This window comes from Microtetraspora sp. NBRC 13810 (assembly GCF_030268685.1).
GTDB lineage: Bacteria > Actinomycetota > Actinomycetes > Streptosporangiales > Streptosporangiaceae > BSRQ01.
The window spans coordinates 1-57460 of sequence record NZ_BSRQ01000022.1; the positions used below are offsets into that span (position 1 = coordinate 1).

A 57460-nucleotide genomic window follows, 5' to 3' on the forward strand; every position below is an offset into this window, starting at 1 on the left:
CACGAGTGAGGGCACTGTCTGACCCCAGGACTCACGATCGGTCCAGCGGTGGGAAGTGCTCACTCACTCGCGGCTACCAGGCACCGAGTCTGCCCGATCAGCCGACCCGGTAGCTCCCATTAGCGGCTGGGCCGGACTCGCGTCCACAGGTCGTTGAACGCGATGCTGTCGTAGAACGCGGTGCCGTACACGACCTTGCCGTTGCGCATCTTCATGAACCAGGCGTAGCTGTTCTCGTACGGGCGGCCGTCGTTGGCGATGCCGCGGCCGTCCCAGTAGACGATGACCGTGTCGCCCTCGCACAGGACGGCGTTGATGGAAGGCCGGAACGGGTACGGCGACTTGTCGAAGCGGGCGACGAAGGGCAGCATGACCTCGTTCATGAACTGCTGCTTGCCGCGGTAGACCTTGGATATCAGCGAGCGTCCCTCGATCCGCCAGACGATGTCGGGGGCGAACACGTCGGTGACGGAGCCGGTGCCCTTGCGCCAGGCGTCGAACGCCTGGCGGACGATCCGGCGGTCGGTCTCCGAGCACTTGCCGCTCGACTCGCGGGTGATCGCCGCCTCGCCGAGGGTCCCGGCGGAGGCGGGCGCGACCGGGATCGCCACGGCTCCGGCGGCCACGATGAACCCGCCAAGCATACTGCCCAGAATGGTGCGAATTTCCATGAGTTTGTCCCTTGCCCTTGCTGGCCCTTGCAGCCCCCTTCTATCTGCCACCCCGCCCGGACGAATATCTCAGAACAGGTGCCAACTTTCGCTAAACAAGCGCCATCGACCGGCCATCCGGCCAGACTTCGACCGCCATGTCGGCTATCGCGGCATTTCTCCGGCCATATGGCTGAGAAATGCGTTTCTTGGGCCGGAGGAGCGAATTTCCGGCAGATGGCGCCAGGCAGGTCGAGCCCAGCGTGGGGCCGCGACCGGACGGCCCGCCACAGGCGAACTCTTGAGCGGTTCTAGAATGTGTCGTCACGGTGAGTGACCGGCGGAGGGCGGCTGCTGTTAACTCTCAGTAGTCATTCCCCTACCGATTGGAGTGCCGTGAGCCGGATTCTCGCCAGCCTCGCCGCCGCGTTGTGCGTCGTCGCAGGCATGCTGGCCATCGCCCCCGCCGTCAGCGCCCACACCGCCCCGACGACGCCCATCCCCGTCGTCGGGTCACTCGCCGGCGACGACGGGGTGGAAGCCGATGACCCCGATGACGACGACGATGACGACGACGCGGGCGACGACGACTAGGAAGGCGAGCCGCACACAGTGAACGCGCACCCGGCCGCCCGGCGCATCGGGCGGCCGGGGCCGCGTGGAACCGCACCCGTCAGCCTGGCCGCCGCCGTCACAGCGGCCGAGGTCCGCTCGTCAGCCCAGCCGCCGTGCGGACTCCGCGAGGAGCCGGGCGACGGCTTCGACCTCCGGCCGGGTCGTCCACCGGCCGAGCGAGAGCCGTACGGCACCACGCGCCCGCTCGTGTCCCAGTCCCATCGCCAGCAGCACACCCGACGGATCGGGCTCTCCCGTATGGCAGGCGGAACCGGTGGCGGCGGCGATCCCCGGCGTCGCGGCCAGGAGCGCGGACCCGCCGGTTCCCGACACGCTGATGTTCAGGGTTCCGGGCAGTCTCCGGCCGGTGTGCCCGTTGAGCAGGACACGGCCGGGCAGCAGCGCGCTCAGCCGCCGGTGCAGCAGGTCACGCAGGCCACGTAACCGGCCGCCTTCCCGATCCACCTCCCCTGCGGCGATCTCGGCCGCCGCGCCGAGCGCGACCGCGTACGCGACGTTCTCGGTCCCCGCCCGCAGCCCCCGTTCCTGCCCGCCGCCGTATATCGTCGGCTCCAGGGACACGCCCCGGCGGACGAACAGCGCACCCACCCCCTTGGGGGCGTACAGCTTGTGACCGGCCACGGTCAGCAGGTCCACCCCGAGTTCCGCCACGGAGACCGGGATCTTGCCCACCGCCTGCGCGGCATCGGTGTGGAACAGCGCGCCCCGGCGGTGCGCGATCTCCGCCAGTTCCGCGACGCGCTGCACCACCCCCGTCTCCCCGTTGGCCAGCATGATCGACACCAGCCGGGTGCGCGGCGTGAGGGCCGCCTCCAGGTCCAGCGGATCCACCAGACCGTCCGCGTCCACCGGCAGGTACGTGACCCGCACGCCGTGCAGCCGCTCAAGGCTCTCGCAGCTGCGCAGAACGGCGGGGTGCTCGGTCACCTGCGTCACGACGTGGCCGCCGCCCGGCACGGCGACGCCGCGAACGGCCATCGTGTCCGACTCCGACCCGCCGCTCGTGAACACGATCTCCTCGGGACCGGCGCCGAGGAGCTCGGCCACCTGGCGTCTCGCCACCCGCAGTGCGCGCCGCGGACCCTCGGCATAGGGCGAGGACGTGGACGGATTGCCGAAGAACCCGCTGAAGTACGGCCAGGCCGCCGCGCTCACCCGAGGGTCGACGGGCGTGGTCGCGTTGTAGTCGCAGTAGATCACGTCGGGGTCGAGACCCGGATGAGCCATGGACCGCCCTTCTCTTGGGGCGGCCGTTCGGGAAGGCCGCCTGCCAGCATGATCGCGCAGTGGGCGGACGGCTCCCGGGCACCACGCCCGGCGGCGGGCGGCTTGTTCTCAGCCGCCGGTCAAGCAGCCGCGCAGGGCCGCTACCAGCCCGGTGGCGCGGCCGTCGCCGTGGCCGATCATCCGGTTGGCGACATAGGCGAAGCCCACGCCGTACTCGTCGTCGCCGAAGGCGAACTGGCCGCCCGCGCCGTCGTTGCCGAAGCTGCGCGGGCCGAGCGTGGGCCGGAACCGGGGCGCGTCGAGCAGGAACCCCGAGCCCCAGCGGCCACCCAGGTCGGGGAAACCCGACCAGGAGACCCCGGCCGACTGCTCCCGCACGGCGTCCGTGACGGTGTCCCGGCCGAGCAGGCGGGCCGAGCCGCCGACGCCGGTCGCGGCGGCGGCGTACAACCCGGCCAGGCCGTTCGCCGAGGAGACCGCGCCCGCGCCGGGGATCTCGGCGGTGAGCAGCGCGGGGTCGTTCCAGCCGTGCGGCTCCTCCAGGCCGGGGAAGACGAAGGCGCCGTTCATGGTGACCATGCGGGTGATCAGCGTCTCGGGTCCGGGCATCGCCGGGCGGCCCCCCGCCTCGGCGAGCCGGGCCAGCCGGCCGACCTCGTCCGGCGGCAGGCCGATCCACGTGCTCAGCCCCAGCTCGTCGGCGACGGCCTCGCGGAAGTACGCGCCCGGGGTGAGCCCGGTGATGCGCCGGATCACCTCGCCGAGGAGGAAGCCGAAGACGTGCCCGTGGTACTCGTGGGCGCTGCCCGGCTCCCACAGCGGCTTCTGCTCCTCGATCGCGTGCACCACCGGGGTCCAGGCGGTGACCTCCTCGAAGGTCAGCACGCGGTCCAGGACGGGAAGCCCGGCGCGGTGGCCGAGGACCATGCGCGTCGTGATCGACTCCTTGCCGTCACGGGCGAACTCCGGCCAGTACCGGCCCACCGGCGCGTCGAGATCCAGGCGTCCCTGCTGGGCGAGCAGGTGGACGCAGACGCTGACGACGCCCTTGGCGCAGGAGAAGACCGGCACGATCGTGTCCTCCTCCCATGGCCTGCCGGTGCGCTCGTCCGCGATCCCGCCCCACAGATCCACGACCTTGCGCCCGCCCGCGAAGACGGCGACGGCGGCGCCGAGCTCGCCGTATTCGGCGAAGTTGCGCGAGAAGACGTCGGCGACCGCGCCGTACCCCTCGTCGGCCCATCCCTCGTACTGCATTGGTGTTCCTTCTCTCTACGCCGTGCGTCCCCGCACGTCACGACCTCGCGTCGTGGTGCGCACGGCGCGAAACGCTACCTTGCCTAGGAGTATTAGGCAAGCACCTAGGGAGATTAGGAAACCGTTGGAGTGTTTCGTGCCGGTGGATCAGACGGTGAGGACCACCTTGCCGCGCACGTGGCCGCTCTCGACGAGGCGATGAGCGGCGACGGCCTCGCGCAGCGGGAACGTCCGGACGGGCAGAGTCAGCCGGCCGGTCGCCGCCTTGCCGACGATCTCGCGCAGGGCGGGAAGCGAGCGGCCTCCGACTCGCAGCACCCCGTGTTCCTCGACGGCACGCCGGTCGACGGTCGTCCCGATGCGATGGCGGTCCTGGACCAGGGCGAGGCTGGTGGTGACGGCTTCACCGCCGACGAGGTCCAGGACGACGTCGACTCCGTCCGGTGCGAGAGCGCGGACCCGGTCGAGCAGTCCGGGACCGTAGGTGGTGGGGGTGGCGCCGAGGCTGCGCAGGTAGTCGTGGTTGTGCTCGCCGGCGGTGCCGATGACCCGTGCCCCCAGCTCGCACGCGAGCTGGGTGGCGATGGTGCCGACACCGCCGGCCGCGGCATGGATCAGGAGGACGTCGCCGGGGCCCACACCCAGCTGAGACAGCGCGGTGTGGGCGGTCTGCCCGGCGGCGGGCAGGCCCGCGGCCATCTCCCACGGAACCGGCGGCGGTTTCACGACCAGGCCGGCGGTGTCGACGACCAGGACCTCCGCATATGCCTGCGCGGTGGCCGAGCCCACCACGTCGGCGCCGACGGCGACGGCGCCGTCGGCGGGGACGTCAGGGCCGAGGGCGACGACCGTTCCGGCGAACTCGTTGCCCAGGCGTTGCGGGAAACCCGCGGGATCGGTGCCGGCGAAGTCGCCGCGGCGGAGCTTGCAGTCGACCGGATTGACTCCGGCTGCGCGGATCCGCACGAGCGCCTGGCCTGGCCCCGGCCGGGGGGTCTCGATCCGCAGGGGCCGCAGGACTTCCGGAGGGCCGAAGCGGGTCAGTGCGATGACGGTCGGCATGGAGGAGGCTCCTCGGGGCGCGTGGCGGTCACCGGGACTCAGCCGGTCAGGGCGTAGGGGCGGGCTGTGCGGGCGGCACGCAGGGCTGTCCCCCACCAGGCCAGCCGGTCGAACAGGATGTGCGCCGCGGCCTCGGCGGATGTGGCGGTGGCGGGATCGGCGACACGTCCGCTCTGGTCCACGTGGTCGTGCGGGAAGTGGAAGCTGACCGTGTCGCGCAGGGTGACGGCATGGAGCTCGGCGAGGACCTGGCGCAGTTGCTCGACGGCGCGCAGCCCGCCGGCGAGTCCGCCGTAGGAGACGAACCCGACGGGCTTGGCGGCCCACTCGTCACGCACGGTGTCGATCGCGAGTTTCAGCGAGGCGGGGTAACCGTGGTTGTATTCGCAGGTCACGACGAGGATGGCGTCGGCGTCGCCGATGCGGTCGGCGAACTCCGCCGCGTGGGCCGAGCCGCCGAGATCGGCGGGCAGGTGGAGCTCGGCCAGGTCGATGACGTCGGTGACGAACTCCGGCCGCCCGGCGGCGACGCCGGCGGTCCAGCGGCCGATGGCCGCGCCGAAGCGGCCCTGGCGGGTGCTGGCGACGATCAGTGCCAGGCGCAGAGGCTGGTCGTTCACGGGCGGGATTCCTTGTCCTCGTGATGGGCGTCCTCGTGATGGGTGTCCTCGTGATGGGCGTCCTCGTGATGGGTGTCCTCGTGGTGAGCGTCCTCGTGGTGAGCGTCCTCGTGGCGGGCGCGTGCGGCGTCGCGCACGGCGGCGAGACCGGCCGCCAGGTGCTCGCGCTGCGGGTGGGAGAGCCGGCCGAAGGAGAGTCGTTCCAGTTCGGCCCAGGCGGTTCGGATGCGGGGGCACAGGGCGCGTCCGGTGTCGGTGAGATCGACGTTCATCGCGCGCTGGTCGGTCTGGGAGGGCGTCCGCACGATGAGCTCGGCGCGTTGCATGGCCTGCAGGGTCGCGGTCACCGTGGAGCGGTCGCGGCCCAGAAAACGGACGAGCTCGGCCTGCGGCGTCCGGCCGTGGTCCTGCAGATACAGCAGGACCACCTCCTGTGGGGCCACCAGGCCCAGGTCGGCCAGGAGCGAGGCGGCCAGGGCGGCGTGGGCCCGCACCGCCTGCAGCAACAGCGAGCCGAGGGGGGCCTCCGCGATCTGAATCCCCGGATGGGACCTCGCCACCTGCCCAGAACTTCTTGTTGGCATGCCAACATCATAACGCGCATACTGCTGGCATGCCAACAAAATCTGGTGGCCTCGATCCGCTGGAGCCGGGCCTGATCCGTCATGCCGTGATCTTGATGATCGGCGGCCTGGCGTCCCTGCTCAACACCACCATCGTGGGAGTCGCCCTGGAGGATGCCCGGATCGCCCTGGCCGCCGGCACCGAGCAGATCCAGTGGGTGGCGACCGCCCACCTCCTCACGCTGGCCGTGGTCGTCCCCGCCATGCCCTGGGCACTCAGCCGCGTCGGCCCCCGGACACTGTGGCGGAGCAGCCTGCTCATCTTCGCCGTGGCCTCGCTGCTGTGCGGAGCCGCGTGGTCCACCCCCAGCCTCATCGTCTTCCGCATCGTGCAGGGGATCGGCAGCGGGCTGATCCTGCCCCTGTTGCAGACGATCCTTGCCACCATGGCGGGACCACGGCGGCTGGGCCGGGTGATGGCACTGGTCGCGGTGCCCGGCCAGCTCGCACCGCTCCTCGGACCGGTCCTCGGCGGCATATTGATCGATGGTCCCGGATGGCGGTGGGTGTTCTGGATCAGCGTTCCGCTGAGCATCGCCGCTCTGGTCCTGTCCTGGCATGGACTTCCCGGCACCGTGCCCGCCGACCCGCGACCCTTCGACCTGCGCGGACTGCTCCTGTTGTGCCCTGGACTGGCGGTATTGCTGTACGGCAGCACCCGGCTGACGGCCTCCACCGACGTCCTCGGCGCCGGGCCGCCGATCGCGCTCGGTATCGTGCTGCTGCTCGGCTACACGCACCGAGCCCTCCGCCGTCGTCATCCCCTGGTGGACCTACGGTTGCTGGGCGATCGCGCATTCGCCCTGTCCTGCGGGCTGATGATGCTGGCCGGCGCGTCGATCTTCGGCCCCATGGTGCTGCTGCCCCTGTTCTACCAGCAGGTACGCGGTGCCACCGGCGTGGAAACAGGGCTGCTGCTGGCTCCCCTGGCACTCGGCACCATGACCGCGTTGCCCCTGGCCGGGCGGCTCACCGACCGCTTCGGGCCCCGCGTGCCGCTCATCGTCGGCACGGTCGTCGCCGCCGCCGGCACTGTGCCCTACGTGGCCGTGCCCGGCGCGAGCGATCCAGCGCTGAGCGTCGCCCTGTTCCTGCGCGGTGCCGGACTCGGCCTGGCCACCGTCCCCATCACCACCGCCGCGTACATGCGGTTGCCGGCTGGGGCCGTTCCCGAGGCGACCACCCTGCTCAGCGTCATTCAACGCGTCGGCGGCTCCTTCGGCACGGCTTTCCTCCTCGCCATCGTGGCCCACCGTTTCGCCACCGGCGGCTCCGCCCCGCAGGCGTACGCCATCGCCTTCGGTGCCACCCTCATCCTTTCCCTCCTCGCGCTCGTTCCAGCGGCGCTGTTGCCACGGCGAGAGCCGGGGTCCCCGGACTCCGACACCACGGGCTCAGCCGCTCGGCCGGTTCGTTGAGACGTTCGGCCGGGATGATGAGCAGATGGACAATGCGGTTCAGGACTACATCGACGCCATCGACCCCGCGTACCGCCCGCTGTTCGATCGGCTGCACCACCTGGTCCTGGAGGTGTATCCCGACGCCGCCGTGGTGCTGTCCTACAAGATGCCCACCTACGAAGTCGGGCGCCGCCGCCTCCACATCGGCGTGTGGCGGCACGGGGTCTCGCTCTACGGCTGGGGCCAGGACCGCGTCACCGACTTCACCGCCCGCCATCCGCAACTCCGGACCAGCAAGGGAACCATCCAGATGCGTCCCGCCGACGCTGCCGCGATCCCCGACGACGAGCTCCGCGACCTGATCCGCGCCGCCCTGGCCACCTGAACACGCGAAACGGCCGCTGACTCCTGCGACCCCGGCTTCCCGCTGTCAGGACACGCAAGTCGGTGACGTGAGATCTAGCGTGAAACGGTGACGGGTCAGGGCGAGGAGAACGCGGGGCGGGGCGAAGGGAACGAGCACCGCTTATCGGTCGGGGAGCAGGTCGTTGAGGTGGTGTTCGGCCTTCCTTTCGTCGTGGGGTCGACTCCGGTCCCGGCGAAGCTGAGGCCGCATGGAACAGCGCGCAGCCATGCCGGGGAGATCGCACCGGCCTTCGTACGTGGAGAAGGAGCGCGGAATTGTGACACCGACAAGGACCTCTGGGAGCTCCTCGTCGATCACGGCATCGACTACGACACGCCGTTCCGGAGCATCTGGGTGGAAGGCTTGGACGTCGAAGAGGTGGCACGGAGGCTGGGCGCCGATCCGACCAGTGCCCGGGCCTGCGGATGGCGGGAGATCATCACCGGCAGCTACACGGAGCACGGCGACGGCGTCATCTGGACCGGCCCGCAGGCACCGGGCTGGGTCCAGGTGATCCAACTCGACGGGAACGACGCGTGGCGATGGCGGTCCTGGGCCGAGCTGACCCGGGACGGCGGGCGGCTGCTCTACCTCGGCTGGCCCCTGTACGAGCTGGAGGGGGTCGAAGACCTCGAATACGTGGTCGACGGCGAGGTCGTGACGACCCTGGTGGTCGGGGATCCGGAGGAGCGGGACGGCACTGATCCGGCCGCGTTGGACGACTACCTGAACGGGCTGGCCTTCGAAGGCGACACGGCCGCGGCCGAGGTGACCTCGGCTCTACGCCTCATCGGCCGCGACCGTCAGGGCCAGGCGCTCATCGCCCGGGGATACGATCTGGTGGCGCGTGCCTGCTCCGGTGCGGACAGCGCTGACGGTCAGGTGTCCGGCGCCGGTCGCGCGGGGGTGTGCGGCGGGGCGCCGGTGGGGAGTTGCGCGCCGATGCCGCGCAGGACGCGGTCCAGGCCGTGCCGGAACCGCTCCTCGGGGGTGAGAAGCGCGGTGCGGGATTCCAGCACGGACCGGCTGAACAGGGGGTAGGTGCCCGCCTCGACGACCTGCCGCACGTAGGGGCCGACGTAGTCGCGCCGCCAGCGTTCCGGGTCCAGGCCGGTACGGCGGGCCTCCTCCAGCCAGCCGATCTCGCGGCGGATGGCGCCGTGCACGTAGTCGTTCAGCATGCCGACGAGGCCGGTGATGTCGTCGATGCCGAGGCCAAGCCCGTCGAGCGCGCCGAGGGCGAACTCGTTCACCCGCAGGAGCTGGGGGCCCAGGGTGGGACGGCTGCCGATCAGGGGGACCAGCCAGGGGTGGCGCAGGCCGGTGACGCGGGTCTGGTGGGCGACGAGCGACAGGTCCGACCGCCAGCCGCCCCCCGGCCGATCGGGGAGTTCGACCTCGGCCATCACCATGTCGATCATGAGGTCGAGCAGGTCGTCCCGTTTCGGCACGTAGACGTACAGCGACATGGCCCCGGTGCCCAGCTCGGCCGCGATCCGCCGCATCGTCGCGGCCTGCACGCCCTCCGCGTCGGCGATCCGCACGGCGACCCCGGTGATCTGCTCGCGGCTGTAGCCGGGCCGCCGCCCGGGCCCCGAGCGCCTGACCCGCTCCGGCCGCATCCAGATGGTGATCATCTCGTCGTCGGACATCCGCCCTCCTCTTGCGTACATGGTACGGGAATGGCTATGTTCCGTTTCCAGTACGTTGTACGTAATTGGAGGGTATGACCATGGGCACGTTGACCGGCAAGACGGCACTGGTGACCGGTGCGAGCAGGGGGATCGGCCGGGCGATCGCGACCCGGCTCGCACAGGACGGCGCCCGGGTCGCCGTGCACTACGGCGGCAACCACGCCGCGGCCGGGGACACGGTGTCGGCCATCGAGGCGGCGGGCGGGCGGGCCTTCGCGATCCAGGCCGAGCTGGGCGTGCCCGGCGACGCCGAGGCGCTGTGGAGCGCGTTCGACGCCCATGCCGACGGGCTGGACATCCTGGTCAACAACGCGGGCATCCTCGGCGACCAGGCGGAGATCGACGACGTCACCAGGGAGGGTTTCGAGCGGCTGCTCGCGGTCAACACCATCGCACCGCTCCTCATCACCCGCCTCGGCCTGGCGCGGCTCCGGGACGGGGGCCGGATCATCACGGTCGGCACCATGCTCACGCGCGGCCTGCCGATGCCGCGGACGATCGGCTACGCCATGTCCAAGGCGGCCCTGGACGTGCTCACCACGAGCCTCGCCAGGCAACTTGGCCCCCGGGGCATCACGGTCAACACGGTGGCGCCCGGGGTGATCGACACCGACATGCACGAGGGCCGGCTGACCGGCGACGCGCTGGCCTGGCTGTCCTCGCTGTCGGCGCTGAACCGGCTGGGCACGCCCGCCGACGTCGCCGGCGTGGTGGCCTTCCTCGCCTCGGAGGACAGCCGGTACATGACCGGGCACCGCCTGGACGTCTCGGGCGGGACGACCGGCTGACCGTGCGCCACCGGCCGGCCCGACACGCGATACCAGGCTGACGCTGTCAAGCCGCGTCCGGGCCGTCCGAGAGCCCCTCGATGGCCACCTTTTTGTGGGTACTTGTCCGCCGGGCCGGGGGGCTCGAAGCTTGGTCGTGGCGGCCGGAGGGCTCCCGGATCCGGGTGAGACGGGGAGGTCGATGCATCAGGAGACCCGCTGAGGTCCCGCCAGTTTCTCCAGGCGGCGGTGGCCCCAGGCGGAGAGCGGCTCCAGCGCCTCGGACAGTTCACGTCCGAACGCGGTGAGGGAGTACACGGTCTTCAGCGGGCGCACCTCGTGCACCTCCCGGTGGACGAGCCCGTCGGCCTCCATCTCCCGGAGTGTCTGGGTCAGCACCTTCTCGGTGAGACCCGGAAGGAGCCTGCGCAGCTCCCCGGGACGGTGCGGACGGGTTTCCAGGAGCCAGAGCAGGATCGTCTTCCACTTGCCGTCGATCACGGCGATCGCGGCGGTCACTCCGCAGACGTTGGGGTCCTCGGCACGGCTGCGCGTCATCTTTCCCCCTTGTTGTACGCCGACATTCCCACAGGAGTTCCATCATGACCTCGCACGTCGAACAGTCTGCCGTCACCGTGCTCGGCCTCGGGCCGATGGGCCGCGCGCTGGCCGGCGCCTTCCTGGACGCCGGCCTGCGGACCACGGTGTGGAACCGGACCCCCGGCAGGGACCGGGAGCTGGTCGAGCGGGGTGCGATCAGCGCCCCGTCGCCCGAGGCGGCGGTCGCGGCCGGCGCGCTGACCGTGGTCTGCGTGGTGAACTACGACGCGGCCGACGCCGTCCTGCGCCGCGGCGCGGTCGCCGACGCGCTCAAGGGCCGCACCGTCGTGAACCTGACCGCCGACACCCCCGAGCGGGCCAGGGACACCGCCGCCTGGGCCGCCGGCCACGGCGTCGGGTACCTGGACGGCGCGATCATGACGCCGACCACGACGATCGGCACGCCGGCCGCCGTGTTCCTGCACTGCGGTCCCGAAGAGCTGTACCAGGAGCACCGGCCGGTGCTGGACGCCCTGGGCGGCGCGCACACCCATCTCGGCGCGGACATCGGCCGGGCGGCGGCCTACGACATCGCATTGCTCGACGTCTTCTGGACCGCGATGGCGGGCTTCGGGCACGCGCTGGCAGTGGCGCGGGCCGAGGGGATCAGCGCCGGGGAGCTGGCGCCGTTCGCCGCCGGCATCGGCGCGATCCTGCCGCCGCTCTTCGAGGCGCTGGCGAAGGATGTGGACAACGGCACGTACTCCGGTGAGGGCAACCCGATCACCTCGGCGGCCTCGTCCATGGCCCACATCGTGCACGCCTCCGAGGCCCACGGGATCGACGCGGGCGTGATGCGGGCGGCCGAGGGCCTGGCGCGCCGCGTCATCGGACAGGGCCACGGCACCGACGGGTTCCTCCGGATCGTCGAGATCCTCAACCCCCGCTGAGTGACCCGCCGCGGGCGCGGACCGGCCCGGTACGGCTCCCGCGGCGTGCGAAACCCCTTTTGTTCTAGAGTTCCCGCATGACGTCCACGCTCCGCCTGGCGGAGGTCACCGCCGCCAACTTCGACACCGCGATCGGCCTGAAGGTGCGCCCCGACCAGGAACACCTGGTCGCGCCGGTGGTCAAGTCCCTCGCCGAGGCGTACGTCCATCCAGGTGTCGCCTGGCCCCGTCTGATCTTCGACGGGGCCAGGCCCGTCGGTTTCCTCATGGCCTTCTTCGACGTCGACTTCGCCGGTGACGGCAGCGGCGACCGCCGTTCGGGCCTGTGGCGTCTCAACATCGCGGCCGGCGAGCAGGGGCGCGGCTACGGCCGGTTCGCGGTCGAGTCGGTGGCCGCCGAGATCCGCCGCCGGGGCGGCACCCGGCTGACCGTCACCTGGCATCCGGGCGAGGACGGCCCCGAACGGTTCTACCTGCGGCTCGGGTTCCGGCCGACCGGGGAGTTCAGCGGAGGTCAGAAGGTGGGCGAGCTGGAGCTGGGTTAGGCGGGTTCCGCCGTTCCCCCGTCGCCCGGCACCCGGCGCAGCCGGCGGATCGGCCGGATGAGCAGCAGCGCGACGCAGACGGCGGCGGTGACGCCGGTCGAGACGAACAGCAGGTGCCCGGGTTCGACGACCGAGGAGACCGGCCCGACGAGGGCCTGGCCCACGGCCGCGCCGGAGACCGAGCCCGCGACCTCGTAGGCGGTCACCCGGTTGAGGACGTCCGGGGCCACCTGGGTCTGGACGCTCGTCGCCCACATCACCGACCAGAAGGCCCAGAACGCGCCGCCGGCCAGGTGGCCCGCCATCAGCAGGGGAAGCGGAAGCTCCAGGGCGACCGCCAGCGGGATGCAGGTGAAGCCGGTCAGCGCGACCGCGCCCCCGGCCAGGGGACGGACCGGGCGGAACCGGATCGCGACCAGGCCGCCGACCACGGTGCCGGCGCCGAGGGCGGCCATCACCCAGCCGTAGGCGGCGTCGCCCAGCCGTTCGCCGATCAGCCGGGAGGCGAGCGGGACGTAGGGGCCGAAGACGAGCATGCTGAAGAAGACCCAGACCAGGATCACCGACCACATCCAGTTCCGGGCGCGGAACTCCGCCCAGCCGCGTCGCAGGTCGCGCAGGACCGTCGAGGGTTCCCTGGCCCGGACGGCGGGGGCGACCCTGATCAGGGCCAGGCACAGGCCGCTGAGCAGGAAGATGCCCGCGTCGATCGCGTAGACGGTGCCCGCGCCGGTCAGCGCCGTCAGCAGGCCGGCCAGCACCGGGCCGCCGAGCTGGGTGGCCGCGTCGGCGATCTTGAGGGTGCCGTTGGCCCGCTGGGGGTCCTTCGCGACCAGCGGGACCATGCCGTTGACGCCGGGCTGGAACATCGCGGCGGCCGTGCCGGACAGCGCGGAGGCGGCCAGCAGCAGCCACAGCGGCGGGGTCCCGGTGAAGAACGCGACGGCGAGCACGCCCTGGGCGACGATCCGCACCAGGTCCGCGCCGACCATCATGGCGCGTGCGCCGACCCGGTCCGCGAAGACCCCGCCGAACAGGACGAACAGCACGAAGGGCGCGGTCCAGCTGGCGAGAACGTACCCCACGCCCGACACGCCGTAGACGGCTCCGACCGCCAGCGCCGAGGCGACCGGCATCATGGCGTCGCCCAGCAGCGACACCACCCGGGCCGCGAAGTAGAGCGAGAAGTCCCTGGTCCAGAAGGTGGCGGGGAAGGTTTACGATCAAGGGCAGTGGTCATGTGACGTACTCCATGATGAGGGTGCGCGGCGGCTTCCACGACGCGCTCAGCACCACCCCGGCCGCGTACCGGCGCTCGTTCCGCTGACCGCCCCGCCGTCCCGCCGCCGGGTCCGGCCGGGGCCCGTCAGGCCGGGAAGCCGGGATACCGCCGGACGCCTGACGTCCCGGTTCCCACCGGCGGCAAAAGCCGTGGCCCGCGGCGATCCCCCTCCGGTAGCTTGCTCCGCATGCTGGCGTACCCCGACAAACCGAAGCCCGGCGGGCGGGTGGCCGTCCTGTCGCCCGGTTCCGCGCTGCCCGCGATCTTCCCCGCGCCGTACGAGCTGGGGCTCACCCGGCTCCGCGAAGAGTTCGGACTCGTGCCGGTCGAGTATCCGACCACCCGTGAGTTCGGCGCGTCGCCGGCCGCGCGGGCCGCCGACGTCAACGCCGCGTTCGCCGACCCGTCGATCAGCGCCGTGCTGACCTCCATCGGCGGCGAGGACCAGATCAAGGTGCTGCGGCACCTCGACCCGGATGTCCTGCGCGCCCATCCGAAGCCGTTCTTCGGCCTCAGCGACAACACGAACCTGTGCAACTACCTGTGGAACCTCGGCGTCGTGTCGTACTACGGCGGCACGATCATGACGGTCTTCGGCCGTGGCGGCGCGATGCACCCGCAGTCCGCCGAGGCGGTGCGGGCCGCCCTGTTCACCCATGACGAGTACGACCTGCGCCCCGCCGAGTCGTTCACCGACATCGACCGGGACTGGAACGAACCGGCCCTCCTGGAGAGCGAGCCGGACATGCTTCCCGGCGAGGGCTGGCAGTGGCACGGCCCGGGGCACGCCGTGTCGGGCCGGTCGTGGGGCGGCTGCCTGGAGATCGTCGACTGGAACCTGCGGGCCGGCATCCACATCCGGGAGCCCGCGGCCTACGACGGCTGCGTGCTGTTCCTGGAGACCTCCGAGAGTCTCCCCGACGCCGCCTACGTGTACCAGGTGCTCGTGGGCATGGGCGAGCGCGGCTTGCTGGAGCGGTTCGGCGCCGCGATCATCGGCCGGCCCAAGGCGTGGGCGCTGCACGACCGGCTCTCGCCGGAGCGGAAGGCCGCGTTCGTCGCCGCCCAGCGGGATGCCGTCCTGAGGGCCTTCGGCGAGTACAACCCGGGCATCCCGCTGGTCCTCAACGTGGACATCGGGCACACGGACCCGCAGCTCGTCGTCCCGTACGGCGGCACGGTCACCGTCGACCCCGCCGCCGGCCGGATCACCGTGCGGTACTGACGCCGCCGCCCGGGACCTGCCGCCGGATCGACGGGCCGAGGCGGGCCGGTCGGCGTGTGACGGGACTCACCGCGGCACGGCCGGGGCCGCGGCCCGGCACGGTCCTGCGTGCCCTCCTGCTCCACCTGTTCCGTGCCCGCCCGTCGAAAAACGCCCGAATTCGCCGCGATATCCCGGCGGGTGTCAACGAAATATCCGACCATGAGGATCCGGCCGCGGGGACGCGTCAATCCGGCCGGAACGAAAAGTCCGGTGACCGGCGGGTGTCTCCCCGGTGTGAATGCCTCCGAGCCGAGGAGAAAAGAGACCATGTCAGCCCCCGACGCCGGCACCGGAGCGGCGACGCAGAAGTCCGGCGCGTTTCATGTGTTACGCGGCAACCCGGGATTCCTCGCCCTGTGGTCGTCCCGGGTGATCTCGGTCGGCGGCGACGCGCTCAGCCTCGTCGCGCTGATGCTCTACGTCGCCGACTCCACCGGCCAGGCGATCGCGGTCTCGCTGCTCCTGCTCACCGGGGAGTTCATCCCCTCACTCCTCAGTCCGGTCGCGGGCGCGATCAGCGACCGTTTCGACCTCAAGCGCGTGATGATCGCATGTGAGCTGGCCCAGGGCGTGATCCTGCTGCTCATCGCGCTGGCGCTGCCGCCGCTGCCCCTGCTGCTGGCGCTGGTGGGGCTGCGCGCGATCGCCGGGCAGATCTTCCTCCCGGCCTCACGGGCGGCCATCCCCGGCCTGGTGCCGGACCGGAACCTGGAGACCGCGAACTCCACGCTCGGGTTCGGCACCAACGCGGCCGAGGCCCTCGGGCCCCTGGTCGCGGCCGCGCTGTTCCCGTTCATCGGCATCCGTGGCGTGCTGCTGGTGGACGCCGTCACCTTCCTGCTGGCCGGGTTGCTGCTGGTCAGGCTGCGGTCGCTGCCGCCGGTGCCGCCGGCGGGGAGGCGGCCCTCCCTGCTGAGGGAGGCGAGATCCGGATTGGGGTACATCTGGTCCACCCGGGTGGTCCGGATCATCGCCCTGGGCTTCTGCGCCAACGTCGCCTTCAACGGGGTGGACGACGTCGCCCTGGTGCTGCTGGCCACGGACACCTTCGAGGCCGGGGACTCGGCGGTCGGCCTGCTGCTGGGCGCCGTGGGCATCGGACTGCTCTTCGGGTACGCGCTGACGGCCCGCCACGGCACCCGGGTGTCGCTGGCCACCCTGCTGATCGCCGGCTTCGCGGTGAGCAGCGTGGGCAACCTGCTCACCGGTCTGACCTGGGCCGTCGCCGCGGCGTTCACCGCGCAGTTCGTCCGCGGCCTGGGCGTCGCGGCCATGGACGTGGCGACGAACACCATGCTGCAGCGCTTCGTCCCGGCGGGCATGCTCGGCCGGGTCTTCGGCAACCTCTACGGCGCCGTCGGCATGGCCGCGGCGCTGTCCTACATCGCCGGTGGTCTCCTGCTGGACGCCACCTCCGCGCCGGCGACGTTCGTCATCGCCGGTGCCGGCGGCACGCTGGCCACCGTGATCGTCGCCATGATCCTGCCGGGAGTGCTGCGCCGCCATCCCCCGGCGCGCACCACGGCGGGCACCGACGACGCGGGCGAGGCGGGCGACGAGGCCGCGGCGGGCGAGGTCAGGGAGTGAGGGCCGGCCCCGCCCGGAAAATCGACCTCACGAAGTAATCACGAAACGTCGATCAGCCGCCCAGAATTCATGACGAATATTTTCCCGGTGAATTCCCGGCCACCTCACGTCACAGATCCGTAAGGGTCGGCGAATGCCCGTCGTTGTAACGTCGCAACGTGATTGAACGTCTCGACATGAACAGCCGTTCTCCGGAATTGCCGGGCGCAGGGCGGGAGTGCGGCGGCCCCGGTTCCTCCGCCATGGGATCGGCCGGGGGCGCGGCATGATCGGCGCCTTCTACGAGGACGCGCTGAGGGGAGGGACGGTGGACGTCGAGTACTCCGACGGCAGGGTCCTGCCGCTGGACGCGGAGCGCTGGCTGCGGCCGATCGAAGGGGACCGGCGGCTGCTGGACAGGTGCGACGGGCCGACGCTCGACGTCGGCTCCGGGCCCGGCCGGCTGACCGTGGCGCTCGCCCGGAGGGCCGTGCCCGTCCTCGGCATCGACATCACTCCGCTGGCGGTCGCGCTGACGCGGCGCGCGGGCGGGCCGGCGTTGCGCAGGAGCGTCTTCGAGCCGCTGCCGTGCACCGGCCGCTGGGCGGTGGCGCTGCTGGCCGACGGGAACATCGGCATCGGCGGCGACCCCGCGGCGCTGCTGCGCCGGCTCCGCGAGCTGGTGCGGCCGGGCGGCGCGGTCCTCGCCGAGCTGGCGCCGCCCGGGTCGCCGAGCGCGGTGGACCGGGTACGGCTGCGCCGCGGCGGGCGGGTGGCCGACTGGTTCGCCTGGGCGACGGTGTCCGCCGACGACATCGATCCGCTGGCCCGGCGCTGCGGCTTCACCCGCGCCGACCACTGGAACGAGGCGGGACGATGGTTCGCCGCCCTGACCTGAGCGCCGCCGGACGCCGTGGTCGCGGTCGAGTCGCCGGAGAAGGGCGGCGCGTGCCGGTCCGGCGAGGTACGCTCGCCGCACCGGCGAGACCCGCTCACCCTGCTCGCCCTCCGGATCAACGGCTCACCGCTCGCCCCGACCACGGCTTCCCGCTCCACCTCATCGCGCCCGACCGGCCCGGGGTGCTGCAGACCAAGTGGGTGACGAAGGTGGTGGTGGCGTGAAGGGCCGCAGGTGGCGACTGGCCGGGTACGGGATGGGCGGCGCGCTGGTCGCCGCCGGGCTGGGCGGCCTGCTGGTGGACGCCCGTCTCACCGATCCGCTCGGCTGGGCGTTGTGGTCCGGCGGGCTGATCGCGGTCGCCGCGGTCATGGTGGCGGCGCGGCTGCGGACCCGGCCGGCCGAGCGGGCGCGGGTGCTGTACGGCGCGGGCGCGGGGCTCGCCGGCGGGCTGCTCGTCGGTTCGGTGCAGGCGTACCACGGCATGCTCGGGCATCCGGGGCCGGCGGCCTTCGCCGCGCACGCGGTGCTGCTCGGCGCGGTGCTGGGATTCGTCGCCGGGGAACGCGCGGAGGATCTGGCCACGGCCTTCTCCTGCGGCATCCTGACCGGCCTGCTCGACTGGGCGGTGTGGCAGCTCACGCTCCGCCCGCTGCTGGCGGGACGGCTCCCCACCTGGGCGCTCGCCTCCGCCGACGAGCAGTTCGGCGCCCTGGTCGGCGACGTGCTGCTCGGCGGGACGGCCGGCGTGCTGCTGTACTGCGCACTCGCCCTGCGCCGGCGCGCGCCGGCCGGGCCCGCGCCGGCGCAGGCGCCCCTGCCGCGCGTCGTCATCGTCGGCGGCGGCTTCGGCGGGGTCGGCACGGCCCGCCGGCTCGACCGGCTGGCGGCCCGGGGGCTGCGCGCCGACGTCACGCTGATCAGCGACACCAACGCCCTGCTCTTCACGCCGATGCTCGCCGGGGTCGCCTCCAGCGCCCTGGAGCCGCGGCACGTCAGCGCCCCGGTGCGCGCCGCGCTGACGCACACGTCGTTCCTGCACGGGCACGTGGACCGGATCGACACGGCCGGCCGCCTGGTCCATGTGACGACCGCGGACGAGGGCATGGCCTCGGTGCGCTATGACCACCTGGTCCTCGCGGTGGGCTCCGTGCCGTACTTCTTCGACCTGCCGGGGCTCGCCGAGCACGCCTTCCCGCTGAAGACCGTGGGGGACGCGACGCGGCTGCGCAACCACGTCCTCGGCGCCCTGGAGCGCGCGGACCTCGAACCCGCCGCGCGGACCCGGGCGGAGTTCCTCACCTTCGTCGTCGCCGGCGGCGGCTTCGCCGGGACGGAGCTGGTCGCCGAGTTGTCCGACCTGGTGTACGGGGTGCTGCGGCACTACCCGAACGTGCGCGAGTCCGAGCCGCGTTTCGTGCTCGTGCACACCGGTGAACGCATCCTCCCCGAGCTTCCGGCCGAGCTGGGCGCGTACGCGCAGGAGCGGCTCGCCCGCCGGGGTGTCGAGTTCCGGCTGAACGTGGCGGTGGCCGAGGCGCGGGCCGGGGCCGTACGGCTCGGCGACGGCACGGTCATCCCCGCCAGGACGCTCGCCTGGACGGCCGGCAACCGGCCGCATCCGCTGACCGCGGCGCTGTCCGGCGGCGGCCGGCTCACCGTCGACCCGTTCCTGCGGGTGGACGGCGTCGAGGGCGTCTGGGCGATCGGCGACTGCGCGGGCATCCCCGGACCGGACGGCCGGCCCTACCCGCCGACGGCGCAGCACGCGCTGCGCGAGGGGCGGGCCGTCGCGGGCAACGTCGCCGCCGCGATCACCGGGGGCCGTCCCGCGGAGTTCCGTTTCCGCGGGATCGGCGTCCTGGTCGCGCTGGGCCACCGTACGGGGGTGGCCGAGATCCGCGGCCGCCGCGTCACCGGGCTGCCCGCCTGGCTGCTGTGGCGCGGCGTCTACCTCGCCAAGCTGCCCGGCTGGGAGAAGAAGCTCCGCGTCCTCGCCGACTGGACCATCGACCTGGTCTTCTCGCGGGACATCGCGCTCACGCCGTCACCGCCCCGCGCCGCGCGGCATCCGGAGGCCGGTCATGAGTGAGATGGGGATCGCGGACCGGGCGCGCCGGGGAGCCGTGCCGGGGGCGGTGGCCGGGCTGGCCGGCGGGGTGGTCTTCGGCGGTGTGATGGCCGAGATCGGCTTCCTGCCGACGGTCGCCGCGATCGTGCGCACCGACGTGATCCCGCTGGCCTTCGCCGTGCACATGCTGTTCGCGGCGATCATCGGGGCCGGGTTCGGCCTGCTGGTCGTGCACCAGCGGGCCAGGGTCGAGGAACTGCTCTTCTGGGGCCTGGTCTACGGGATGCTGTGGTGGTTCCTCGGGCCGCTGACGCTGCTGCCGATCCTGCTCGGCCGTCCGGTCGCCTGGGACCTCGCCGGTGGCCGGGAGCTGCTGCCGAGTCTCATCGGCCACCTCGTCTACGGCGCGGTCACCGCGGCGGCGTTCGCGTGGTTGCGCCGCCCGGCCGGTTCCCGCCCGCGGATCCGGCCCGCCGCGCCGGTCCGCGGTCTCGCCGCGGGCGCGCTCACGGCTGCGGTGCTCGTCTTCGGCCTCGGCGTCATGACGGGCGTGCCGCCGTACCGGCTGTTCGTCTACGGTGTCGTCCTCGGCCTCGGGTATCCGCTGCTCTTCGGCGACCGCCCGGAGGGCACCGGCCCCGCGCTGATCCGCGGTGTGGCGTACGGCTTCGCCTGGTGGATCCTGGTCGCGCTGACGTTTCCCACCCTGCTCACCACCGGGACGCTGGACTGGTCGCTCGAAGGCGTGCGGAACGCCGTCCCCGAGCTTCCCGGCCTCGTCCTCCTCGGCGCCGGCACCGCCGCCGGGACCACCTGGCTCGCGGCGGCCGGGCAGGCCCTGTTCGAGGACGACATCCGGCGGCTGCACCGGGTGTCGTTCGGTCCCGGCAGGCTGCGGGCCGCCGGGTACGGGCTCGCGGGCGGCCTCGCGGGCGGCGTCGTCTTCGCCCTGGTGCTGGCGCCGAGCGGGCTGCTGCCCACCGTGGCCCGCCTGGCCGGCGGGCGTACCGCGCTGACCGGCCTGTGGGTCCACCTGGTGATCGCCATGGCGGTCGGCGTCTCCTACGGGGTCTTCTTCCGGAACCGGAGCTTCGACCTCGCGTCCGGGCTCGGCTGGGGCGTCTGCTACGGGTTCCTGTGGTGGATCCTGGGCGGGCTCACCCTGGCGCCCGTCCTGCTCGGCGGCGCCCCGCTGTGGACGGCCGCCGGTCTCACCGCGTCCTTTCCCGTCCTGGTCGGGCACCTCGCGTACGGGGCCGTCCTCGGGGCCGTCTGCGGGCGGCTCGAACAGCGGGTCAGCCCGTGGTGGCTCACCCGGGGCCAGGCCGAACAGGAGCGCAGGACCGCCCTGCGTGAGCAGACGCTCGGCTCCGCGCCCGCGCTGTGGACGTTCGTCCTGCTCATCGCCCTCACCGTCCCGCTGCTGATCGCGCGCTGAGCGTCGAAGCGGCCGTCAGCGCAGCGCCAGGCCGGCGCGCACGTCCCGCAACGTCGCGGCGAACCGGGTGCCGGGCGCCTGGGCCGCGACGTGGCAGGCGTCGGCGAAGGTGTCGACGTCGTGCAGCTCGGGCAGGTGCGCCACGCTGAGCCCGGCCCGGCGCAGCCGGGTGAGCTGGACCGCTCCGGTGTCCGGCCGCGACATGGGCACGCCGAGCAGCAGCGCGGGGTCGGGGCGGCGCAGGCCGAGGAGCCAGAAGCCGCCGTCCGCGGCGGGGCCGTACACCGCGTCGTGCCCGGCGAGCGCGCCGGCGGCGGCTTCGAGCAGGGCGGGAGTGAGCTGGGGGGTGTCCATGCCGACGAGGACGACGGGCATCGCGTGCAGCCGATAGGCGTCGGTGAAGGCCGCCGCCAGCCGCTCGTCCAGGCCGCGCCCGCGTTGCGGGATCACCGGGAACCCGGCGGGCAGCCAGGCGCCGGGCAGCCCCTGGAGGACGAGGACCCGGTGCGGCACCCGGACCGCGGCCACCGTGCGCAGGGTGTCCTCCAGGGCGGCGGACGCGAGCCGGGCCGCCTGTTCCTCGGTGCAGGGCGGGCAGAGCCGCGTCTTGACCCTGCCCGGCACCGGCTCCTTGGCGATGACGAGGATCTGCGTCACGCGGTCTCCCGCATGACCCGACGCATGTCGCCGATGGCCCGCAGCGTGCCGCGGATCGTGCCGGTCACCTTGGACCGGCCGGCCCTGGGCAGGTAGTCCACCTCGCTCTCGGCGATCCGCCGGCCGGCCGCGGCGGCGCGCAGCACCATCTCCAGCGGGTAGCCGAACCTGCGGTCCCGCAGGTCCAGGGCGAGAAGGTCGGCGCGGCGCGCCGCGCGCATCGGGCCGAGGTCGTGCAGCGCGGCCCCGGTGCGCCGCCGCAGCCGGTGGGCCAGCAGGGCGTTGGCGGCGCGCGCGTGCGGCGGCCAGGCGCCCGCCGAGCGGGTCACCCGCCGGCCGAGCACCAGGTCCGCGGCTCCGGTCAGGACCGGCTCGGTCACCCGGGGAAGCTGACGCGGGTCGAGGGAGGCGTCGGCGTCCATGAAGGCGACGACGTCGGCGGTCGCGGCGAGCAGGCCCGCGTGGCAGGCGGCCCCGAACCCGCGCCGGGGTTCCATCACCACGCGCGCCCCGAGGCTGAGCGCCACCTTCACCGAGCCGTCCGAGGACCCGTTGTCCACCACGATGGGCCGGTATCCGGCCGGCATGCGCTCCAGCACCCAGGGCAGGGCGGCCTCCTCGTCGAGGCACGGCAGCACCACGTCGATCTCCATGGCACCGACGTTAAAGCAGCCGATGCCGCGAGACTCTTACGGAGTGGTGACGCCCGCTTCAAAATAAGCGCAGGTCAGAACTACTGTTACCGAGTGGCGGAAAGATCGGATCGACGGGCGGCCGGCGCACGGCCCGCCCGCCAGGACGGGCCCCGGCGCCGGGACGAGACCGGCGCCCCGACCGGCCTTCCGGGCGCGGACGGGAGTGCGGGCGGTCGATGGCCGCGCGGGGCGCTCGGCTGGTGGGTGGCGCTGGTCGCGGGCGGCTTCGCGGCGGGCGGGGTGCTGCACGGGCTGGGCGTGCTGCGCATCGATCATCTGCCGCCGCTGCACGCCCACTTCCGGGTGCTGACGGTCACGCTGCTGCCGGCGGCGCTCTTCGCGGCCGTCGCCGTGCGGGTCCTGCCCGGGCTGGTCAGGCGGGGCGGGTTCGGGCGGGCGTCACTCGTCGCCTACGGCTTCGCGCTGGCCTGGACGGTCCTGCTGGCGGAGTCGGCCGACGGGCTGGCCGCGCCATTCACCCACCCGGAGGAGTACCTGGCGGTGCTGCCCGCGGTCGGCCATGACCCGCTCGGCTGGCTGGCCACCTTCACCCAGCGGCTGCCGGAGTACCCGACGCACGTGCGCGGGCATCCGCCGCTGCCGGTGCTGGTGGTGTGGGCGCTGGGCGCGGCGGGCCTGGGCGGGCCGCTGTGGGCGGCGATCGTGGTGGTCCTCGCGGGCTGTTCGGCCACGGTGGCGATCGGGCTCACGGTACGCCGCCTGGCCGGGGAGGAGGCCGCGCGGCGGGCGCTGCCGTACCTCGCACTCACCCCGGCCTCGGTGTGGATCGCCACCACGATGGACGCGTTCTTCGCCGGGGTCGGCGCGTGGGGTGTGGCGCTGCTGGTGCTCGGCCGGAGCACCGCCGCCAGGACGTGGTTCGCGGCGGGGGCGGGGGTGCTGCTGGGGGCGCTGCCGTACCTCAGCTACGGGCTGGTGCCCTACCTGGTGATCCCGGTGACGGTCGCCGTGCTGGTGCGGTCGCCGTGGCGGGCGGTGGCCGCCGCTTCGGCCGGGGCGGTGGCGGTGACGGGCGCGTTCGCGGCGGCGGGGTTCTCCTGGTTCGCCGGGGTGGCGGCCACCCACGCGGAGTGGGCCGCCGATCCGGGCGCCGCCCGCCCCTACCTGTACTTCCTGGTGGCCAACCTGGCCGTCCTCGCCCTGGTCACCGGCCCGGCCACCGCCGCGGGACTGGCCCACCTGGCACCGCACCTGGCACCCCGCCTGGCGCGGCGTCATGGCGCCGCCGCCGTCGTCGCCGCGGCGCTGGTGGCGGTGCTGGCGCTGGACGTCAGCGGGGTGACGCGCGGGGAGGTGGAGCGGATCTGGGTGCCGTTCGCCGTGTGGATCGGCCTGGCGGCGGCGTACGCGCCCGGACGTCGCACGCTCGCCGCGCAGGTGGTCACCGGGCTGCTCCTGCAAGGACTCGTCGCCTCCCCCTGGTGAGCCCCGCGCCCGATCAGCCCAGGGGTGCGGCGGAGAACTCCTTCATGCCCTCGGCGAAGGAGACCCTCGCCCGGAAGCCGAGCTCCGCCGCCGCCCGCTCCGGGGAGGCGACGATGTGCCGCACGTCGCCGAGCCGGTACTCGCCGGTGACGACCGGATCCGGGCCGCCTCGCTCGGCGGCGAGCGCGGCGGCCATCTCGCCCACCGTGTGCGGCTCGCCGCTGGCGACGTTGTACGCGACCGGCGTCCCCGGCGCGCCCCCGGACAGGGCGGCGAGGTTCGCCCTGGCGACGTCGCGGACGTGCACGAAGTCGCGCCGCTGCCTGCCGTCCTCGAACACCCTCGGCGCGCGGCCGGCCTCCAGCGCGGACCGGAAGATCGCCGCCACCCCGGAGTACGGCGTGTCCCTGGGCATCCTCGGCCCGTACACGTTGTGGTAGCGCAGCGCGACCACCGTGCCGCCGGTCTCCCTCGCCCAGTTGGCCGCCAGGTGTTCCTGGGCGAGCTTGGTGGTGGCGTAGGCGTTGCGCGGATCGGCGGGCGCGTCCTCGCCGATCGCGGCCGGGGTGACCGGGGAACCGCACCGGGGGCAGCGCGGCTCGAACCGCCCGCGTGCCAGGTCGGCGACGGCACGCGGGCCCGGCCGCACCCTGCCGTGCCCGGCGCAGTCGTAGGCGCCCTCCCCGTAGACCACCATCGAGGACGCCAGCACCAGCCGCCCGATCCCGTGCCGTGCCATCGCCGCCAGCAGCACGGCGGTGCCGTACGCGTTGACCGACGTGTAGTCCGGCAGGTCGGCGACGTCCACGCCGAGCCCGACCTTGGCCGCCTGGTGCACCACGGCCTCCGCGCCGGGAAGCGCCCGGTCGAGGACGGCGGCGTCCCGCACGTCGTCCCCGTTCCGCAGGTCGAGCCCGGTCACCTCGTGGCCCGTCTCGTCCAGCGCCTCGACGACATGACTTCCGATGAACCCGGCGGACCCGGTCACGACTACCCTCATCCCGCCGAGCGTAGGCGGCGTCCCGCCCCGCGCGGCGGTACGGCCCGCGGCCGTTCGCAGGCCGTAAGAAGTCTTGGCCGATCCCGGCGGCGGCCCTGCCCGGCCGGAGACGGTGCCTTGGCGGGAGCCGGGCCTTTGCCGAAGGGGCACCGTTTCCGGTGCGAACCGGGAGACGCCCCGGCCTTTCGCGAGCCGTGTTCGCGGTAACGACGACAAGCAGGAGTCGTCGGGGGGGATCGGTGTCGGACACGTCGCGCGAGGGTGGCCGCGGGAAGCGGGGGCCCGGGCGGATACGGGCTTTGCTACGGGGAGAGGAACGGCCGCCGGGCCCGTTCTTCCGGCCGGAGTTCTGGCGCAGCCCGCTTCGCGGGCCGTGGCTGACGTCGGTGTTCGGCATCGTGCTGCTCGTGGGCATCCCGATCGTGGCGGTCACCGGACTGGTGTCCTACGCGGCGTACAACCCCCGGCTGCCGGGCAACGACATCACCCCGGAGAGGGGCCTCTTCGGCTTCTACCTCTTCGACTGGCCCACCAGCCCGATCTGGCTCTACCGCCTCACCCAGGGGGTGCACGTCATCCTCGGCCTGACCCTGCTGCCGGTGCTGCTGGCCAAGCTGTGGTCGGTGATCCCCAAGCTGTTCGCCTGGCCGCCGGCGACATCGGCGGCCCAGATGCTGGAACGGGCCAGCCTGCTGCTGCTGGTCGGCGGCGCGGTGTTCCAGTTCGTCACCGGCATCCTCAACATCCAGCTCTTCTACGTCTTCCCGTTCTCCTTCTATCCCGCCCACCTTTACGGCGCGTGGGTCTTCCTGGCCGCGCTGGTCGCGCACGTGGTGATCAAGCTGCCCACAGCGGTCACCGCGCTGCGGTCCCGGAGCCTGCGCCGGGAACTGCGCACTCCGCTGCGCGACACCCGCCCGGAGCCGCCCGACCCCCACGGCCTGGTCTCCCCCGCCCCCGCGCCGGCGACCGTGTCCCGGCGCGGCCTGCTCGCCTTCGTCGGCGGCGGCTCGCTGGCCATGTTCGGCCTGTCCGTGGGCCAGACGCTGGACGGCCCGCTCCGCCGTACGGCGTTGCTCGCCCCGCACGGGCGCGACTACGGCCCCGGCCCGAACGACTTCCAGGTGAACAAGACCGCGGCGAGCGTGGGCATCGTCCCCGCGGAGACCGGCTCCGGCTGGCGGCTGACCCTCGTCGGCGCCCGCCGGATGCAACTGTCCCGCGAGGACCTGCTGGCCCTGCCGCTGCGCACCTACCGGCTGCCGATCGCCTGCGTGGAGGGCTGGTCCACGGAACAGGCGTGGACCGGCGTACGGCTGGCCGACCTGGCCCGGCTGTGCGGGGCGACCGGCGACGGCGGCGTCTACGTCCGCTCGCTGCAGCGGGGCGGCGTGTTCAGCCACGCGTCGCTGAGCGCGGGGCAGACCACCGATCCGCGTTCCCTGCTGGCGCTGCGGGTCAACGGGGCCGACCTGTCGCTCGACCACGGGTTCCCGGCCAGGATCATGGTGCCCAACGCGCCCGGCGTGCACAACACCAAATGGGTCCGCGAACTCGACTTCCGGCCCGCGTCATGAGCGGCGGACTCGCGGACCTGCACCGCCGCTACGGCGCCGGGCCGCTGCACCTGGCCATTCTGCTGGTGTGCTTCATCGTGGCCGCCTACGCCCTCACCCGTGTGATCCTCGCCGGCATCCTGGTGGGATTCGTGCTGTGGTTCATCGGCGCCGTGATCCTGCACGACCTCGTCGCGTTCCCGCTCTACTCGCGCGCGGACGCGGCCCTCCAGCGCCGCCGGTGGCCGGTCAACCACCTGCGGGTGCCGGCCGGGCTGTCCGCGCTGCTGCTCGTCGTCTGGTTCCCGCTCGTGCTGCGCGCCGCCGAGCACAACTACCGGGAGGCGACCGGGCTGAGCACCGCCCCCTTCTTCGGCCGGTGGCTCCTGGTGACGCTGGCGCTGTTCGCCGGCTCGGCCCTGCTGTACGTCCTGCGGCGCGCCACCGGCGCCCGCCGGACCGGCCGGAAACGATGAACCGTCCCCGATTCCCGGAAATCCGCACCGGGATGGGAGCGGTGCAGGTACTCGCGGCTGACCCGCGCCGGTCCCACTATCTCTGTTGACTTATATAAGTAAAAGCTGAAACGCTGCCCTCCATCATCACCGGGTGAGGAGTTCGGCGCGATGTCCAGTAGTGCACCACAGAAGATCACGACGTTCCTGATGTTCGAGGGGAAGGCGGAGGAGGCGATCACCTTCTACACCTCGCTGTTCCCGGACGCCGAGATCATCTCGCTCGACCGGTACGGCGCGGGTGAGGCCGGCGAGGAGGGCAGCGTCCGGCACGCGACCTTCTCCCTCGCCGGGCAGCGGTACATGGCGATAGACAGCAGCGTGAAGCACGCGTTCACCTTCACTCCGGCCGTCTCGCTCTACGTCCAGTGCGAGTCGGAGGAGGAGCTCGACCGGCTGTACGCCGCGCTCGGCGACGGGGGCACGCCGCTGATGCCGCTGGACGACTACGGTTTCAGCACCGGATTCGGCTGGCTGAACGACCGTTTCGGCGTCTCCTGGCAGCTCAACCTGGCCTGACGTCATGTTGAGGGGTCACCGCCCGCCGGGGCGCAGGTGGCGTAGGCGGCATGAGTGATCATCCGTGCTCGCGGGCGGCCCTTGACCGGTGCGTCACCAGGGTATTCGATCACTATTACGCTGCTGCGCCGCCGGAGGCCGTGATGCCGCTCACCGTCCTGTTCGTGCCGGAAAGCGCCTACGGGCCGACGAACAACTGCGTCGGCATCGGCGACATCCTGCGCCGTCGCGGGCATCGCGTGGTGTTCGCGGCCGAGTCGTCCTGGCGGGGCAGGCTGGCGGCACTCGGGTTCGAGGAGGACCTGGTCGACCTCGCCCCGCCCGCGCCCGACGGCGAGGAGCAGGACGCGGGACAGTTCTGGAAGGACTTCATCCAGGCCAACGCGCCGGAATACCGCAAGAGCACGTTCGAGCAGCTGGAGACGGTCACCCGGCCGATCTGGGAGGCGCTGGCCGACGGCGCCCGGTACTGCGAGCCGCAACTGCGGCGGATCATCGACCGGGTCCGGCCGGATGTGATCGTCGAGGACAACGTGATCACCTTCCCCGCCCTGCTCACCGCGGGCAGGCCGTTCGTCCGGATCGTGTCGTGCAACCCGCTGGAGGTGCGCGGCGAGCACGTGCCGCCGGTGTTCTCCGGCCTGCCGTCCGCCGACCGGAGCGGCTGGGACGCCTTCCGCGCCGAGTACGACCGCACCCACCGCGACCTGTGGACCTCCTTCAACGCCTGGGTGGTCGACCAGGGCGCCCCGCCGCTCCCCGACCTGGACTTCATCCACGAGGGCGACCTGAACCTCTACCTGTACCCGGAGATCGCCGACTACACGGCGGACCGGCCGCTCGGCGCCACCTGGCACCGCCTGGACTCCTCGGTCCGCGAGACGGACGCGGACTTCGCGCTTCCGGAGATCCCCGGCGGCGGCAGGCTGATCTACTTCTCGCTCGGTTCGCTCGGCTCGGCCGACGTGTCCCTCATGCGGCGGGTGATCGACGTGCTGGCGGGCACCCCGCACCGCTACATCGTCTCGATGGGCCCGCTGCACCAGGAGATCAAGCTGGCGGGCAACATGTGGGGCGCCGAGTTCCTCCCGCAGACGAAGATCATCCCGCTGGCCGACCTGGTGATCACGCACGGCGGCAACAACACCACCACCGAGGCGCTCCACTTCGGCAAGCCGATGATCCTGCTCCCCCTTTTCTGGGACCAGTACGACAACGCCCAGCGCGTCGCCGAACTGGGCTACGGCATCCGGCTGCCCACCTACACCTTCACCGGCGGGCAGCTCCGAGCCGCGATCGAACACCTCGTCGGCGACGAGGATCTGCGCACCAGGCTGGCCTCGGTGGGCGAGCAGATCAGAGACCGCGACGGCCTGCGCAAAGCCGCCGACCTCGTCGAACACCTCGGCCACGGGTGACCCGTCGCCTCACCGGCCGGGCCTCCTCCCTTCGCCCGTGAGCAGGGTCACCTGCGGGGTTCCGGTGCCGGGGTGTACGGCCACGTCGGCGTGCACGCGGTAGACCTCGGCGAGAAGGGCGGGGGTCAGGACCTCTCCGGGGGTGCCGGCGGCGACGAGTGAGCCGTGGTTCAGGACGCAGATCCGGTCGCAGAAGGCTGCGGCCAGCAGGCTTCGCAGGACGGGTACTCCGCGGAGAGCACCTTGATCCGGTCGTAGGCGGGCGCGTACTCCGGCAGGATCCGGTCGTCGAGGTAGCCGGTGCCGACCATGGACTTCTCCAGCCCAAGCGCGAGCATGACCTCGGTCGCGTGCTGGTTGAGCGACACGACGCGGCGCGGCGGGCGCTCGTAGGTGGTGCTCACGCCGCAGTCGGCGACCGTGACCGGGAACCCCGGTGGAGCGGAGGCCGCCGGGGCGACGGCTTCGGAGGTGCCGCCGCAGCCGGAGATCAGCAGGGCCGCGGCGAGTGCGAGCAACAGACGAGGGCCGCCTGAGACTCGAGGAGGCCACCGAGCCCACCCGGACTATTGCGAATAATTTGCAGGTGATAGAAGTTCTCCTGTGACCAAGCTTCTCCAGAAGTCCGCCACACTGTGCGCCGCCCTCGCCCTGGCCGGTGCGGCGTGCTCCGCGCCGCAGCTGCCCACCGGCCCCCGGGACGACACGTTCGTCCTCGGCCTGAGCTCGGAGTTCGACAATCTGAGCCCGGTGCTCGGGTTCTCCCCCGACGGAGGCTCGCTGATCTTCGACGGGCTGATGAGCCGGTCCCCCGACCTGACGCTCAGGCCCGCGCTCGCCGCCGAGCCGCCCGCCGTCTCCGAGGACGGCCTGACCGTCACCTTCACCCTGAAAGAAGGGCTGAAGTTCCACGACGGCAAGCCGCTGACCAGCCAGGACGTGGAGTACACCTACGAGGCGCTGCTCGACCCCGCCAACAACTCCACGATCAGGAGCGACTACTCCGCGATCAAGGACGTGGCGGCCCCCGACCCGCTCACCGTCGTGTTCCGCCTCGGCCACCCCTACGCGCCGCTCGTGCAGCGCACCACGCTCGGCATCGTGCCCAAGGGCACCCTGGAGAAGACCAGGCCCGTGGGCAGCGGTCCCTACCGGTTCGTGTCGTGGACGCCCGGAGACAGGATCGTGCTGGAGGCGAACCAGTCCTACTGGGGCGGCGCCCCGGCGATCTCCCGGCTGGTGCTCGCCTTCGCGCCCGACGACAACGTGCGCGCCACCCGGGTCCGGGCGGGCGACTTCGACGCCACCGTGCTGCCGCCGAAGGCCGCCGCCGGGCTGCGCGGACAGCCGGGCATGACCGTGTACGACGTGCCCAGCGCCGACTACCGGGCGATCATGTACCCGATGACCCGGCCGGTGACCGGCGACCCGGCCATCCGCAGGGCGCTCGGCCTGGCGCTCGACCGGCAGGCGATGGTGGACACGATCCTCGCCGGCGCGGGCGTCCCCGCCTACGGGCCGATCTCGCCCGACACCCGCTGGTACGAGCCCGAGGTCGCCGGTGCCACCGACCCCGCGGCGGCCGGCAGGCTGCTCGACGAGGCGGGCTGGACCATGGGACCGGACGGCGTCCGGGCCAGGAACGGCACCGAGGCCCGGTTCACCCTGATGTACCCCGCCGGCGACTCGCTGCGCAAGGAACTCGCCCTGGCCGCCGCCTCCGACGCCAAGAAGATCGGCCTGCTGGTCGAACCCGCCGGGCTGGACTGGGACACGATCGAGGCCAGGCTGGGCCAGGACGCCGCGGTCATGGGATTCGGCAGCCCGTACGACCCCGACTACGTCAACTACGAGCTGTTCCACTCCGACTTCAAGGGCCGGGGGTTCCTCAACCCTGGCCGCTACGACAACCCCGAGGCCGACAGGCTGCTGGAGCAGGGCCGGGCCTCGGGCGACCAGGCCGAACGCGAACGCGCCTACGCCGGCTTCCAGAAGGTGATCAGGAACGACGAGGTCTTCTCCTACCTGGTCTTCCTCAAGCACGTCTACGTCGTCCGCGGCGAGTACGACGGGATCGTGCCCGGCGTGGACGGGCACGATCACGCCACCGGCGGGCTGTTCGCGGGCATCCACACCTGGAAGCCGGCCGCGTGAGAGCGGTGCTCAAGATGGTCGCCTGGCGGGCCGCCTTCGCGGCGCCGCTGCTGGTGATCGTCACCATCGGCATGTTCGCGCTGGCCCAGGCGTCCCCCTTCGACCCGGTGCGGCAGTATCTCGGCGAGCGCGCGCTGGTCACCTCGCCGGAGGTGGCCGAGTCGATCAGGCAGAACTGGGGTCTGGACCGGCCGGTCCTGGAGCAGTACGCCACCTGGTTCGGCAACCTGGTCAGCGGCGACCTGGGCGAGTCGCGTTCGCTGCACCGGCCGGTCGTCGAGATCATCGGCGACCGGCTCGGCTGGACGCTGCTGGCCACCGGCTCGGCGCTGGTGCTGATGTTCGCCGGCAGCCTGGCCGTCGGCACGCTCGCCGCCTGGCGGCGCGGCTCCTGGCTGGACCGGGCGATCACCGGCGGCGCGTTCGCCAACGAGGCGGCCCCGGTGTTCTGGCTGGGACTGCTCGCCATCTGGATCTTCGCGGTCCAGCTGGACTGGCTGCCGGCCGGCGGGCTCACCGACCCGGCGGCCGTCGCGATCGACCCCGCCGACGTGTTCACGCACATGATCCTGCCGGTCACCGTGCTGGCGGTCTCCCAGTCGTCGTGGCTGATCCTCTACGTGCGGGAGTCGGTCATCGGGGTGCTCCGGGAGGACTTCGTGATCGGCGCCCGCGCCCGCGGCCTGCGCGAGCGGACCGTGCTGGTACGGCACGCGCTGCGGTCGGCGCTGCTGCCGTTCCTCACCCTGCTCGGCGCCCGGATGCCGGAGCTCGTCACCGGCGCCATCCTGGTCGAGACGGTCTTCTCCTGGCCCGGCGTCGCCGCGGCCTCGGTGCAGGCGGCGCTGGCCGTGGACTTCCCGCTGCTGGCGGCGCTCACGCTGCTGGGCACCGCGGCGGTGCTGGCCGGCAACCTGCTCGCCGACATCGCCTACACCGTGGCCGATCCGCGGGTGCGCACGCTGGGGGTGAGCTGAATGCCGGTGAGATTCGCGGCCGGCACGCTCGCGCTGCTGGCGCTCGCCGTACTCCTGGTGCCGGCCGTCGTGCAGCTCGACCAGAGCCTGGTGGACCTGCGCGCCGCCGGGCAGCCCCCCTCCCTCGCGCATCCGCTCGGCACCGACGAGGTCGGGCGGGACGTGCTGCTCAGGTCGATCTACGGGCTGCGGGTCTCCTTCCTGGTGGGCCTGGTGGCCGCGCTGGTCAGCATGGTGATCGGCGGGCTGATGGGGCTGGCCGCGGGCAGTCTGGGCGGGCTGCCCGACCGGCTGCTCATGCGGGTGGTGGACGGGTTCAACGCCCTTCCGCATCTGCTGTTCGGCATCTTCATCGTCGCGCTGTTCGCGCCGAGCGCCGCCGCCGTGGTCGTCTCGGTGGGCGTGACGCACTGGACGACGGCGGCGCGGATCGTCCGTTCGGAGGTGCTGTCGCTGCGTTCGCGCCCGTTCGTGGAGGCGGCGATCTCCGCGGGGGCGACGAGGACGCGGGTGGTCCGCCGCCATCTGCTGCCGCATCTCCTCCCGCACCTGATGCTGGCGACGGTGCTCATGGTGCCGCACGCGATCTGGCACGAGACCGCGCTGAGCTTCCTCGGCCTGGGACTCCCGCCGCATCTGGCCTCGCTCGGCAACATGATCAACGACGGGCAGCGCTCGCTGCTCACCGGCGACTGGTGGTCGAGCCTGGTGCCCGGCCTGTTCATCCTGGTGCCCACACTGGCGGTGTCGGTGCTGGCGCAGCACTGGCGCGACCGCCGCAGCCCCCGCTGGAGATCGGAGCTGGAACTGTGACACAACCGGTGACCGGCCGGGGACGGCTGCGCGTCCAGGATCTCAGCGTCGCCTTCCGGATACCCGGCGCACGGGTGCAGGCGGTGGACCGGGCGAGTTTCGAGGTACGCCAGGGCAGGTGCCTGGCCCTGGTGGGCGAGTCCGGATGCGGCAAGTCGGTGCTCGCGCACGCGCTGCTCGGCCTGCTGCCGGGCAACGCCACCGTCTCCGGCCAGGCATGGCTGGAACACGGCGCGGAGCCGGTGGAACTCCTCGCCGCCTCGCAGGCCGTACTCGCGAGGCGGGTGCGCGGGCGCGCGATCGGGCTCATCCCGCAGAGCCCGGCCACCCACCTCACCCCCGTACGCACGGCGCGCGCCCAGCTCCAGGAGGCGTTGCGCGAGCTCGGCTCGCGGGCCGTCGCCGACGACCTGGCGGCCCGGTACGGCCTGCGCCCGGAGGAGCTGGACCGCTACCCGCACGAGCTGTCCGGCGGCATGGCCCAGCGGGTGGCGAACGTGATCGCGCTGGCCGGCGACCCCTGGCTGATCCTGGCCGACGAGCCGACCGGCGGGCTGGACCGGCCGCTGGTGGACCGGGCGATGACGACCCTGCGCGAGCTGTGCGACGAGGGCCGCGCCGTCCTGCTGATCACGCACGACCTGCGCGCGGCCGAGCAGGTCGCCGACGACCTCGCGGTGATGTACGCGGGGCGCCTGGTCGAGGTCGGACCGGCGGCCGAGGTGCTCGGGCGTCCCCGCCACCCGTACACGGCGGGGCTGGTGGCGGCGCAGCCGAACCGGGACTTCGTGCCCATCCCCGGCCTGCCGCCGGAGCTGACCCGGCTGCCCGCCGGGTGCGCGTTCCGCCCGCGCTGCGGGCACGCCACCGAACGCTGCGCCACGCTCCCGCCGATGGACGGCGGCGTGGCCTGCCACCACGTCCTGGAGGACAGGCATGCTTGAGGCGACCGGGATCACCGTCAGGTACGGCGGGCGAACCGCGCTGGAGGCGGCCTCGCTGACGATCAGGCCGGGTGAGGTGACCGGCCTGGCCGGGCCGAGCGGCTGCGGCAAGTCCACCCTGGCCAGGGTCATGGCGATGATGCTGCGCCCGGACGCGGGCACGCTCACCGTGGACGGCGTCCCCGTCACGGGCTGGCGGCAGCGGGCCCCGCGTGACCTGCGCACCAGGGTGGCGCTGATCTACCAGCAGCCCCGGCTCGCGGTGGACCCCCGGCTGCGGCTCGCCGAGGTGATCGGCGAGCCGCTGGCCGCGAACGGCCGACCGGACGGGGAGCGCGTCGCCGAGCTGGCCGCGCTGACCGGGCTGACCGGCGAACTGCTCACCAGGTGGCCGCACGAGGTGTCCGACGGCCAGTTGCAACGGGCCTGCGTGGCCCGCGCGCTGACCCTGGAACCCCGCTACCTCGTCTGCGACGAGATGACCACCATGCTGGACGCCTCCACCCAGGCCCACCTGGTCGCGGTGGTGAACGCCTACCGCGAGCGGACCGGCGCCGGCGTCCTGGCGATCAGCCACGACCCGCTCCTGCTCGACCGCTGGGCCGACGGCGTCGTCGACTTCGCCGGCGGCCAGGGCCCTACCCCGGGGCAGCCTGGCCGCGCCCTGAGGTCAACGTGACGTAGGCGCCCTCAGCACGGCGCCGGCTGCGGGAGCAGCAGAGAGGCGGCGGCGGCCCGGAGTTCGTCGCTGAACGGCGTCGGCCGCAGGGTGGCCGGGTCCAGGTTGACGTTGACGCGGTAGCCCTCGGCGTGCACCACGGTGCGGTCCGCGGACAGCACGCGGAAGCCGTACACGCCGCTGGTGCGTCCCATCCGCTCCATCCAGAAGTGCACCAGCGGCTCGCCCGCGCCCGCGATGGGCACGTTGTAGGTCACCTTGAACTCGCGCACGGCCAGGAACACGTCCTTGAACGCCGACCGGCCGGGGTCGGACGCCCAGCCGAGCCGGTGCCAGTAAGCGCCGATCGCCCGCTCGACCAGCAGGGCGTACCGCGAGTTGTGCAACAGTCCCATCGCGTCGAGCTCGTCGAAATGCACCTGGACCGGCTCGTGAACGCCGCCTGTGGTCATGTCAGTCCTCCGGGAGTAGCGCTGGGTCGGGGCAGAGCGCGCGCAGGCGCTGGAGCACGGCGCGGCGGGCGTACAGCAGGGCGGCAGGCCCGTCGTGCAGCCGGGAATGGATGATCACCATCTCGCCGAGCGCGTCGATCTCGTAGGCGAGCTGGGCCGGGTCCACGCTCTCGGGGAGTTCGCCCAGCGTCACGGCCTCCGCCACCATCCGGCGGATGTACTCCTGCCAGTCGCGCATGGCCCGCGCGAGCCGGTCGCGGACCGCTCCCGGACGATCGTCGAACTCGGCCTGCGCCGCGAAGAAGAAACACCCGCCGGGCAGCGTGGCGTCGCCGTAGAACGTCAGCCGCGCCTCGTGCAGCGCGAACACCCGCCGGACGCCCGCGGGGGCGCGCCGGGCGGGCTCCACCACCCGCTCGGCCCACTGCCGGGCGGCCCACTCCACGGCGTCGAGCTGCAACTGCTCCTTGTCCTGCCAGTGTGCGAAGAATCCTGACTTGCTGACGCCGGTCGCCGCCGCCAGCCGTCCCAGGGAGAGTCCGTCCAGCCCTTCTACCGAGGCCAGCCCCACCGCCTGCCGGAGGATCGTCTCGCGGCTGCGCAACCCACGCAGCCGCCGGCCGTCTTGTGTCATGCGCCGCACTCTATATGAACGACCGGTCGTTCGTATACTTTGGGCCGGGCCCGCCGGCTACGGCGCGTTCACCCCTCCTCCCCGCCGGTCAGTTCCCGCTTGCGGCGGAGCAGCGCGGCCCGGCGGGCATGGGCGCCGACGGCCAGCGCCAGCGCGACCGCGGCGAGCGCCTCCCTCTCCCCGGCGTACTCGCTGCGCAGCCGGTCGGTCACCGACCGGCGGGCGATCGTGAACAGCCAGGGCGCGAACCGGCCGGGTTCGCGCAGCCCGGGCAGGCCCCGGACCACCGCCAGCCAGATCTCCTGGGTCACGTCGTCGGCCCGCTCGGCGTCCAGCATGCGGCGCACGTACGTCCACAACGGCACCCGCCACCGGTCCACCAACGCGGCCAGCGCCGCCCGCTCACCCAACTGGGCGCGCACCACCAGCAGTTCATCGGTCATCTCGTCCTCCCGTCACCCTGCACAGTCGGGCGAGAAGCCGATCAGGTTCACCGGTCACTGTGCCGTCCGGCGCGGGAGAAGCCTTCCCCGGGTACGGCCGCATCAGATTTAGGAGGTCGTATACGGCTCCTGATACGTTCTTGACAGGTGAGCCGGGAAGTCTGGTCGGCACGTTCTGTCCGTTTCGAGATGAAGGATGTGCGCGTGCGCGCCCGTGACCTGCCTGCCGGCATTCCGGTGCCCGGCCCGGATACCCCGATGACCGAGGCGGCCACAGCGCTCGCCGTGCCCGTGCCCGTCATGGAGCACACGTGAGCGTGCTCGCCTGGGTCAGCGTGGCGGTGTTCCTGGCCGCGTACACGCTGATCGCCACCGAGCGGATCCACCGCGTCGCCGCCGCGCTCGGCGGGGCCGGGATCATGCTGCTCATCCACGCCACCGACGGCGGGGCGGCGTTCTTCTCCGAGCATTCCGGCATCGACTGGAACGTCGTCTTCCTGCTGCTCGGCATGATGATCATCGTGGGGGTGCTCAAGCAGACCGGCGTCTTCGAGTACCTCGCCATCTGGGCGGCCAAACGCGCCCGCGGCCGGCCGTTCCGGCTCATGGTGCTGCTGGTGGTCATCACGGCGACGGCCTCCGCGCTGCTGGACAACGTCACCACCGTGCTGCTGATCGCCCCGGTGACGTTCCTGGTCTGCGAACGGCTGGCGCTGTCCGTGGCGCCGTTCCTCATCGCCGAGGCGATGGCCTCCAACATCGGCGGCGCGGCCACCTTGATCGGCGACCCGCCCAACATCATCATCGCCAGCCGGGGCGGGCTGACGTTCAACGACTTCCTCGTGCACATGGCGCCGATGATCGTCGTGCTGATGGTCGTGTTCGTCGTGCTGTGCTGGTTCATGTTCGGCAGGAAGATGCGCTACGACCCCGGCCGGGCGAGCGAGATCATGGCGCTGAACGAGCGGGAGGCGATCGCCGACCGCGGGCTGCTGTGGCAGAGCCTGGCCGTGCTGGCCCTGGTGATCGTCGCGTTCGTGCTGCACCCGGTGCTGCACTACGAGCCGTCCGTGGTCGCGCTGCTGGGCGCCGGCGTCCTGGTCGCCGTCACCAAGGTCACCACCGAGGAGGCCATCGCCGAGGTGGAATGGCCCACCCTGGTGTTCTTCGCCGGCCTGTTCGTCATGGTCGGCGCGCTGGTGGAGACCGGCGTCATCGGCCGGCTCTCCCAGGCCGCGGTCGGCGCCACCGAGGGCCACCCGGAACTGACCGCGATGGGCCTGCTCGGCGGCTCGGCCGTCATCTCGGCCGTCGTGGACAACATCCCCTACGTCGCCACGATGAGCCCCATCGTCGAACAACTCGTCCATGCGGGCGGCGGCGGGAACGTGCTGTGGTGGGCGCTCGCCTTCGGCGCCGACCTCGGCGGCAACGCCACCGCCGTCGGCGCCGCCGCCAACGTGGTCGTCCTGGGCATCGCCGCCCGCAACGGCACCCCGATCACCTTCTGGCAGTTCACCAGGTACGGCCTGATCGTCACCGCGGTGACCGTCACCCTGGTCGCGCCGTACCTGTGGCTGCGCTACCTCTGACGACGTCACCCCCGCGCGGCGTCCGACGGCGGACCGGACGAGGACGGCGGGGTGTCCTACGACGATGTGAGGCGGCGGCGTCTCGTGACCCCGATGGTCCTCAGGCTGGTCCTCAGCAGCAGGCGCGGGCCGCGGCGGTCGCCGGAGTGGCGGTGGGCTTCGCCGCCAGGTCCGTGGCGATGCGGCCGCGCAGCATGGTCTCCATGACCTTCATGAAGCCCTGCGCCCTGGACCGGCCGATGACGAACGGGTTCCCCGCGCCCGTGGACCCGCGCAGCTGTTCCATGCGGGCCAGGCCGTGGTCACAGGTCCCGTGGTTGTTCAGCTCGACGTCCACACCCGCCCGCTTCATCTGGGCGGAGAAGTCGAGGACGGAGGAGACGAGGGTCCGCTTCTCCGCGGTCGCGGCGGGCGGGTTGGTGCCGCCCCACAGCATCGCGGTGTGCCGCCGCCCCTTCCACCGCACCGGGAAGATCGCCGAGACGGTGCCCCGCGTGTGCCCGGGGGTGTGGTGGAAGGTGACCGTGGTGTCGCCGAGGGTCAGCCGCCGGCCGTCGGCGATCTCCAGGTCCCGGGTGGGAGCGTCGGGCGGGGAGTCGGCGGCGACGAGGTCCCAGTCGGCCGGGCTCATCATGACCCGGGCCCCGTACCGGTCGGCGAGGTGCTGGGCACCGCCGAAATGATCGCTGTGACCGTGGGCGGCCACCACGTACTTGATCTTCGCCGGGTCCACTCCCACGGAACGCAGGTCCGGAAGGAGGATCTTCTCGACCTCGTCCGGTGATCCCAGCGCGTCGATGAGAATGACGCCCTGGGACGTGAGGATCGCCGTGACCGAGACGAAGGCGGTGCTCACCACCGCGACGTTGTCGAAGATCCTCAGCGGCTTGACCCGCTGCACGGTCGGCATCGGGGAACCCGGCGTGAGCGCCTTGACGAGGTCCCGCAGGACCGGATCGTCGCCGGCCAGCTTCGCCGCGCGGTCGTAGTAGTCCTGCGGGCCCTTGGGGGCGGTGGCGGCCGACGCCTCGGCCCCGCGGCCCGCCAGCGGCAGAAGGGCCGCGCCTGCCAGCAACGCGCGGCGGGACACGCCGGACTGTGCACGGGACATGCGCTGATACCTGCTTTCACTCGCCCGAGGGTTGACACGATCACGACCTCGGGAGGATGTGGACGCCGCCCAGCAGACCAGAGACGATCAAGTGTTGTCCAATATTGATATCGCTCACGGATCGATCGAGAATCCGATATCGAAGCAGGTCAGACGGCACGTGTACCGCCCTGTCCGCGCGGACGGGGGCGGCGCGGTCACGTGGGCGGCACCGCGGGGTCACGCGTGACGGGGGCGGGGCGGTCACGTGGGCGGCGCCGCGGGGTCACGCGTGACGGGGGCGAGCCACAGGCCGACGAGCGCGTCGATCAGTCCGGTCGCCGCGTCGTGCCAGCTTGGCCGCGACGTGGGGGCGCCTTCGGCGAGCGCGCGTTCACGGTCGGCGCACGTGTGCACGATCAGCCGGCGTGCCATCTCGCCACGCTCGGCGCGCACGTCGGCGGGCAGGTCCGGCAGGCACCGGTCGAACCCCTCGACGGCCCTTCGCAGCGAGGCGGAGCCGCGGTTGGCCTCGATGATGATCGCGCAGAGCGCGGGGTCGGTCACCACCTGGGCGAGGAAGCGGGCGTACCAGGTGGGGGTGCCCAGGGCGGCCAGATGTTCGGTGACCGGGCGGACCAGGCAGGCGACCCAGTCGCGTACGTCGGCGGAGTCGCCGGCGGCGTCCGCCAGTTGCCCGCGTCTCCGCTCGATCGGCTCGGCGTGCCTGCGCACGATGGCGCGGACCAGATGGGTCTTGGTGCCGAAGTGATAGCCGACCGCGGCATTGTTGCCCTGCCCGGCGGCCTCGCTGACCTGGCGGTTGGACACGGCGGACACGCCGTGCTCGGCGAACAGCCGCTCCGCCGCCGTCAGGATCTGCTCGCGGGTCACACCGGCCCGCTCCGCCCGTCCGCTCCTGCCGGTCACGGTAACCACCGCGCCGGCGATGCCGCCGGTCCCCCGGCTCCGCCTTCCCCGGGGACCGGGCTCGACGCTCTCCTCACAGGAACCTCCTCCGGAACTTGACTCTCGGTTGTGGCCGGGAAATTCTCGCTGTTAGTCTTAAGTCAAGCGACTGATTTACAACCTACCTCATCGCTCACTTCCCGATCGCCGCAACCGGAGGCGTCGTATGGCCACAATCTCCACCCACCCCGCTCACGCGGCCGGCCCGCCGCGGGCGAACGGCTTCGTGGTGGTGCTCGCCTTCGCCGGGATCGCGGTGGCGCTGATGCAGACCCTGGTGATCCCCCTGGTCCCCGAGCTTCCCAAGCTCCTGGGAGCCTCGGCGTCCGACGCCACCTGGGCGGTGACCGCCACCCTGCTCGCCAGCGCCGCCGCCACCCCGGTGATGGGGCGGCTCGGGGACATGTACGGCAAGCGGCGCATGCTGCTGATCAGCCTGTTCCTGCTGGTCGCCGGATCGGTCCTGTGCGCCCTGAGCGACTCGCTGACGCCGATGATCGTGGGACGGGCCCTGCAGGGGGTGTCATCCGGCGTCATCCCGCTCGGCATCAGCATCATGCGTGACGAACTGCCCCCGGAACGGCTCGGTTCCGCGACCGCTCTCATGAGCGCCTCGCTCGGCGTGGGCGGCGCCCTGGGCCTGCCCGCCGCCGCCCTCATCGCCGAGAACGCCGACTGGCACGTGCTGTTCTGGACCGCGGCGGGTCTCGGCGTCCTGGCCGTCGTCCTGGTGCTGACACTCGTGCCCGAGTCGGCGGTGCGCGGCGGCGGGCGTTTCGACTTCGTCGGCGCCGCCGGGCTGTCGGCCGCGCTGGTCTGCCTGCTGCTGGCGATCTCCAAGGGCGCCGACTGGGGCTGGACCGGCGCCCTCACGATCGGGCTGTTCGCCGCGACGGTCGTGGTGCTGCTGCTGTGGGGGTGGTGGGAGCTGCGCACCCGGGAGCCGATGGTGGACCTGCGCACCACCGCACGGCGTCAGGTGCTGTTCACCAACTTCGCCTCCACCATGCTGGGCTTCTCGATGTTCGCGATGTCGCTGGTGCTGCCACAACTGGTGCAGCTGCCCGAGGCCACCGGCTACGGACTGGGGCAGTCGATGCTGGCCGTGGGTCTGGTGATGGCGCCGTCCGGCCTGGTGATGATGGTCCTGGCACCGATCGCGGCCCGGCTGTCCGCGGCCAGGGGGCCCAAGGTGACCCTGATGCTCGGCGCCGTCGTCGTCGCCGCCGGCTACGGCCTCAACATCGTCCTGATGTCCGAGATCTGGCACTTCGTCCTGGTCTCCTGCGTCATCGGAGCCGGTATCGGACTGGCGTACGCCGCCATGCCCGCCCTTGTCATGGGCGCCGTGCCGGTGACCGAGACGGCCGCCGCGAACAGCCTCAACACCCTCATGCGCGCCGTCGGCACCTCCGTCTCCAGCGCCGTGGCGGGTGTCATCCTGGCCCAGATGACCATCACGTTCGGCCCCGCCGTCCTCCCCTCCCAGAACGGCTTCCGCGTCGTCATGGCCATCTGCGCCGGCGCCGCCCTCCTCTCCTTCGTCCTCGCCGCCGTCCTCCCCCGCCGGAACACGGCCACCGCCACGCCGACCCCGCACCCGGCCACCGCCACGCCGCACACCACCACCCCGGCACCTGCCGGCGACGAGCCCGCCGACGCCCTGGCAGGTCCGGGCGGCGAACCCGCGTACGCCTCGGCGCGTTCCGGCGGTGAACCCGCGTACGCGCTCGCGGGCGGCCCGTGGGCCGGGGGCGGGGATGACGGCGTCGAGATCCGCGGCTTCGTCAGCGACGGCGGCGCGGCGAACCACGCGGCCGAACACGCGGCCGGCCACGCCACGCTGACCCTGATCGACGTGCATGGCCACCAACTCGGCCGGACCGCGACCCGCGCGGACGGCGGCTACAGCATCCGGACGCCGGGCGCCGGGACCTACGTCCTGATCGCCTCGGCCGCCGGGCGCGATCCGCAGGTGGCGACCCTCGTCGTGGGTGACCGGCCGGTGGACTTCAACGTGGTCCTCACCGGCTCGAACCGGCTGACCGGCGTCGTACGCGACCCGGAGGGCAGGCCGGTGCCCGGCGCGCTGGTCGTGCTGACCGACGTCCGCGGCGAGGTCATCACCACGAGCACGGCCGACGCGGAGGGCTCGTACAGCTTCTCCGGGGTGGTCGCGGGCGGCTACACGCTCGCGGTCAGCGCGGACTCCCACCGGCCGGCCGCCGTGCCGATCGAGGTCGGCGGCACCGGCCGGACCAGGCACGACGTCGTGCTACAGCCGGGCACCCGGCTCCGGGGCACCGTACGGGTCCGCGACGGCGGGCCGCTCAACGACGCGCGGGTGACGCTGCTGGACGCGACCGGGAACGTGGTCGGGACCACGACCACCGGCGCGGACGGCGCGTACGCCTTCGCCGACCTGACCGGCGGCCACTACACCCTCATCGCCACCGGATACCCGCCCGTGGCCGACACCATGACGGTCAACGGCGCGGACGACGACGACCACGACCTGTGGCTCGCCCACGCGGAGTGACGTCCCGCCCGGCAATACGAAAGGCCGACGAGGGCCGGACCGGCGGCAGGACGACCAGAGCGCCCGGTCCTTCGGCCGGCGTGCTCTTCTTCCGCCCGGTACCTGTGGGTGATTGTCGCGATGCGCCTTGTGATCTAGGCTTTTGGCCATGGGCATCCCTACCGAACCGATAGGAAGCATCCCACGGACCCCGGAACTCCAGGCCGCGCTCGCCGAGTACGGCGAAGGCCGGCTCGGGGCAACCGAACTGGCCGCACTGCAGGCTCAGGCCGTCGCCGACACCATGGGCAGGCTGGAGCGGCTCGGCTGCCCGGTGCTGGTGGACGGCGAACAGTCCAAACCGAGCTTCGCCACCTACCCCCTCACCGGCTCGACCGAGCTGCTGCCGGACGGCGTGGTGATCCCGTTCGCGGACGGTCACACCCGGCAGTTGCCGTGCCTGGCGGCCGGCCCGTTCCGCTACGGCGTGCACGCGGAGAGCTATCTGCGCCAGGCGCAGGAGCACACCGGCCTGCCGGTCAAGCAGGCGGTGATCGCCCCCTCGGCGCTGAGCCTGCTCTATCCGGCCACGCCCCTCGACGACTATCCGCAGAAGGCGTTCATCGACGACCTGATCGCCGAGGCGGAGGCCGACATCCGCGGCTGCCTGGACGCGGGCGCGCACGTGGTGCAACTGGACTTCACCGAAGCGCGGCTGTCACTCAAGCTCGACCCGAGCGGCGGGCTGCTCGACGACTTCATCAGGCTCAACAACCAGGTGCTGGAAAGGTTCGACGAGGCCGGGCGAGCGCGGATCGGCGTGCACACCTGCCCCGGCGGCGACCAGGACTCCACCCACAGCGCCGACGTCGACTACGCCGGCCTGCTGCCCAAGCTCTTCCAGCTGAAGGCGGGCAACTTCTACGTCCAGCTCGCCAGCGAGCCGGACGCCGATCGGGTGCTGGAGATCATCGGCGAGCATCTGCCCGCCGGCGGCAGGGTCTTCGTCGGTGTGACCGATCCCATCGACCCCCAGGTCGAGACGCCGGAACAGGTGCGCGACCGCGTCCTGCGAGCCGCACAGCACATCCCGGTGGACCGCCTGGGCACCACCGACGACTGCGGCTTCGCCCCGTTCGCCGACGACACCTCCACCTCCCGCGAGACGGCTTTCGCCAAGATCTCCGCCCGTGTCCAGGGCACGGCCCTGGCCGCCGAGTCCCTCCAGGTCTGAGGTCCCGCGACATCCGATCCGCCGCCGCGGGGCACACCGCTCCGCGGCGGCATCACCAGGGCCGCCGGGCGACGGCCCGGAAGCGCGGCGGATCAGCGCCACTCGCCGCCCAGCAGGCGTTCGAACTCGGCCTTCGCCTCGGCGGGGTCGTAGCCGGGCAGGGCCTCACGGATCAGGTCGTGGGTCTGCCGCTCGGCATCCGCGCACGCCGCCCGCACCGCCATGAGCGTCTCCTCCGCCAGGTCGCGGCTGCCCATGCGCATGGCCCGTGCGCCGTATGTGACGTCGAGGACCCGCCCGGCCTGGTCCACGGTCGCCCTGATCTGACCGGACGCCCTCTCGCCGATGCCGACGATCTCGTCGAGCTCCTGATCCGCCGTCTCCAGCCAGGCCAGCATCCGCTCGCCCTGGCGGGCCGCCTCGTCGAGCTCCTGGTGGTCGATGGCGGCGGGATCGATCTGCGAGCCGTACACGTTCGCCTCCAAGCTGAAGAAGATCGCGGGCCGCCTGCTCGACCCGCCGCCGCACGAACGTCTCGTCGAGCGGCTCCGGCAGGGCCGCCGTCCGGCCGGCTGCCTCGTCGGCGATGTCCCGGGCCCGGCGCGCGGCGTCGTCCCGCGGCGCGGGTGACCACATGTCGACCTCCGTCGATCCGGGAGCGGGCTGGGCCCAAAGTGTAGACAGTCCCGATACGATCTTGCAGTGAGATGAATCTCTCATGAATCGCCGCCAAGTATGCCGAATGCGCCCAGTTCGGACTCGCGGCACTCACGGGGCTGGCAGGGGAGATGGACGGCACGGGCGAGGGCATGCGGGCTGTGGCCAGGGGCGCCGACGACACGGAGGACGCGGAAACCCCGCTACGACAGGAACGCGCCCGGCGCCGTAGACCACACCGGTAAATTCCACGGCAAACTCCCCTCGGACACGAGGGACATGACGCCGGAGCAGAAAGAGGCGCTCAAGAAGGACCTGGAGTCCAGTATCAACGTGCGGAAGATTCAGGAGAGTCTGCTGGGCCGTGACCACGGCCACGCCGAGCGGCTGAGACAGGAACAGTCGCTCCTCAGGCGGCTCACCGAGGAGAGTGACAGCTGATGGGGACGCGAGCGGGCGACGACCTGATCGAGCGGATACGCAGGCATTCGGCCGACGGTGACGTCGTGGGCCCGGCGGCCAACGACCTGCTGAGCGAGTTGTTCGACGGATACCCCGTCGAGAGCCTCAGGATGTTCCTGCACAGTGGTGACGACTCGCTCGTGCGGACGGGCACCTGGCTGCTGTCGGAGCTGGGCCCGCTGGCCGCCCCGCTGATGGGCGAGGTCCCCGCCCTCCTCGCCCATCCGCTTCGCCAGGTGCGGTTCTTCGCCGTCGACGTCGTGCTGATGAACGCCGACGCCCATGACGGTCCGGTCATCGCGCAGGTCGTGAACCTCAGCGCGGATCCGGATGTCGCCGTCCGCTGGAAGGCGCTCGAATTCCTGGCCGCCGCCTCGGCCGGGCAGCTCTCGGCCGGAGTTTCCCGGCTGGAGTCCGGTCAGGTCAGGGAACTGGCCGAGTGGCTGCTCCGCCAGGAGTCCGAGGAACCCAGCCCGGACGACGTCGCCGCCCGCCTCGAAGCGCCCGATCCGCTGGTCCGGCGGTTCGCCGCCGCAGCCGCCGCGCGCCTGTCCGATGAGGAGCCGGACCTGCTGGCGTACGTGGCCGCCGCGCAGGACGAGGAGATCCGCCTGGTCGCCCAGGGACGGCTGGGCGAGCCGGACTGAGCCCGCCGGCCTGACACGGGGCGGCGGCTCCGGCTCTAGGTGGACTCGGCGGGCCGTTCGACGGCGTGGCCGAGCAGGTGCAACGGCGCCGCGTGGACATCCGCCGCGGCCAGCTCCGCCCAGTAGGCGAGGGCCGGTGCGGTGTCCACCAGGCCGTGCACCAAGGGGAGGCCGGGGCGGGCGGCCCGGAGCAGCGATTCGAGGCGGCAGGAGGCGATCGTGCCGGGAAGCCACGGTTGCGCCGCGTATCCGGCCGCCGCGGCCGCGGGCAGACCGTCGGCGATCCGCCGCTCGACGCCGCGGACCGCCAGCAGGCCGCCGCCCACGATCAGCACGTCGCGCCGTTCCGCCATCCTGGCCAGGGCCTTCGCCGTGTCGAAGCAGTGTGGGAAGGAGTCGTCGACGACGATCGCGCCGGGCCGCAGCCGTTCCACGTCGAGCAGCGTGCCGCCGCCGCTGACCGCGGTGACGATGAGATCGGCCTCGTACCCGGTGGGCGGCAGCGAGGGATCGGACTCGTGCACCGCCACGGTTCCGGCCAGGCCGCGGCCGGTCAGCTCGCCGGCCAGCTCCGCGAGCCGGGGTGCGCTTCCCGCGACGTCGCACAGGAGCAGCCGGGCGGGCGGGCGCTCGGCCAGCGTGAGAAGCAGTTCGAGCGACGCCCGGCCGATCGAGCCCAGCCCGGCCACGGCCACGGTGAGTTCGCCGAGCGTGCGCCCCGACCGTTCGAGCGCGGCGTGCACGGTCTTGACCACGGACACGGCGGTCGCCGCGTGACCGGTGGTGACCGCCGTCCGCGTCGTCGTCTCCCGCAGCACGTCGAAGCCGTATCCGGTGAGCGAGGGAATCATCCCGGCGAGCGAGACGCAGCGGGCGCCCAGCGACGCGGCGTACTCCACCGCTCCGGCGGTTCGGGCGGCCAGGTCGGGCGTCGCCGGGAGCTCGTCGGCGAACAACGGCAGGCAGACGAATCCGGAACGGCCCAGCGGGGTGACGATCTCCTCGACCAGGCGGGGCCGGCCCTGGGGGAAGAGCAGTTCCCGCAGCCGTTCACGCGGCAACGCGGCGGCGGTGGGTCCGGCGAGCGAGACGAGGTCTCCGGGCGCGGGAAGGTAACCGACGAGCGCGGCGTCCAGCCCACCCCCCGTACCGGCCGCCCGCGCCACGCGTACGGGCTCGGCTGCCTCGTCCCGTGCCGCGTGCGTGGACGTGTCGGAGGGGGAGGGCGCGGTCCAGGCCGGTGCCGCGTGCGCGGATGCGTCGGAGGTGGGGGCCGTGGTCGCGACCGGTGCCGCGTGCGCGGACGCGTCGGAGGTGGGGGCCGTGGCGTCGGACAGTTCGTTCTGCATCGCGCGTGCGAACGTGTCGAAGGCCGGTGCCGTGAAGGCCGTGGTCGAGGCGCGCAGCACGAGCCGCAGTTCTCCGTTCCCGGTCGGGCGCGCGGCGAGGAGCGTGTCGGTGCCCGGCGGCGGGGTGAGTTCGGCATCCGCGTCGTCCCACGACAGGGTCAACGTGTCGCCGCTCAGCGGCCCGAGCGCGGAGAAGTCGAGGAACGTGAAGAAGAACTGGGCGGCCGGCGGCGGACCCCCGCCTCCGTGGATGCCCTCGCCGCCCTCGGCACGGGCGGCGGCGACCTCGGCGGCGACCCTGCGCAGGTCGCCGGCGAAGGTACGCCCGGTCGCGTCCTCGCCGTACGGCGGGGCGGGGCGCAGCGGCACGGCGGCGGCGAACGGCCCGAACACGAGGTGCGCGTCGGGCGGCGCGTGGTCGCGGCCGGTGACGGCGAGTCCGAGAATGAGGTCGTCCTGCCCGGTGACGGCGGCCAGGGTCCGGTAGTACGCGGTGAGCAGCGGGGCGAAGAGCGTCGTGCCCGCCTCGCGGGCGATCCGGCGCAGGGCCGCCACCCGGTCCGCGCCGAGCGTGAACCCGGTGGACCGATACGGCGACCCCGGTACGGAACCCTCGCGGGCCCGCCCGAGGACCGGACGCCGGTAAGGGGCTTCAAGACGCGCGCGCCGGGCGGGGTGCGTCGTCGCGCGCGCCAGCAGCGCCACATGGTCACGGAACGTGCTGCGCGGCGGTGGGGGTTCGGCGACGTCACCCCGTAGGAGGCGGTCGTACGCGGCGAGCAGTTCGCGGCCCAGGAGCGCCACGCTGTACCCGTCCCCGATCAGGTGGTGGGCGTGCGCGATCAGCACGTGCTCGACGGGCGAGAGGGTGATCAGCCGCAGCCGGAGCAGCGGCCACGCCCACGGCTCGAAGCGGCGTTCGCGTTCCTCGGCGACCCTGGCCGCCAGCAGCCCGGGGTCGGCCAGGGTCTCGAAGGCGACGGGGAGCCGCAGGGCGGGCGGGAGTTCCTGCTGGACCGGCGGGCGGACGCCGGCGGGGAAGACGGTGCGCAGCATGGGATGGCGGACCACGCAGGCGTCCACCGCGCGCTGGAACAGGTCCGGGTCCAGCCGCCCGCGCACCCGCATGCGAGCCAGCCACGCCGAGCCCGCGCCGGGCGCCATCGCCTCGGCGAGCAGGAAGCCGCGCTGGGAGGGGGTGAGCGGGAACGCGGAAGGGCCGGTCAGAGCGGCACGGATGTCGCCCCCCGGCTCCTCGTCCCCACCCCCCGGCCCTTCGTCCCCGCCGCCCGGCGCGGCGCCGCCCGCTGAGGCGCCGCCCACTGAGGCGCCGTGTGAGGCGTCGTCCACGGCGGTGGCCAGGGTGCCGAGGGTGCCGGCGGTGTAGATGACGGTGGGCCTGGGCAGCACCGGGAACTCCTCCCGCAGCCGCGCGAACACCTCAAGGACGAGGATGGAGTCCCCGCCCAGCGCGAAGAAGTCGTCCTCCCTGGCGATCGACGGCACGCCGAGGAGTTCGGACCAGATCCGTGCCAGCCGGTTCTCGGTCGGCGTCATCGGAGACGTCCTGACGTCGCCGGTCGCGGCGACCTCGGCGGCGGGCATGGACGGGAGCGCACCGAGCGCGAGGCGGTCGAGCTTGCCGGTGCCGGTCACCGGGAGCGCGTCGACGGTGTGGATCCGGGACGGCAGCAGGTACGCGGGCAGGGTCGCGGCCAGATGCGCGCGCAGGGCCGTGGCCTCCGGCGCGGGCGCACCCGGCCGGCGTTCGACGAAGGCGGCGAGCCGTTCGTCGCGGAGGACGACGGCGGCACGGGCGACGGCGGCATGCGTCTCCAGCGCCGCCTCGATCTCCCCGGGTTCCACCCGGTGCCCGCGTATCTTGATCTGGTCGTCGATCCGCCCGAGGAACTCCAGTGCTCCGTCCGGGGCGCGGCGAACCCGGTCGCCGCTCCGATACCAGCGGCGCCCGTCGCGTTCGGTGAACGCGGTGGCCGTCAGTTCCGGCTCGCCCAGGTATCCCGGGGTGAGGCCCGCTCCGGAGATGAGGAGTTCGCCGGGCTCGCCGGGGGCACATGGCCGGCCGTCCGGGGCCACCACCTCCACCTGCGTCCCGGTGACGGGGCGGCCGATCGGCACGGTGCGCGCGTCGTCGGCGGGACGGGTCTCGATGAGATGGCAGGTCGCGTTGACGGTGGCCTCGGTGGGCCCGTACAGGTTGGCGATCCGGGGTCCCGGGCCGAACAGGTCGTACCAGCGCCGGAGGTGGGCGGCCGGCAGCGCCTCGCCGCCCAGGTGGATCCAGCGCAGCGCCGACAGGTCCGGCAACGGCGTGCCGGCGCGTACCCGGGTCTCCGCCGCTTCGAGCAGCCGCGACCACAGGGTGGGTACCGAACTCCACACGGAGACCCGGGCCCGCTCGACCCGGTCCAGCAACGCCTCGGGGTCGCGGGCCAGGCGCCAGGGCACGGTGACCACGGTGGCGCCGACGAGCAGCGGCGCGAGGAGCTGGCGCACCGAGGCGTCGAAGCACACGGAGGCGGTCTGCGCGAGCCGGTCGCCGCTGTGGTAACCGAACGTGGCAACGGCCCAGTCCAGGTAGTTCTCCAACGACCTGTGCGTGATCGGCACCGCCTTGGGGCGGCCGGTGGACCCCGAGGTGAAGATCACGTACGCGAACGCGCCGGGGTTGACGGCCGGTGGCTCGGTGCCGCCGTCGCCGTACGGTACGGGAGCCGGGTCGTCGGCGGCGACGAGCGCGACGGACCGCGCCTCGGCGAGCGCCGCCGCCGGAGTACGGGTCGCCCCGTGGCAGACGAGGGCCCGTGCCCCGGATCGTGCCAGCTGACCGGCCAGCCGCGCGGACGGATGCGTGGCGTCCAGCGGTACCCATCCGGCGCCCGCCCGGAGAATGCCGACGACGCCCGCCACGGTGTCGGCACCGGGCTCGGTGAGCAACCCGACCAGGTCGCCCGGGACGACGCCCGCGGCGCGCAGCCGGGCGGCGAGGGCCGCGGAGGCGCGGTCGAGCTCGGCGTACGTCATGGTGGTCTCGCCGGTGTCGACGGCGACCTCGCCGGGAGCCACGCGGAACCGCGCGCACAGACGCGCGACGACACCGGATCGCAGGTCCACCGCCCGCGGCCCGGCAGACGGCTCGACCCGCCGCCCCGCAGACGGCTCGACCGGCGTCGCAGCTCGCCACTCGGCAGACGGCGCGAGCGGCGTCACAGGCCGAGGCTCGGCAGGCGGCGTGGCACGTGTCGCGGGCTGAGGCTTGGCAGGCGGCTTCGTGGGGAGGGCCTCGGCGAGTTCGGCCAGGTGCTCCCGGGCCAGCCTTTCGACGGTCGTGCGATCGAACAGCCGCGAGGGGAAGTTCCACGAGAAGCGCAGTTCGCCGGACGACTCCCAGCACAGCAGGCTCAGCCGCGTGGCGGCGGACGCCGTGCCCGCCGCGGCCGGCCGGACCCGCACCGGGCAGCCGGGGTCGAGGGCGGCCGGGAAGCGCGCGAAGCTGAACGACGCGGGACTGACCGTACGGGGTCCGGTGCCGTCCGGGGGCAGCAGCCGGGCCAGGTCCAGGCTGGTGAGGCGGGCGTGCCGCTCCCCCGCGGCCCAGGAATCGCGCAGCCGTGCCGCCAGTACGTGCACGGGTTCGTCCGGATCGACCCGGCCCCGTACCGGCAGGGTGTCGGCCAGCGGGCCGACGATCCGTTCGATCCCGGGCAGCCGGGTGTCGCGGCGGGACCGGGCCACGTTCACGGTCACGTCCCGCCGGCCGCCGCTCCACCGAGACAGGCAGCGCATGTACGCGGCGAGCAGCAGATGGAACAGGGAGACCTCGTGCGCGGCGGCGAGGTCGCGCAACGCGGCCGACGGCTCCGGGCCGACGGCGACCTGATGGGCGAGCAGCGGAGGCCGGGGAAGTCCGCGCGGGTCACCGTCGTAGGGGAGGGCGAGCGGCTCACCGCCCGGGGCGAGCGTCTCGCGCCAGTACGCCAGATCCTGCGCGAAGGCGGCACTCGACCGTTCCGCGCGGACGTGCGCGGCGTAGGCGGAGAACGTCGTGCCGAGCGGGGGCAGGACGGCGGTTAGGCCCCGGGCGAGCGCGGTGTAGATCGTCCAGAGCTCCTCGCCGAGGAGGTTGAGGCTGAACCCGTCGGCGGCGGCGTGATGGACCACGAGGAGGAGATGGGCGGTGCCGGTGGCCGTACGGGCGAGCAGCGCGCGCACCGGCGCCTCGGCGGCGAGGTCGAAGGGCCGGTTGCACAGGGCCGCTTCGAGCGCCTCCAGTTCCTCGTCCCCGGGTACGCCGGAGAGCGCGCGGAGGTCGTACCAGCCGGGCACCCGGCCGTGGCCGGAGGGGGCGGCGACCTGCGTGGGTGCGTCGTCGCCGGGCCGGACGCGGAGCCGGAGCATGGGATGGCGGTCGGCGAGACACCCCAGCGCCCGTCCCAGCAACTCGGCGTCGAGCGGGCCGCTGACGGTCTGGCGCACGTATCCGTAGGCGGTGATGTCCGGATACAGGCGGGCCTGGGTGTGGAAGGCGAGCTGCACCGGTGTCAGGGGGAAGGGGATGTCGCCTGCCGCCGTCTCCTGGCCGTCCTGGGAGGCGTCGTCCTGGGAGGCGTCGTCCTGGGAGGCGTCGTCCTGGTACGGCTCGCCGGTCTGGAGGTGTGCGGCCAGTTCGCGCAGGGTCCGGTGCTCGAAGAACAGGGTGATCGGCAGCGAGCGGCCCAAATCCTGCTCCAGCCGCTTGACGAGGTCGACAGCGGTGAGCGAGTCGAGACCGAGCCCGAGGAACGGCTCGTCATCGCGGACGTCACCGGGATCGCGCCGCAACGCCCCCGCCACGAGCCGCCGCAGCAGAACCGGCACACCACCCGCGTCCCCAGGCCCTCCTCCCGAACCGGCGACGGGAACCGGGACGCCGCCCACCCTCTGAGCCGCCCCCTCCGGACCGACCACGGGAACCGGCACACCACCCACCTCGGGGACCGCCCCCTCCGCACCAGCCGTGGAACCGGGCGCGGGGCCGGTGCGCGGGCGTGACCGCGGTTCCAGGTCGGCGACCAGGAGTTGGGCGGCCTCGACACCGCAGGCGGCACGCAGCGCCTCCAGGGCGTCGGCGGGAGCCAGGGGTGCGGGCCCGCGGACGGCGAGGCCGCCCGGTACGCCCGAGGCCATGCCGGTTCCCGCGAACGCGGCGAAGTTCAGCGCCTGCCACGGCCGGCCGACCGCGCGCTCGGCGGCGGCCAGGGCGTCGAGGTAGGCGTTGGCCGCCGCGTAGTCGCCGAGTGCTCCGGCCAGGCCGGGCAGCACGGAGGACACCGAGGAGAAGGCCACGCAGGCGACGGGACGCAGACCGTGCCGCCGGAGCCCGCGTGCCAGAAGGTAGCCGCCCCGCGTCTTGGCGGCCAGCCCTTCGGCCACCTCCTCGGGGGACTTGGCCCGCAACGTCCCCGGTCGTACCACCCCGGCCGCGTGGAAGACCCCGTCCAGTCCTGGCAGATCCGCCAGAACGGCGTCCACGTCGGCCTCGCGTGACACGTCGGCGACGCGGTACTCCGCGACGGCGCCGCGCGCCCGCAGGTCGGCCAGCAGCCCGGCGGGTGGTCGCGGCGAGCGGCCGGTCAGCACGAGCGTCGGCCGGCCGCGGTCGGCCAGGTCGCGCGCGAGGGCGCGGCCTGCCCCTCCGGCGCCCCCGGTGATCAGGTACACGCCGTCGGCGGGCAACTCGGCCGCCGCCGCGGTGACGGCCTCGGTGGTACGGCCGAGGCGGCGGCCCGCACGCCAGGCGACGGCGCCCGCGTGCCCGGCGGGCGTCCCTCCCCGGGCGGCGAGTTCCCGGTCGAGCGCGTCGAGGCGCGCGTCGAGGCCGTCCAGGGAGGACAGGTCGACGCTGTGGGCCACGACGCCGGGCAGTTCCTCGGGCAGCGCGAGCGCCAGACCGGTGAGCACCGCCTGTTCCGGGCGCGGGCGCTCCGCGGCCACGCCGGTGGCGTGCACGTCCTCGGTGACGACGAGAACCCGGGGCCGGTCCCGGGCGAGCGTGGGCAGAAGGGCATGAAGGTCCCGCACCATGGCGAGCTGGGCGGCGTCCAGCGCGGTGACCGAGTCCGGTTCCTTCGCGGGTCCGGCGAGCAGCACGGCGACCTCCGGACGCGGTGCCCCCTCCGGAAGCGGGTCCCCCGCGCGCTGCACGGCGACGCCGCGCCCGGTGAGCCGGTCCGCCAGCGCGCGGGAGAGCGGCCGGTCCGGACCGGCCAGAAGCACCGTGCGCGGCCCGGGACCGGCGGTCAGCGGCGCGTCGTCCCAGACGAACCGGTGCAGCAGCCGCCCCGGCGCGGACGCCGGCCAGTACCGCCGGCGCTGGAAGGGGTAGGTGGGGACGGCGACGCGGGCGCGTCCGGCGTCCAGCGCGGTACGGTCCAGGCGCACGCCGCGCTCCCAGAGCCGGCCCGCCGTCCCCAGCAGGCCCCGCGCGCCGCCGTCGGCCACGGCCGGCAGCACGACGGCTCCGGCCCCTCGCTCGTGCGCCGCCGCGACCGCGCGGACGGCCCCGCCCAGGGTGGGGACGGGGCCGAGTTCCACGAAGGTGTCGTAGCCGTCGTCGAGCAGCCGCGCCACGGCCGCGCCGAAGCGGACCGGCCGCCTGGCGTGCTCCCGCAGGTACTCCGGGGCGAAGGCCGGCTGCCACTCGGCCGTCACCGTGCTCAGCAGCGGTGTGCGGCCCGGGTGGAGGGTCAGGGAGGCGGCCGCCTCGGTCAGCGGCCCGAGCGCGGGGTCCATCAGCGCGGAGTGGAACGCGCGGGACACGTCCAGCCGGTGTACGGCGACGCCCCCGGCGGTCAGCTCGCGTACGGCACAGTCGACGGCCTGCGACGTCCCGGCGAGGACCACCTGGCCGGGGGCGTTGACCGCGGCCACGCTCAGCGCGCCCCGCGAGCCGGCCACCAGCGCGGCGACGGCCTCCTCCGCGCCGCGCACGGCGGCCATGGCCCCCGGGACGCACAGGTCCCGCATCAGCCGCCCGCGCTCGGCGGCGAACCGTACGGCGTCGGCGAGCGTGAGCCGCCCGGCGACGCAGGCCGCGGCGATCTCGCCGACGCTGTGCCCCGCCACGGCGTCCGGGATGACCCCCCACGCCCGCAGCTGACGGGCCAGCGCGACGCCGTACGCGACGACCAGCGGCTGCGCGACCTCGGTACGGGCGAGCGCGGCCGGGGAGACGCCGGGATCCAGGCACCAGGCCGACAGGCTGCGCCCGCCGATCTCACCGGCGACATCGGACGCCTCGTCGATCACGTCCCGGAACACCGGCGCGTCCGCGTACAGCGCACGGACCCGCCCGGGACGCTGCGACCCCTGCCCCGGCAGCAGGAAGACCAGCCGCGGCCGGGAGCCCGTCACCCGGCCCGCCGGACCCTCCGGGCTCGCGGCCCCTGCCCCAAGGGCGGCTCGTTCCTCAAGGCGGGTGGCGAGGTCGCCGTCGGCCACCACGGCGAGGCGGTGGGGTCCCTCGTCGCGCGCCGCGGCGACGGCGGCGCACACGTCCCCCTCGTCGAGGTCCGGGTGCGCACGCAGATGCCGGGCGAGATCGGCGGCGGCGGCGCGCAGGCCCTCGGCGTCGCGCGCCGACAGCGTGAGCAGCCGCGGGCGGGCGGAGGCGGCCGGAGTGCGCGGTCGCCGGGCGGGCGGCTCCTCCAGGATGGCGTGCGCGTTGGTACCGCCGAAGCCGAACGCGTTGACCCCGGCGACCAGAGGGCCGGGGGCGTCCCACGCGCGCAACTCGCTCACCAGCGCGAAACCCGATCCGCGCAGGTCCAGGCCCGGCGCGGGCGGTGAGTGGTGCAGGGACGGGGGCAGTTGCCGGTGTCCCAGCGCCAGCAGCACCTTCACCAGGCCGGGCATGCCGGCGGCGTTGAGAAGATGCCCGATGTTGGTCTTCACCGAGCCGAGCAGCCGGAGGCGTCCGTCGGCCCGCGGCGGGAAGGCATGCGCGAGGGAACCCGCCTCGATGGGGTCGCCGATCGGCGTCCCGGTGCCGTGGGCCTCCACGTAGGACACGGTGCCGGGGTCGATGCCCGCCTCGCGGTACGCCTCGGTGATGACCTCACGCTGGGTCAGGGGCTGGGGGGCCATCAGGCTCAGCGAGCGGCCGTCGTTGTTCACGGCGGTGCCGCGCAGCAAAGCCAGGATCGGGTCCCCGGCCCGTTCCGCGTCGTCGAGGCGGGTCAGCACGAGGGCCGCGCCGCCCTCCCCCGGGACGAAGCCGTCGGCCGCGGCGCCGAACGCGTGGCAGCGCCCGGTCGGGGACAGCGCCTGGGTCCTCTCCAGCAGCGCGTATCCGTCGGGGGTGAGGTTGAGCTGGACGCCGCCGACGACGGCGATGTCGCACTCGCCCTGTTGCAGGCTGCGGCGTGCCAGGTGCAGGGCGACGAGAGCGGAGGAGCAGGCGGTGTCGACGGCGAGCGCGGGACCGGTCAGGTCCAGGCAGTGCGAGACCCGCGCGGCGAGGAGGTTGGGCAGGTTCCCGGTCAGCGCCGACGGGGGCAGCCCGGTCTCGCCGTGCGCCTGTTCGAGCAGCCGCCGGTACCCGCTCTCCCCCGCCGCGGCGAACACGCCCACCCGGCGGCCCAGCCTCCTCGGCCCCGCGTATCCGGTCCGTTCCAGCGCCTCGTGGGCGAGTTCGAGGAAGAGCCGCGCCTGCGGATCGATCGCCCGGGCCTCCTCCTCACCGATGCCGAAGTACCCGGCGTCGAAGGCGGCCGGATCGTCGAGGAACGCCCCCCACCGGGAGTCCGCACCCACCGGCTCCGCCCCGCCCACCGAGACCACCGCGCCCACCGCACCCGCCGGGTCCGCCCCGCCCACCGAGCGCACCGCACCCGCCCCGCCCGCCGAGTGCGGCGCGCCCACCGGGTCTGCCGGGTCCGCCCATCGTCCGGCGGGTACGCCGGTGACGGCGTCGCGGCCCTCCGCGAGCAGGCTCCAGAACGCCTCGGGCGTGTCGGCACCGGGAAAACGGCACGCCATCGCGGTCACGGCGACCACCGGGGCACCCCGACCGCCTCCCGGCCACCGCGCCCCGCCGCCCCGCACGGAAGCGCCGACGGCGTCCATGCCGCTGACGGCGTCCGTGCCGGTGACGGCGTCCGTGCCGGTGACGGCGTCCGTGCCGGTGACGACGTCCGTGCCGGTGACGACGTCGACGGCGCCGATCGCCAGGACGTGACCGGCGAGCGCGGCCACGGTGTCGTGGTCGCGTACGTCGGACGGCCGCAGGGAGACGCCGAACATGTCCTCCACGGCGCCGAGCACCTGCATGCCCTTGAGCGACGAACCCCCGAGGGCGAAGAACCGGTCGTGCAACCCGAGCCCCGCTGCGGGCAGGCCCAGCACCCGGGCCCAGATGCCGAGCACCGCGGACTCGACATCCCGGCGCGACCGAGGTACCGGCAGCCCCCCGGCCCCACCATCCGCCCCGACGCTCAGAACCGGCCCCGCACCAGGCGAGTCCGCCGCCACCACGTCCCGGACCGGCACCCGACCAGGCGCCGCCGACTCCCCGACCGGCACCCCACCGGGCGCATCCGCCGCCGACTCCCCGACCGGCACCCCACCGGGCGCATCCGCCGCCGTGCTCCGGGCCGGGACCGTATCCGCCGCCGGGGCGGCACCCGTTGCCCGGTGGACCTCGGACTCCGCGTAGACCCCTGTCTCGAAACGCTCTCGCATGACCGCCCGGCGCAGTTTCCCGCTCGTGGTGCGCGGGAACGCGCGGGCGGGCAGTGCCAGCACGCGTACGTCGTCGTGTCCCAGCGCCGCGCATACCCGGACCGCGACCTCGCGCAGCACGCCCGGGTCCGGCTGTCCGGCCGCGACGAAGACCACGACCCGCTCCCCGCCGGACACCGGGTCGGCGGAGCCGACGACCACGACCGGACCGGATGGCAGACCCGGGGTGCCCGCCGCCACCTCTTCGAGGTCGGCGGCGTGGTGGGTGGCGCCGTTGACGAAGACGACATCCTTGGACCTGCCGGTCACGCACAGCCGTCCCCCGTGCAGGAACCCCAGGTCACCCGTACGCAGCCGGCCGCCGGCGAAGGCGGCACCCGTCGCCTCCGGGGCACGGTGGTAGCCGCGGGCCAGTTGCGGGCCGCCGACCTCGATGTGCCCGACCCGGCGGTCGCCCAGCGGCGTGCCCTCGTCGTCCACGATCCGTACGTCACACCCGGGAACGGGGCGGCCCACGTCCATCAGCTCCACGGCGTGCGGGCCCGGATCGGTGAACACCACCCGCCCGCGGCCGAGCGCGGCCCTGTCCAGGACGAGCGGCTCCGCCACCTCGCCCGGCGGCGGGAAGGTCACCGCGAGCGTCGCCTCCGCGAGGCCGTAGACCGGCTGCGGCGCCCCGGCGGCGAGCCCGGTGGGCCGCATCCGGCGGACGAACGCGCGCCACACCGCCGGGGAGATCGGCTCCGCGCCCACCACGATCATCCTGACGCTGGTCAGATCCAGCCGGGCGAGCGTGTCCTGCCCGACCCGCCGCTCGGTCAGCGCCAGGGCGAAGTTCGCCGCGGAGAGCATCGTCGCCCGGTGCCGCGCCGCCGCCTCCAGCCACAGCGCGGGCCGCTTCGCGAAGGACAGCGGTTCCAGCTTCACCTGCTTGAGCCGGGCGGAGAGCGGGACGAGGTGGGTGCCGATCAGTCCCATGTCGTGGAAGTAGGGCATCCAGCTCGCGGCCACGTCGTCCGGCGTGATCGCCGCCGCGACGCGGATCTGCGCCAGATTGGCCAGCACCGCGGCGTGGGTCAGTTCAACGCCCTTGGGCGCCCCCGTGCTGCCCGAGGAGAACTGCAGGAACGCCACGTCGTCCGGTGCCCGCGCGGGGAGGACCTCCGGCGGGCGCCCTTCGCGCAGCACGTCCAGCGGCAGGGCGCGTACCCCGTCCCCCAGCGCGGCGAGCAGCGGCGCGGTGGCCGGGGCGACGGCGACGGGCGGCCGGTCGAGGAACTCCCACACGGGAAGCACCCGCCGCGCGTCGGGAGCGAGGGGAACCGGTACCAGCCCGGCGGCGAGGATGCCCCAGAACAGCGGCTGGAAGTCGTCGGGGCGGCCCGCGGGCAGCAGCACGG

The 57460-nt window shown here is 73.3% G+C and carries 48 protein-coding genes and 1 pseudogene (1 of these 49 cut by a window edge); 29 read left to right on the top strand and 20 right to left on the bottom strand.

Annotated elements, in window-relative coordinates; translation table 11 throughout:
* Positions 1–119 precede the first annotated feature (119 nt).
* A complete protein-coding gene (locus tag QSK26_RS33205) occupies positions 120–644 on the bottom strand; it encodes a nuclear transport factor 2 family protein (RefSeq protein WP_285779272.1) in 525 nt (174 codons plus the stop codon).
* A 402-nt stretch (positions 645–1046) separates the two neighbouring features.
* On the opposite strand from QSK26_RS33205, the gene QSK26_RS33210 reads away from it, so the two are divergent.
* On the top strand, positions 1047–1244 hold the full coding sequence (locus tag QSK26_RS33210) for a hypothetical protein (protein WP_285779273.1): 198 nt from the start codon (positions 1047–1049) through the stop codon (positions 1242–1244).
* A 120-nt stretch (positions 1245–1364) separates the two neighbouring features.
* On the opposite strand, the gene QSK26_RS33215 is transcribed toward QSK26_RS33210, so the two are convergent.
* The 5 genes from QSK26_RS33215 to QSK26_RS33235 form a co-directional block, all read right to left on the bottom strand.
* Positions 1365–2513, bottom strand: a complete 1149-nt coding sequence (locus QSK26_RS33215; protein WP_285779274.1) for a cysteine desulfurase family protein — start codon at positions 2511–2513, stop codon at positions 1365–1367.
* Between the two features lie 108 nt (positions 2514–2621).
* The gene (locus QSK26_RS33220; protein WP_285779275.1) at positions 2622–3770 is read right to left on the bottom strand and encodes a serine hydrolase domain-containing protein; all 1149 of its coding nucleotides are present in this window, start codon (positions 3768–3770) and stop codon (positions 2622–2624) included.
* A gap of 147 nt (positions 3771–3917) precedes the next feature.
* On the bottom strand, positions 3918–4832 hold the full coding sequence (locus tag QSK26_RS33225) for an NADP-dependent oxidoreductase (protein WP_285779276.1): 915 nt from the start codon (positions 4830–4832) through the stop codon (positions 3918–3920).
* A gap of 38 nt (positions 4833–4870) precedes the next feature.
* The gene (locus tag QSK26_RS33230) at positions 4871–5452 is read right to left on the bottom strand and encodes an NADPH-dependent FMN reductase (RefSeq protein ID WP_285779277.1); all 582 of its coding nucleotides are present in this window, start codon (positions 5450–5452) and stop codon (positions 4871–4873) included.
* On the bottom strand, positions 5449–6036 hold the full coding sequence (locus QSK26_RS33235) for a MarR family winged helix-turn-helix transcriptional regulator (protein ID WP_285779278.1): 588 nt from the start codon (positions 6034–6036) through the stop codon (positions 5449–5451). Before QSK26_RS33235 ends, QSK26_RS33230 begins: the two co-directional genes overlap by 4 nt.
* A gap of 29 nt (positions 6037–6065) precedes the next feature.
* Between QSK26_RS33235 and QSK26_RS33240 the strand changes: the two genes are divergently transcribed.
* Both QSK26_RS33240 and QSK26_RS33245 read left to right on the top strand, forming a co-directional pair.
* A complete protein-coding gene (locus tag QSK26_RS33240) occupies positions 6066–7493 on the top strand; it encodes a DHA2 family efflux MFS transporter permease subunit (protein WP_285779279.1) in 1428 nt (475 codons plus the stop codon).
* A 25-nt stretch (positions 7494–7518) separates the two neighbouring features.
* Positions 7519–7860 carry an iron chaperone gene (locus tag QSK26_RS33245; protein WP_285779280.1) on the top strand — a complete coding sequence of 114 codons (342 nt, stop codon included), beginning with the start codon at positions 7519–7521 and terminating at the stop codon, positions 7858–7860.
* A gap of 899 nt (positions 7861–8759) precedes the next feature.
* On the opposite strand, the gene QSK26_RS33250 is transcribed toward QSK26_RS33245, so the two are convergent.
* Entirely contained in the window at positions 8760–9533 is a 774-nt protein-coding gene (locus QSK26_RS33250) for a TetR/AcrR family transcriptional regulator (protein WP_285779281.1), read from the bottom strand.
* A gap of 80 nt (positions 9534–9613) precedes the next feature.
* Here QSK26_RS33250 and QSK26_RS33255 point away from each other — a divergent pair, with 80 nt between their 5' ends.
* Complete coding sequence (locus tag QSK26_RS33255) at positions 9614–10363, top strand: SDR family oxidoreductase (protein ID WP_285779282.1); 750 nt, start codon at positions 9614–9616, stop codon at positions 10361–10363.
* A gap of 186 nt (positions 10364–10549) precedes the next feature.
* On the opposite strand, the gene QSK26_RS33260 is transcribed toward QSK26_RS33255, so the two are convergent.
* Positions 10550–10900, bottom strand: a complete 351-nt coding sequence (locus tag QSK26_RS33260; RefSeq protein ID WP_285779283.1) for a winged helix-turn-helix transcriptional regulator — start codon at positions 10898–10900, stop codon at positions 10550–10552.
* Positions 10901–10944: 44 nt separating this feature from the next.
* On the opposite strand from QSK26_RS33260, the gene QSK26_RS33265 reads away from it, so the two are divergent.
* Positions 10945–11832 carry an NAD(P)-dependent oxidoreductase gene (locus tag QSK26_RS33265; RefSeq protein WP_285779284.1) on the top strand — a complete coding sequence of 296 codons (888 nt, stop codon included), beginning with the start codon at positions 10945–10947 and terminating at the stop codon, positions 11830–11832.
* A gap of 77 nt (positions 11833–11909) precedes the next feature.
* Positions 11910–12377 carry a GNAT family N-acetyltransferase gene (locus QSK26_RS33270; RefSeq protein WP_285779285.1) on the top strand — a complete coding sequence of 156 codons (468 nt, stop codon included), beginning with the start codon at positions 11910–11912 and terminating at the stop codon, positions 12375–12377.
* Here the strand turns inward: QSK26_RS33270 and QSK26_RS33275 are convergent.
* Positions 12374–13540 (bottom strand): MFS transporter, encoded by a 1167-nt coding sequence (locus QSK26_RS33275; protein WP_502888774.1) that lies wholly within the window; start codon positions 13538–13540, stop codon positions 12374–12376. The two genes, QSK26_RS33270 and QSK26_RS33275, sit on opposite strands and share 4 nt — an antisense overlap.
* Before the next feature lie 306 nt (positions 13541–13846).
* On the opposite strand from QSK26_RS33275, the gene QSK26_RS33280 reads away from it, so the two are divergent.
* From QSK26_RS33280 to QSK26_RS33300, 5 genes are all read left to right on the top strand, one after another.
* Complete coding sequence (locus QSK26_RS33280; protein WP_285779286.1) at positions 13847–14884, top strand: S66 family peptidase; 1038 nt, start codon at positions 13847–13849, stop codon at positions 14882–14884.
* Positions 14885–15193: 309 nt separating this feature from the next.
* A complete protein-coding gene (locus tag QSK26_RS33285) occupies positions 15194–16513 on the top strand; it encodes an MFS transporter (RefSeq protein ID WP_285779287.1) in 1320 nt (439 codons plus the stop codon).
* A 265-nt stretch (positions 16514–16778) separates the two neighbouring features.
* Positions 16779–17390 carry a methyltransferase domain-containing protein gene (locus tag QSK26_RS33290; protein ID WP_285779288.1) on the top strand — a complete coding sequence of 204 codons (612 nt, stop codon included), beginning with the start codon at positions 16779–16781 and terminating at the stop codon, positions 17388–17390.
* Positions 17391–17610: 220 nt separating this feature from the next.
* Positions 17611–19482 (top strand): NAD(P)/FAD-dependent oxidoreductase, encoded by a 1872-nt coding sequence (locus QSK26_RS33295; protein WP_285779289.1) that lies wholly within the window; start codon positions 17611–17613, stop codon positions 19480–19482.
* Complete coding sequence (locus QSK26_RS33300) at positions 19475–20899, top strand: hypothetical protein (protein WP_285779290.1); 1425 nt, start codon at positions 19475–19477, stop codon at positions 20897–20899. Before QSK26_RS33295 ends, QSK26_RS33300 begins: the two co-directional genes overlap by 8 nt.
* A gap of 15 nt (positions 20900–20914) precedes the next feature.
* Here QSK26_RS33300 and QSK26_RS33305 read toward each other — a convergent pair whose 3' ends face one another.
* Together QSK26_RS33305 and QSK26_RS33310 are read right to left on the bottom strand one after the other, a co-directional pair.
* On the bottom strand, positions 20915–21556 hold the full coding sequence (locus QSK26_RS33305) for a TIGR04282 family arsenosugar biosynthesis glycosyltransferase (protein WP_285779291.1): 642 nt from the start codon (positions 21554–21556) through the stop codon (positions 20915–20917).
* Positions 21553–22209: a glycosyltransferase family 2 protein gene (locus QSK26_RS33310; protein WP_285779292.1), complete on the bottom strand. Its 657-nt coding sequence runs from the start codon at positions 22207–22209 to the stop codon at positions 21553–21555. The genes QSK26_RS33305 and QSK26_RS33310 overlap by 4 nt, the downstream gene beginning before the upstream one ends.
* Before the next feature lie 93 nt (positions 22210–22302).
* Between QSK26_RS33310 and QSK26_RS33315 the strand changes: the two genes are divergently transcribed.
* On the top strand, positions 22303–23697 hold the full coding sequence (locus tag QSK26_RS33315) for a hypothetical protein (protein WP_285779293.1): 1395 nt from the start codon (positions 22303–22305) through the stop codon (positions 23695–23697).
* Between the two features lie 13 nt (positions 23698–23710).
* On the opposite strand, the gene QSK26_RS33320 is transcribed toward QSK26_RS33315, so the two are convergent.
* Positions 23711–24697, bottom strand: coding sequence for an NAD-dependent epimerase/dehydratase family protein (locus QSK26_RS33320; RefSeq protein WP_285779294.1), 987 nt, complete (start codon positions 24695–24697; stop codon positions 23711–23713).
* A 299-nt stretch (positions 24698–24996) separates the two neighbouring features.
* Between QSK26_RS33320 and QSK26_RS33325 the strand changes: the two genes are divergently transcribed.
* From QSK26_RS33325 to QSK26_RS33340, 4 genes are all read left to right on the top strand, one after another.
* Positions 24997–26274: a molybdopterin-dependent oxidoreductase gene (locus tag QSK26_RS33325; RefSeq protein WP_285779295.1), complete on the top strand. Its 1278-nt coding sequence runs from the start codon at positions 24997–24999 to the stop codon at positions 26272–26274.
* Positions 26271–26729 (top strand): hypothetical protein, encoded by a 459-nt coding sequence (locus QSK26_RS33330; protein ID WP_285779296.1) that lies wholly within the window; start codon positions 26271–26273, stop codon positions 26727–26729. The genes QSK26_RS33325 and QSK26_RS33330 overlap by 4 nt, the downstream gene beginning before the upstream one ends.
* Before the next feature lie 150 nt (positions 26730–26879).
* Positions 26880–27287, top strand: coding sequence for a VOC family protein (locus tag QSK26_RS33335; protein ID WP_285779297.1), 408 nt, complete (start codon positions 26880–26882; stop codon positions 27285–27287).
* Between the two features lie 143 nt (positions 27288–27430).
* Complete coding sequence (locus QSK26_RS33340; RefSeq protein WP_285779298.1) at positions 27431–28705, top strand: glycosyltransferase; 1275 nt, start codon at positions 27431–27433, stop codon at positions 28703–28705.
* Positions 28706–28875: 170 nt separating this feature from the next.
* On the opposite strand, the gene QSK26_RS33345 is transcribed toward QSK26_RS33340, so the two are convergent.
* A complete protein-coding gene (locus QSK26_RS33345; RefSeq protein ID WP_285779299.1) occupies positions 28876–29223 on the bottom strand; it encodes a TroA family protein in 348 nt (115 codons plus the stop codon).
* A gap of 85 nt (positions 29224–29308) precedes the next feature.
* Here QSK26_RS33345 and QSK26_RS33350 point away from each other — a divergent pair, with 85 nt between their 5' ends.
* From QSK26_RS33350 to QSK26_RS33370, 5 genes are read left to right on the top strand one after another with little or no spacing between them, the layout of a single operon-like run.
* Complete coding sequence (locus tag QSK26_RS33350; protein WP_285779300.1) at positions 29309–30859, top strand: ABC transporter substrate-binding protein; 1551 nt, start codon at positions 29309–29311, stop codon at positions 30857–30859.
* A complete protein-coding gene (locus tag QSK26_RS33355; RefSeq protein WP_285779301.1) occupies positions 30856–31836 on the top strand; it encodes an ABC transporter permease in 981 nt (326 codons plus the stop codon). Before QSK26_RS33350 ends, QSK26_RS33355 begins: the two co-directional genes overlap by 4 nt.
* Entirely contained in the window at positions 31837–32649 is an 813-nt protein-coding gene (locus QSK26_RS33360) for an ABC transporter permease (protein WP_285779302.1), read from the top strand. It begins immediately after the preceding gene.
* Positions 32646–33593: an ABC transporter ATP-binding protein gene (locus tag QSK26_RS33365; protein WP_285779303.1), complete on the top strand. Its 948-nt coding sequence runs from the start codon at positions 32646–32648 to the stop codon at positions 33591–33593. The genes QSK26_RS33360 and QSK26_RS33365 overlap by 4 nt, the downstream gene beginning before the upstream one ends.
* Complete coding sequence (locus QSK26_RS33370; RefSeq protein WP_285779304.1) at positions 33586–34272, top strand: ABC transporter ATP-binding protein; 687 nt, start codon at positions 33586–33588, stop codon at positions 34270–34272. The genes QSK26_RS33365 and QSK26_RS33370 overlap by 8 nt, the downstream gene beginning before the upstream one ends.
* Positions 34273–34283: 11 nt before the next feature.
* On the opposite strand, the gene QSK26_RS33375 is transcribed toward QSK26_RS33370, so the two are convergent.
* The 3 genes from QSK26_RS33375 to QSK26_RS33385 form a co-directional block, all read right to left on the bottom strand.
* Entirely contained in the window at positions 34284–34724 is a 441-nt protein-coding gene (locus QSK26_RS33375) for an acyl-CoA thioesterase (RefSeq protein WP_285779305.1), read from the bottom strand.
* A gap of 1 nt (position 34725) precedes the next feature.
* A complete protein-coding gene (locus QSK26_RS33380) occupies positions 34726–35358 on the bottom strand; it encodes a TetR/AcrR family transcriptional regulator (RefSeq protein ID WP_285779306.1) in 633 nt (210 codons plus the stop codon).
* Between the two features lie 68 nt (positions 35359–35426).
* Positions 35427–35801, bottom strand: a complete 375-nt coding sequence (locus QSK26_RS33385; RefSeq protein ID WP_285779307.1) for an RNA polymerase sigma factor — start codon at positions 35799–35801, stop codon at positions 35427–35429.
* 147 nt (positions 35802–35948) lie between these two features.
* Between QSK26_RS33385 and QSK26_RS33390 the strand changes: the two genes are divergently transcribed.
* Complete coding sequence (locus QSK26_RS33390; protein WP_285779308.1) at positions 35949–36116, top strand: hypothetical protein; 168 nt, start codon at positions 35949–35951, stop codon at positions 36114–36116.
* Positions 36113–37393, top strand: a complete 1281-nt coding sequence (locus tag QSK26_RS33395; protein WP_285779309.1) for an ArsB/NhaD family transporter — start codon at positions 36113–36115, stop codon at positions 37391–37393. Before QSK26_RS33390 ends, QSK26_RS33395 begins: the two co-directional genes overlap by 4 nt.
* A 112-nt stretch (positions 37394–37505) precedes the next feature.
* Here QSK26_RS33395 and QSK26_RS33400 read toward each other — a convergent pair whose 3' ends face one another.
* Positions 37506–38504, bottom strand: a complete 999-nt coding sequence (locus QSK26_RS33400) for an MBL fold metallo-hydrolase (protein ID WP_285779310.1) — start codon at positions 38502–38504, stop codon at positions 37506–37508.
* Positions 38505–38747: 243 nt separating this feature from the next.
* Positions 38748–39413, bottom strand: coding sequence for a TetR/AcrR family transcriptional regulator (locus QSK26_RS33405; RefSeq protein ID WP_285779311.1), 666 nt, complete (start codon positions 39411–39413; stop codon positions 38748–38750).
* A gap of 205 nt (positions 39414–39618) precedes the next feature.
* Here QSK26_RS33405 and QSK26_RS33410 point away from each other — a divergent pair.
* From QSK26_RS33410 to QSK26_RS33420, 3 genes and pseudogenes are all read left to right on the top strand, one after another.
* Positions 39619–41085 (top strand): annotated as a pseudogene (locus QSK26_RS33410) (MFS transporter); the annotation flags it as partial.
* A gap of 384 nt (positions 41086–41469) precedes the next feature.
* Entirely contained in the window at positions 41470–41991 is a 522-nt protein-coding gene (locus QSK26_RS33415) for a carboxypeptidase-like regulatory domain-containing protein (protein WP_285779407.1), read from the top strand.
* A 148-nt stretch (positions 41992–42139) separates the two neighbouring features.
* Positions 42140–43204, top strand: coding sequence for a uroporphyrinogen decarboxylase/cobalamine-independent methonine synthase family protein (locus tag QSK26_RS33420; protein WP_285779312.1), 1065 nt, complete (start codon positions 42140–42142; stop codon positions 43202–43204).
* A gap of 92 nt (positions 43205–43296) precedes the next feature.
* Here QSK26_RS33420 and QSK26_RS33425 read toward each other — a convergent pair whose 3' ends face one another.
* Positions 43297–43677, bottom strand: a complete 381-nt coding sequence (locus tag QSK26_RS33425) for a YbaB/EbfC family nucleoid-associated protein (RefSeq protein WP_285779313.1) — start codon at positions 43675–43677, stop codon at positions 43297–43299.
* Here QSK26_RS33425 and QSK26_RS33430 point away from each other — a divergent pair.
* From QSK26_RS33430 to QSK26_RS33440, 3 genes are all read left to right on the top strand, one after another.
* On the top strand, positions 43646–43834 hold the full coding sequence (locus QSK26_RS33430; RefSeq protein ID WP_285779314.1) for a hypothetical protein: 189 nt from the start codon (positions 43646–43648) through the stop codon (positions 43832–43834). The two genes, QSK26_RS33425 and QSK26_RS33430, sit on opposite strands and share 32 nt — an antisense overlap.
* 306 nt (positions 43835–44140) lie before the next feature.
* Positions 44141–44302 (top strand): hypothetical protein, encoded by a 162-nt coding sequence (locus tag QSK26_RS33435; protein ID WP_285779315.1) that lies wholly within the window; start codon positions 44141–44143, stop codon positions 44300–44302.
* On the top strand, positions 44302–44970 hold the full coding sequence (locus tag QSK26_RS33440; RefSeq protein ID WP_285779316.1) for a hypothetical protein: 669 nt from the start codon (positions 44302–44304) through the stop codon (positions 44968–44970). The genes QSK26_RS33435 and QSK26_RS33440 overlap by 1 nt, the downstream gene beginning before the upstream one ends.
* A gap of 35 nt (positions 44971–45005) precedes the next feature.
* Here the strand turns inward: QSK26_RS33440 and QSK26_RS33445 are convergent, their stop codons facing one another.
* Positions 45006–57460, bottom strand: partial view of a non-ribosomal peptide synthetase/type I polyketide synthase gene (locus tag QSK26_RS33445; RefSeq protein ID WP_285779317.1) — the 3' portion only. 415 nt of this gene lie beyond the right edge of the window; only the last 12455 of its 12870 coding nucleotides appear in the window; its start codon lies off the right edge, out of view; the stop codon is at positions 45006–45008.

Excerpts from the sequence above, each read along its gene's own strand:
- QSK26_RS33205 (WP_285779272.1), bottom strand. The coding sequence starts at position 644 with ATGCTTGGCGGGTTCATCGTGGCCGCCGGAGCCGTGGCGATCCCGGTC.
- QSK26_RS33215 (WP_285779274.1), bottom strand. The coding sequence starts at position 2,513 with ATGGCTCATCCGGGTCTCGACCCCGACGTGATCTACTGCGACTACAAC.
- QSK26_RS33220 (WP_285779275.1), bottom strand. The coding sequence starts at position 3,770 with ATGCAGTACGAGGGATGGGCCGACGAGGGGTACGGCGCGGTCGCCGAC.
- QSK26_RS33225 (WP_285779276.1), bottom strand. The coding sequence starts at position 4,832 with ATGCCGACCGTCATCGCACTGACCCGCTTCGGCCCTCCGGAAGTCCTG.
- QSK26_RS33235 (WP_285779278.1), bottom strand. The coding sequence starts at position 6,036 with ATGCCAACAAGAAGTTCTGGGCAGGTGGCGAGGTCCCATCCGGGGATT.
- QSK26_RS33240 (WP_285779279.1), top strand. The coding sequence starts at position 6,066 with ATGCCAACAAAATCTGGTGGCCTCGATCCGCTGGAGCCGGGCCTGATC.
- QSK26_RS33245 (WP_285779280.1), top strand. The coding sequence starts at position 7,519 with ATGGACAATGCGGTTCAGGACTACATCGACGCCATCGACCCCGCGTAC.
- QSK26_RS33250 (WP_285779281.1), bottom strand. The coding sequence starts at position 9,533 with ATGTCCGACGACGAGATGATCACCATCTGGATGCGGCCGGAGCGGGTC.
- QSK26_RS33255 (WP_285779282.1), top strand. The coding sequence starts at position 9,614 with ATGGGCACGTTGACCGGCAAGACGGCACTGGTGACCGGTGCGAGCAGG.
- QSK26_RS33260 (WP_285779283.1), bottom strand. The coding sequence starts at position 10,900 with ATGACGCGCAGCCGTGCCGAGGACCCCAACGTCTGCGGAGTGACCGCC.
- QSK26_RS33265 (WP_285779284.1), top strand. The coding sequence starts at position 10,945 with ATGACCTCGCACGTCGAACAGTCTGCCGTCACCGTGCTCGGCCTCGGG.
- QSK26_RS33270 (WP_285779285.1), top strand. The coding sequence starts at position 11,910 with ATGACGTCCACGCTCCGCCTGGCGGAGGTCACCGCCGCCAACTTCGAC.
- QSK26_RS33280 (WP_285779286.1), top strand. The coding sequence starts at position 13,847 with ATGCTGGCGTACCCCGACAAACCGAAGCCCGGCGGGCGGGTGGCCGTC.
- QSK26_RS33285 (WP_285779287.1), top strand. The coding sequence starts at position 15,194 with ATGTCAGCCCCCGACGCCGGCACCGGAGCGGCGACGCAGAAGTCCGGC.
- QSK26_RS33290 (WP_285779288.1), top strand. The coding sequence starts at position 16,779 with ATGATCGGCGCCTTCTACGAGGACGCGCTGAGGGGAGGGACGGTGGAC.
- QSK26_RS33300 (WP_285779290.1), top strand. The coding sequence starts at position 19,475 with ATGAGTGAGATGGGGATCGCGGACCGGGCGCGCCGGGGAGCCGTGCCG.
- QSK26_RS33310 (WP_285779292.1), bottom strand. The coding sequence starts at position 22,209 with ATGGAGATCGACGTGGTGCTGCCGTGCCTCGACGAGGAGGCCGCCCTG.
- QSK26_RS33320 (WP_285779294.1), bottom strand. The coding sequence starts at position 24,697 with ATGAGGGTAGTCGTGACCGGGTCCGCCGGGTTCATCGGAAGTCATGTC.
- QSK26_RS33330 (WP_285779296.1), top strand. The coding sequence starts at position 26,271 with ATGAGCGGCGGACTCGCGGACCTGCACCGCCGCTACGGCGCCGGGCCG.
- QSK26_RS33335 (WP_285779297.1), top strand. The coding sequence starts at position 26,880 with ATGTCCAGTAGTGCACCACAGAAGATCACGACGTTCCTGATGTTCGAG.
- QSK26_RS33340 (WP_285779298.1), top strand. The coding sequence starts at position 27,431 with ATGCCGCTCACCGTCCTGTTCGTGCCGGAAAGCGCCTACGGGCCGACG.
- QSK26_RS33360 (WP_285779302.1), top strand. The coding sequence starts at position 31,837 with ATGCCGGTGAGATTCGCGGCCGGCACGCTCGCGCTGCTGGCGCTCGCC.
- QSK26_RS33370 (WP_285779304.1), top strand. The coding sequence starts at position 33,586 with ATGCTTGAGGCGACCGGGATCACCGTCAGGTACGGCGGGCGAACCGCG.
- QSK26_RS33375 (WP_285779305.1), bottom strand. The coding sequence starts at position 34,724 with ATGACCACAGGCGGCGTTCACGAGCCGGTCCAGGTGCATTTCGACGAG.
- QSK26_RS33380 (WP_285779306.1), bottom strand. The coding sequence starts at position 35,358 with ATGACACAAGACGGCCGGCGGCTGCGTGGGTTGCGCAGCCGCGAGACG.
- QSK26_RS33385 (WP_285779307.1), bottom strand. The coding sequence starts at position 35,801 with ATGACCGATGAACTGCTGGTGGTGCGCGCCCAGTTGGGTGAGCGGGCG.
- QSK26_RS33400 (WP_285779310.1), bottom strand. The coding sequence starts at position 38,504 with ATGTCCCGTGCACAGTCCGGCGTGTCCCGCCGCGCGTTGCTGGCAGGC.
- QSK26_RS33420 (WP_285779312.1), top strand. The coding sequence starts at position 42,140 with ATGGGCATCCCTACCGAACCGATAGGAAGCATCCCACGGACCCCGGAA.
- QSK26_RS33430 (WP_285779314.1), top strand. The coding sequence starts at position 43,646 with ATGGCGGCGGGATCGATCTGCGAGCCGTACACGTTCGCCTCCAAGCTG.
- QSK26_RS33435 (WP_285779315.1), top strand. The coding sequence starts at position 44,141 with ATGACGCCGGAGCAGAAAGAGGCGCTCAAGAAGGACCTGGAGTCCAGT.
- QSK26_RS33440 (WP_285779316.1), top strand. The coding sequence starts at position 44,302 with ATGGGGACGCGAGCGGGCGACGACCTGATCGAGCGGATACGCAGGCAT.